Here is a 56,796-nt window from a genome sequence, read left to right as displayed (position 1 = left end):
TGGCGGACTGCGGGCCCACTGCGGTGCCGCTCTCAGCCGTGGCCTTGCCGCGGTGGAAGCCGTCGTGAGACGCGAGTTCGCCGGAGCGGTCCACGGCCGTGCACGTGGTCCTTTTGTCGACGGTGCCGAGGACGTTGAAGGTGAGCATGTCGGCGGAGTTGCCGCAGTGGAGGTTCTGTTCGCCGCTTTGCGCCGTGGTGAACTGAGGGCCGAGAGCGGTGCCGCCGACCGCCGAGGCAGGGCCGGATCCATCTCCACGGCCGGGACCGGGGCCTCGCCCCCTGCCATCGGAGCGACCCAGGCCCTGTTCGGTGTCGCAGATGGTCCTTTCCTCGATGGTGCCGAGGACGTTGAGGGTGAGCATGTCGGCGGAGTTGCCGCAGTGGAGGTTCTGTTCGCCGCTTTGCGCCGTGGTGAACTGAGGGCCGAGAGCAGTGCCGCCGACCGCAGATGTGCCGTAGCCGGTGAATCCGGTGTCGCCGTAGCCGGAACACGTTTCCCGCCGGGTGGTGCGCAGAACGTTGACGTTGATCAGGTCACGGGTGTTGCCGCAGTCGAAGTTCTGGTCGCCTTCCTGAGCGGTGACGAACGCCCCGTCGCCGACTGCGTCATCGAGAGCGCTCGCGTGGGCATCTTCCCCGCTCGTACCGAGAAGAGCGCTGACGGCCATCGCCAGCAGCGCTGTCCTGCCGATCGCACCCATTCGGTATCTCCGGTAGTTGGCCGACGAGCAGCACATCGCGACCCGGGAACCGGTCAACCGAAACGGGACCAGCGGGTCACGGGCCGGGACATGCCGTCACTCGAACAGCGCATCGCGCCGCGGACGACCGGGCGATCTCCTCAAGAGCGCACACATCACAGGAAGCAGGCATATGGGGGACTCCTCATATGTAGGTCGTGCCCTGACTGAAGGTACAGCGTTGGAGATCCCAAAAGGCCCGAGGTCGTGAGCGTTCTGCAGGAGGATGTATGAGGACCGGCGCAGTACGCAGGGCCAGGGACGCCGCGCTCGCGGCCGTGGCATTCGCCGGGCTGCTGTCCACGGGCGTGAGCGCGGGAGCGGAAGAGCCCGACGGACCGGACGGCGGCGCGAAGGCCGTCGGGGGATCGGGCGTGGCCGAGGTGTTCGATCAGAACACAGCGCTGGACGGCCGGCAGAACAACGCCTGCGGCTTCTTCTCGTCGTCCGCCGGTTCTCTGTTCGACGGCCTGTCCGAAGCGGGCTGCGAGACCATTGACCAGTCTCACAGCGTCGATGCCTCGTCCACCGCCGACGGCGCCGAGGCCGTCGGCGGCGACGACGCCGTGTACCAGCAGAACTTCGCCGAAGAGGGGCGGCAGAACAATATCTGCGGCAACACCAACAGCGCGCTGGACTCCCCCGGTGAGATGAAGGCGGACTGCGCGGCACGCGACACCTCGAAGAACAAGGGCACCGTCACCGACAACGGTGGCGCCCAGGCCACCGGCGGTGAGTCGTCCTTCTACCAGCAGAACCTGGCTCAGGAGGGCCGCCAGAACAACGCGTGCGGCAACACCAACGACAGCACCGTCTCCGGTGAGACCGACGCGGACTGCGTGGCACTCGACAGCTCGAAGAACAAGGGCACCGTCACCGACAACGGTGGCGCCCAGGCCACCGGCGGCGACGGCGACGGCGTCTCCATCCTGAACGAGCAGAACCTGGCTCAGGAGGGCCGCCAGAACAACGCGTGCGGCAACACCAACAACAGTGGCGTCCCCGGCAGCACCGAGGCGGACTGCGTGGCACTCGACAGTTCGAAGAACAAGGGCACCGTCACCCACAACGGTGGCGCCCAGGCCACCGGCGGCGACGGTTTGGGGGCGGCACAGCAGAACCTGGCTCAGGAGGGCCGCCAGAACAACGCGTGCGGCAACACCAACAACAGTGGCGTCCTCGGCAGCACCGAGGCGGACTGCGTGGCACTCGACAGCTCGAAGAACAAGGGCACCGTCACCCACAACGGTGGCGCCCAGGCCACCGGCGGCGACAGCGCCGCCACTTTGATCCAGCAGAACATCGCTCAGGAAGGCCGCCAGAACAACGCCTGCGGCAACACCAGTGGCCTGAGTCTGGACTCGGGTCGGATGAACGTTCAGTGCAGCGCTGTCGACGAATCCACTGACGTCAAGAGCCGGCCCCACCACAAGTAGAGTGTGCGGTCGGGTGTTTCCGCCCTCCGGCCCGCCGTAGTCTGCCGGCCCCGGGCTTGGTTCACGCCTCGTACTGGTACGCGACACCGTTGCTGTCGCCCCCGGGGGTGTGAACGGTGACGTCGACCGTGCCGGGCTCCCCTGCCGGGGAGGTGGCGACAACCAGGTTGTCGGAGACAGCTGCGAACAACGTCACCGTGCCGCCGAAACGGACTTCATCGGTATGGGTGAGGTTGCTTCCGAAGATGGCAACGTTGCTCCCCCCGTGGGCCGGTCCCTCGTCGGGGATGAGGCTGTCGATCGCCGGGATCCCGACGTAGGTGTAGTAGGCGTTGCCCGTACCGGGCGTGCTGGTACCGCCCGGCGTGGTGACGGTGACGGTGACGGTGTCGGTGCCGCCGGGAGCGTCGGCCGTGATCAGACTGTCCGAGAGCACGTTGATGTTCGTGGCCTCGTTGGTACCGAACGTGACGGCAGTGGCGAGTGTCAGATCGGTGCCGGTGATGGTCACCGTGTTGCCGCCGGCTTCCGGCCCCATGCCCGGGTCGAGCGAGATGACGGCCGGAGCCGCGATATAGGAGTACACCATCGGGTTGCTGGTCCCCGCCGGCGTGGTGACCGTGACATTGACCGGCGCTGCCGGCCCCGCGGGGACGGTGGCGGTGATCTGCGTCGCGCTGACCACATTGAACGACGTGGGCGTCACACCGAATACGACCGAGGTGGCACTGGTGAACCCCGTCCCCTGGATCGTGATCACGTTTCCGCCGGCAGTGGGCCCCTGACTCGGGCTCAGACCGGTGATCACCGGCGTCACGGCGTATGTGTAGAAGACGCTGTTGCTCGTCCCGCTCGCAGTGGTGACCGTGACCGGCACCGACCCAGTGCCCGTGGGAGCGGTGGCGGTGATCTGCGTCGCGCTGACCACATTGAACGACGTGGGCGTCAGGCCGAATGCGACCGAGGTGGCACTGGTGAACCCCGTCCCCTGGATCGTGATCACGTTTCCGCCGGCAGTGGGCCCCTGACTCGGGCTCAGACCGGTGATCACCGGCGTCGTTACATACGTATAGACGGCACTGTTGCTCGTCCCGCTCGCAGTGGTGACCGTCACCGCCACCGACCCAGTGCCCGCGGGGGCGATAGCGATGATCCTCGTCGCGCTCAGCACACTGAACGATGCGGACGTCGTGCGGAACCTCACCAACGTGGCGCCGGTGAAGCCCGTCCCGTTGATCATGACTGTGTGCCCCCCCGCGCTGGGGCCCTGACTGGGGCTGAGGCTGCTGATCACCGCGGCCATGCCGTTCTCCTTGTCGCTTACCGTGTGCGCTGTGCCCTGGCCGACTCCGGCCAGGGCACAGCGGTCTGCGCACGCCGCGCTCAGGGTGTGCTGAAGGGCGGCCGTCAGCCTGGGGCCAGGGGCCGCGGGGTTCTCAGGTCACGGTGTACTGGTCCGCCGCGACGGGCGTACTCTCGCCGCCGGGCGTGGTGACCGTGATGTGGTACACCTGGCCGGACGTGAGGCCGGCGGGTGCGGGGACGACGAGTTGGGTCGAGCCGAGCCCGATGATGTCCTCGAGCGGCACGTCGAAGGTGTCGGCGGGGGTGACGGTGTTCGTGAAGGTCACGACAGAGACATCGACGAAACTGGTGCCGTTGACGACGATGCCCGTTTCGCCGGCCGCTCCCGTGGAGGGGGACACCGAGGTGACCGTCGGGAGGTTGTAGTAGGTGTACTGGGACGCGCTGCTGTTTGAGACGCTGTCGCCGCCGATGGTGGTGACGACGACACCCACGGTCTCCGTGTCACCGGTGACGGTGTGCGCGGGAGGGGTGACGACGACCGTGGTGTCCCCCACCGTGGTGAGGGTCGTGACCGGGGCCTCTGCGCCGAAGGTCACCGACGTCGTGGTCGCCAGGCCGGTGCCGATGATGGTGACGGCTTCCGTGGGGGTCTCCGGTCCCTGAGCGGGGCTCAGGAACGTGCACACCGGGGCGCCGACGTAGAAGAACGACCGTGAGTTGCTGGTCGATCCTGAGGCGGTGACGCTGACGTTGTACTGCCCGCCGCAGAGCGGCGGGACGGTAACGGTGACGGAGGTGGGGGTGACGGTGCTGGGGGTGACCGTTCGGGCCCCGAAGTTCACCTTGGTGGTGACCGTGCTGTTGCCCAGGCCGGTGCCGGTGATGGTCAGAACGTCCCCGCTGCTGCCCTGGGTCGGGCTGATTGAGCTGATGGTTGCCATGATGTGTCTCCTTCTTTCGAGTGCTGCTCGAGTAGTGGTGGGGGGAAGGTGTGCGAGCCCGCGCGGCCTCGGGGTACGCAGGCTGTTGGGAGGGGGCGCACGGGGCGCGAACAGGTAGTACGGCAGAGGAGTGCCGGGGCTGTCCGCCCTGCGAGGGGGGTGGGTACTGGTGTGCCACGAGCGGCCTGCCCCCTCGGTAACGGGGGAGGCAGAGGGCTGAGCGCCCAAGCCGTGCGGGATTTCGGAAGTCGGCCTGCCCTGACGGCAGTTGACGGCATCTTCCGGCCGCCGACTATGGGTGTGGAGGAATGTGCTGGTCCACCCGATCAGGTGGTTAAAGTAAGCCACTTGAGTGGCGTCCGACACAATGAAAATGACAAGACGTCATCCCTTTGGCCGAGCGCGCGATATGTTTATCGAATTAATCCAAAGGCCGCCCTCTTTGCGCCCCTTTTCAGGCCGTCAGCGAACCTCGATCCACCGCGCGATAGTCGGTCTTCAGTCGGAGAAATGCGAAGAGATGCCCGCTGACCTGCGATAATGGGAGTTCCTACGCTTCCATCAGCCGCACACAGCAAGGCACCTCGTAAGTAAAAGGCGGGCGCGGCGCTGATGGCGGCGCCAGGTGGACCACCACAGCAGGTCCAGCGTCCTCCACCCGCCACCTGCGGCACACCAGTGACACCAGTCGCGCCAATGTCACCGGTCCCGGGGCGAAGCAGCGGTGGTAGGACACGGCGCGGGTGTAGCGGTGCGCTCGGCCGGGTGGGGCGGGGACCCTGCGCCGCTTCCCGGGCACAGGGCGTCTGTTCGTGGGACGGCTCTTGGTGCGGTCCCGGGTCTGGTGCTGGACCTGGCTTGCCCGGTCCAGGGCCTCAACCACAGTGCGGATCACAAAGGTTGCGCGCAGGATCCCCAGACCAATCGGTCAACTGTTGAACACCCTACGGCTTGGGCGCGGGTTGCTCCCCCGAGCCTCGGACGATCAGCCGGGTGGGCACGGTGATGGTGCGGGCCCGGGAGCGGTCGCCGTCGAGGCGGGCCAGGGCGGTGGCCACGGCGCTGCGGCCGATTTCTCCGGGGTCCTGGGCGACGACCGTCAGGGCCGGTTCCAACGCTTCGGCGAGGGATACGTCGTCGAAGGCCACGACGGCTACTTCCTTGCGCTTGCTGCGGGCGAGCTCGGCGACTATTCCGAGCGCCATGATGTTGTTCCCGGCGAACAGGGCCGTGGGGGGATCGGCCAGTTCGAGGAGTTGGGAGGTCGCGGCCTCGGCGCCCTGCTGGTCGTGTGCGTTGGCGACCAGCGAGCGGTCGTAGGGGATGTCGGCTTCTTGAAGGGCCGCGCGGTATCCGGCGAAGCGTTCGCGGCGGGTGTACAGCTTGACGGGCAGGTCGCCGACGAATCCGATGCGGCGGTGGCCGTGGGCGATCAGGTGGGCGACACCGTCCTGGGCCCCCGCACGGTTGGAGCTGACGATGCTGTCCGTGGACAGGCCGACTCCTGGTCGGTCGAGGAAGACGATGGGCAGTCCCGCCGTGCGGTGCGACTTGAGGTGGGAGTGGTCGGCGCCGACGGACGGTACGACGATCAGGATGCTGACGCGCCGGGCGAGGAACTTGTCCGTCAGGGCGCGTTCGCGGTCGGGGTCGTCCGCGGAGGAGCCCATGAGCAGGGTCAGTCCGCGGTCGCGGACCGTGTCCTCGATGGCGCGGGCCACGGCTCCGAAGAAGGGGTTGGCGACGTCGGGGATGACCAGGCCGATGGTGGTGTCCGGGCCGCCGACGCGGATGTTGCGTGCCATGAGGTTCGGCTGGAAGCCGAGCTTGGCCACCGCGGCGAGTACCTGTTCCCGCGTCTGCGCCGAGACGGGTCCGTCCTCGTTGAGGACGCGGGAGACCGTCTTGGCGCTGACGCCGACTTCTCGAGCGACGTCGGCCAGGGTGGGGCGGCGGTTCGCTGCCATGGAGGAAACCGTCTCCTGTGAGCTCTCGGTTCCGGCCGCGGCCTCGGCCGGAACATGCGAGAGCGGGTTGTGCTGTCAGGTGGCCTGTACCCCGGCGGCCTTCGCTGCCTCCGAGTCCGCTACGACAGTAGCTCCGGCCGCATCGACAGTGAGCGCGCCGGTCATGATGGCGACGACCTCGGCCATGGAGTAGTCGGAGGGCTTGATCACGGCGGCGCGCCGGCCGAGGCGGTGGACGTGGATCCGGTCGGCGATCTCGAAGACGTGCGGCATGTTGTGGCTGATCAGGACGACCGGCATGCCCTTGTCTCGGACGCGGCGGATGAGGTCGAGGACCTGTCCGGACTCCTTGACGCCGAGGGCGGCGGTGGGTTCGTCCATGACGACGACGCTGCGGGCCCAGGCGACCGCGCGGGCGACCGCGACGGCCTGCCGCTGTCCGCCGGAGAGGGTCTCGACCGACTGGGTCAGGGAGCGCAGGCCGATTTTCAGGTCGGCCATGTGCTCGGCGGCCTCCTTCCGCATGCGCTTCTTGTCGAGCATGCGGAAGGCGCTGCCGAGGATGCCGGGGCGGCGGAGCTCGCGCCCGAGGAACATGTTCGAGGCGATGTCCATGGAGGCGGCCACGGCGAGGTCCTGATAGACCGTCTCGATGCCGTGGGCACGGGCACTTTGCGGACCGGAGAAGGTGATGGGCTTCCCGTTGAGGCGTATTTCGCCCGCGTCGGGGACCACCGCGCCGGTGAGTGCCTTGATGAGGCTGGTCTTGCCGGCACCGTTGTCGCCGATGACGGCGAGGACCTCGCCGGGCAGCAGGTCGAAGTCGGCGCCGTCGATGGCGGTGACGTGGCCGTAGCGCTTGACCAGACCGCGCGCCTGCAGGACAGGAGTGGGGGAGCCGGTGATGGTCATCGGGCCTTCTTCCGGGAGATCTGGTCGACGGTCACCGCGAGGATCACCAGGACACCGGTGATCAGGGTCTGGTAGATCGACGCGACGCCCATCAGCTGCAGGCCGTTGCGGAAGACGCCGACGATGAGGACGCCGATGAAGGTGCCCAGGACCGAGCCGCGTCCGCCGAAGAGGCTGGTGCCGCCGAGGACCACGGCGGTGATGCTGTCGAGGTTGTCGGTCTGACCGGCCTGGGGGTCGCCGACTCCGGTGCGGGAGATGAGCAGGAGGGCGGCGATGCCGTAGAGCAGGCCGGCCACGGTGTAGACGCCGACGGTCAGTCGGGAGGTGCGGATGCCGTTCAGCCGCGCCGCCTCCGGGCTGTTGCCCAGGGCGTAGACGTGCCGGCCCCAGCTGGTGCTGCTCAGGGCGTAGGCGAGGAGGAGGAACAGGGCGATGGTGACCAGCGAGCCGTAGGTGATGTCGGTCTTGCCGAGCGGGAAGGTCTGCCCGAGGGCCGTCAGCGGGCCGGGCAGGTTGGTGACCGTCTGCTCCTCGGAGTAGATGTGGGTCAGCGCGAACGCCACGTTGAGCATGCCGAGAGTGACGATGAACGGCGGCAGCGGGATCTTCTGCACCAACGCCCCGTTGAGCAGGCCGAAGCCGCCGCAGACGACGAGGCCCAGCGCGATCGCGGCGAGTGGCGGGAGGGTGCCCTCGGCGGCCATCTTGGCGATCATGATGCTGCCGAACGCCATCACGGCTCCGCACGACAGGTCGATGCCCGCGGTGAGGATGATCAGCGTCTGGCCGATGGCCAGCGTGCCGACGACCATGACCTGCTGCACGATCAGCGAGAAGTTCCCGCCGGTGAGGAACTGGTCGGTCGAGACGGAGAAGAAGACACAGGCCAGGAGGAGGGCGGCCAGTGGGCCGGTGGTCGGCTGCGTGAGCAGTCTGCGGAGCGTGGTCGGTGCTTTGAGCTCCGCGTACGGTGTGGACGTGGAGGGTGGCGTGGAGGGTGGCGTGGACGTGGCAGTCATGGAGGTCCTTGTCGGAAGACAGAAGTCCTTGTCGGCCTTTGCCGGCCTTGCCGGCTCCTGCCGGCCTTTGTCGGACGGCAAGAGGACGAGGGGGCGGCCGTCCCCGGTCGGGGAGGAGGGGCCGGCCGCCCCGCTGAGGGATTTCGAACGGCGGCAGCTGCGGGGGTTTTGAGCGGCGGCAGCTCAGCAGATCGGGCGAAGTCCGCTGCGGTTCGGCCGCGCCCTGAAGGGGCGCGGGGAACTGCGCGACCAGCCACGACGGCGCCGCAGACGATCGACGGCGTGTCTCGGTACTTCCAGCGGAGCGCTTAGCGGGGTGTCGAGCGACGGCAGCCGGGGGTCGGCGGCTCAGCCCCAGCAGTTCTCCAGGCCGTAGGCGGTGTCCTTGGACGTGACCCCGTCCTGCGCCTTGTCGGTGATGAGGGTGACGCCGGTGTCGGTGTAGCCGGACGCCTTCTTGCCGTCCTTGGCGTACGTCGCGACGGCCTTGACGCCCTCGGCGGCCATCTTCAGCGGGTACTGCTGCGAAGTCGCGGCGATCGTGCCGTCCTTGACGGCCTGGGTGCCGGTGCAGCCGCCGTCCACGGAGACGATCAGCACGTCCTTCTCCCGGCCCTTGGCCTTCAGCGCGGTGTACGCGCCCAGCGCGGCCGGTTCGTTGATGGTGTAGACGACGTTGATGTCGGGCGACTTCTGCAGGCAGTTCTCCATCGCGGTCTGGCCCTTGGCCTGGTCGCCGCCGGTGTCCTGGGAGCAGACGATGGAGGGGTCGCCCTCCTTGATACCGAAGCCCTTCAGGAAGCCGTTGTGCCGCTGGACGCCGACGGAGACGCCCGGCGCGAGGTCGAGGGTGGCTATCTTGGCCGGCTTGCCCTTCATGGCGGCCTTGGCGTACTCGCCGATCAGCTCGCCCGCCTTGAGGTTGTCGGTGGCGAAGAGGGCGTCGACCGCGCTCTCCGGCTCGGTCGGGGTGTCCAGGGCGATGACCAGAACGCCCTTGGCCTTGGCCTTCTCGATCGCCGGCACGATCGCCTTGGAGTCGCTCGGAGTGATCAGGATGCCCTTCACCCCGGCGGCGACCATGTTCTCGATGGCGGTGACCTGACCGGCGTTGTCCCCGTCGAACTTGCCCGCCGCGGTGGACAGTTCGACACCGTTCTCCTTGGCGGCCTTCTCCGCGCCCTCCTTCATCTTCACGAAGAAAGGGTTGGTGTCGGTCTTGGTGATCAGACCGACCTTGACGCTGCCCGATCCGGCGCCGGCCGTGCCCGATCCGGATCCGGATCCACAGGCGGTCAGGGTGAGGGCTGCGACGCCCGTGCAGGCAGCGACTCTGAGCAAGGAGGAGGGCAGACGAGAGATGCGTGACATGAACGACTCCTGCGGGATTGCGGGCGAGCGGCCGGCATCGAGGCATGCCGTCCCAAGGTGTCATCGTTGACTTATGTCATCGTTGACACTTCTTGGCGAGGATGATGGACTCCGCCTCCAGGCAACGTCAATGCCTTGCACCCGTCACAAATCGGCAACGCCCGGGCGGTCGCCAGCCCGAAGCCGCTCAGTGACTGCCCGCGAAGTGTCCGTTCTGCCGGCGCGTTCCAAGAGAAGAGCAGCCCATGACCCCGCCTCGGATCACCGTCCTGGGAGAGTGCGTCGCCGACGCGTTCACCGAACCCGCAAGCGCCCGGAACGAACTCGCCCTGCGGGTCCTGCCGGGCGGCGGACCCGCCAACACAGCGGTGTCCCTCGCCCGGCTGGGGACCCCCGCCCGCTTCCTCGCCCGACTGTCCGGCGACGTGTTCGGCCGCCTCTTCCGGGCCCACCTGGAGGCATCCGGCGTGGACCTGTCGTACGCCGTCGAGGCCGCCGAGCCCAGCACGCTGGCCGTGGCCGAGCTGGACACCCAGGGCCAGGCCACGTTCTCCTTCCACGCGCAGGCCACCGCCGACTGGCAGTGGACGAGCGCGGAACTGACCGGGGTGGACCTGGCCGACACCGCCTGCGTGCACACCGGGTCCCTGGCCCTGGTCAAGGAACCCGGGGCGGCGGTGGTGGAGGACTTCCTGGCAGCGGCCGCCTCCCGGGCCACCATCAGCATCGACCCCAACGTCCGCCCGCTCCTGGTGGACCCCGAGGTCTACCGCGCCCGGCTGGCGCACTGGTGCGGCCTCGCGGACGTACTGCGGCTGAGTGAGGACGACCTGGATCTCCTCCTGCCCGGAACGCCCCCCGAGCAGGCGTGCGACACCTGGCATGCGGCAGGGGCGCGGCTCGTCGTGATCACGCTCGGAGCTGACGGGGCCCTGGCCTCACTCGACGGGGAGCGGGTGCGGGTGCCCGCGGTGGCGACACCGGTCGTCGACACAGTCGGTGCGGGTGACTCCTTCACCGCCGGACTGCTGCACCACCTCGGCACCCGTGGACTCCTCGGCGGCAGGCTGACGGACCTGCGTCTCGGCGATGTCGAGGCGGCCTGCCTGTTCGCCGTGAGGGTCGCGGCCCTGACCTGCTCGGTTGCCGGCCCGAACCCGCCATGGCAGGACCAGTTGGCGCAGTTCACGACGGACCAGGCCGTCGTCCGCCACCTCGACTCCACCCACTGACAAGGACAGGAAACCATGACGAAAACCCTGCTCGCCGAGTTCACCGCCCGAGAGGGAGCGGAGGACGAGGTCGCCCGCCTGATCGGGGACTACGCCCTGAAGGTGCGCGCAGAGGAAGGCAACCTGGCCTTCGACGTCTACACCAAGGCGGCCAATCCGCGCGCCTACTGGATCTTCGAGGTCTACCGGGACGAGGACGCCTTCACAGCACACCTGAACGCCCCGTACGGCGCCCCGTTCAACGCCGCCCTCACCCCGCTGATCGAGGAGGACGCCTCCGTACTGACGTTCCTCGACCCGCTGGCCACGCGTCCGTAACGAGCGTCGAACACCGGAGGCGCCCCGGAGCTGGAGCGCGGGGAGACCGAACTGGCGCTCCAACTCCGGGTCGACGGGGCTTGCACCCGTGTCCGCACCACCGGGTCGTGGAGGTGCTGAAGCCACTCCCGTCCGACCGGCCCCCTGCCCCCGGCTCATCACCGCCAGATGGATCTCAGCTGCCACGCCCGCAGTTGGTTGAGGGTTGCGGTGCCGCCTTCGGCGAAGACCTCGACGGACTACCAGCCGATGAGGATACGCAGCTTGACCTTGCCGTTCTTCGCCTTCAGCGGCGCGGTCCGGACGCCGGGGAAGGTGCTGTCGAAGTCCCCGGCGCCGGAGCGGGTGCGGTCGACGTACAACTCCTCCCGGGCGATCAGGGGCTTGGAGGTGCTCTTGACCGTGGCACCGCTCGCGGTCGTCGGGCGCTTCTCACGCAGGGACCCCTGCCGCCTGGCGCGTTCTCCCAGGACACCGCCGCATCGTGGTCCTTGCCGTAGTCGGCCCAGTCCGCGCGCTGTACGACGGACTTGGCGGGCTTCTCAGCGGCGGTGAACGTGTCAGCCAGGATGTGGCCCCAGCCGGCGGTGTTCATGTCGACGACGTGGATCTGCGCCTTCTTTCCGGCGAGATCGCTGACGTCCCAGGAGCCCGGTTGAGCGCCTCGGCGTCCTTGCCGGTGGCGCTGCGGACGACTTGGCCGTCCACGAGGAGCTCGACGGCGGTGGGGGTTGTCGGAGCCGGCCGGGTGACTGCCGCGCCGCCGATGAGGAAGTTGATGGGCGACGCCTGACGCCCTGTGCCGGGCAGACCGCTCACGCATTGCTCACGCACGTGGCTCGCATCCTGAGGCGCAGAACCGCAACCACGTCATAGCGCGTTCTGTCGGGCCGTACGCCGGTGAAGCCGCAGTGTGGCCCGGCCCTGACCTCGATGTGCGCCCACGTCTCCCCATGCTCGTCCGACCGTGACCGGTCAGGTTAAGTCGAGGCGCCCGATGCCGGTCCGGTGCGACCGGCCTAGCGTTCATGACGTCACCCGATCCCACACCAAGCGGCAGGCTCTTCGGCCACCGCTCCGGAACCCATGCGATACGGGCACTCCAGCACCTGTTCACGTTCGCCCGGCCGGACCCGTATGCCCCCTCTGCCCATCCGCAGCGATCAACAGCGATCAATCGAAAGCGAGCTCACATGCGTCAGCTCACCTATTACATCGGCTCCAGCATCGACGGCTTCATCGCATCCCCGGACGGTCGGTTCGACTTCTTCGCCGCCGAGGGTGACCTGGTGGCCGCGATCCTGGCCGAATACCCCGAGACCATACCGACCCACGCGCGCGAGCAACTGGGGGTCACCGACGTGGCGAACAAGAGGTTCGACACGGTCCTGATGGGCCGCGGCACCTACGACCCCGGTCTGGCGATCGGAGTCACCAGCCCCTACTCCCACCTCAAGCAGTACGTGTTCTCCCGCACGCTGATCAGGCCCGACCCCGACGTGGAAGTCCTCTCCGGTGACCCGGTGGAGTTCGTCCGTGAGCTCAAGCAGCGGGAGGGGATGGACATCTGGCTGTGCGGCGGCGCAGCCCTGGCCGGTCAGCTGGTGGGAGAGATCGACGAGCTGATCATCAAACGCTACCCGGTCGTCCTCAGCTCCGGCATCCCGCTGTTCCACGCCCCTTTCGAACCGGCCGAGTTCGCCCTCACCGACTCTCGGGTCTTCAACACCGGTGCGTCGATCACGACCTACGTCAAGCAGTACAAGCAGTAAGGGGGGCACATGTTGATTCGTTCCACGACCGAGGCCGACCTCGATCGCGTCGTCGCCGTGACGGCCGACGAACCCGTCGGCTGGATCCACGGCGACCGTTATCGCGATGAACTCGGCCAGGGAATGTACCGGCCGGAGTGGACCTGGGTCGCCGAGGACGGTGACCGGGTGGTGGCCCGGGCCCTGTGGTGGGGGCAGTCGTCAAGTGAGCACCCGGTCGCCCTGGACTGCCTGTGGGTCGACGCCTCGGTCGCCGACCGCACGGCCGTCGCGGCCGAACTCCTCGCCGCCGGCCTGCGGGCGTTCGCCGAGCAGGGCGCGCGCAAACCGCCGCTGTACAACCTGACGTTGCCGAACGCCTGGCGGGAGGACCCGGCCGTCACCGCTGCCCTGGCCTGGCGGCGTGGGGCGGCGCTGGCGGCAGGTCTCACGGACGAGGTGGAACGGCTGCGCCTGGAGTGGAGTCCCGGCGCCGGGGTGCCGCGCTCCAGCGGCCGGCTCACCTTCGCCGAAGCCACGGACGAGGAGTTCCTGGAGGTCTTCCGGCGCATCGCCCAGGGGAGCCTGGACGGTGAGACCCGCAGGAACCTGGCCGCCAAGGGCGCGGCGGCCACCGCCCGGGACGAGATGGACTTCTACCTGGGCTGCCCCGGCAAGCGCGAGTGGTGGCGGCTCGCCTACACCGCCGACGGAGAGGTCGCGGGTCTCGCGATCCCGTCGGCGACGCCGTACAACCGCAACGTCGGCTACCTGGGAATCGTCCCGGAGTTCCGCGGCCGGGGTTACGTCGACGACGTGCTCGCCGAGATCACCCGGGTGCACGCGGAGGCGGGCGCCGAACTGATCACCGCCACCACGGACACGGGCAATGCGCCGATGGCCGCGGCCTTCGCCCGGGCCGGCTACCGGACCGCCGAGATCCGGATGGTCTGGTCGGCGCCCGCGTCATGAGGTGAGGAGCGAGGCCAGTTCGGTGCGGGAACTGATGCCGAGCTTGGGGAAGGCGCGGTAGAGGTGGTGCCCGACCGTGCGGGGGCTCAGGAAGAGCTGCGTGGCGATCTCGCGATTGGTCGCCCCGGTGGCGGCGAGCCGTACCACCTCGCGCTCCTGCGGGCTCAGCCGGCCGATCCGTCCGCCCGTGGGACCGGCCGGGTCATGGGTCTCGCCCGCGGCCCGCAGTTCCGCACGGGCCCGGCGGGCCCAAGGCTCGGCGCCCAGCTTCTCGAACGTCTCCAGTGCCTCGCGGAGGTGGTCGCGGGCGTCGATGTTGCGGCGCAGTCGGCGTAACCATTCCCCATGGACGAGCTCGGTGCGGGCCCGTTCGAAGTCGCCGCCGTCCGCGTGGAGACGTACGGCCGTCGCGAAGTGGTCCTCGGCCTCGCTGTCCGGGCCGGTCAGGGCCGCGCAGCGGTGGGCCATCGCGGCGACGGACGGCCGGCTCGCGGCAGCCGCCCAGTCCGCGAGTCGGCGCGCGGGCTCCTTCGCCCGCTCCGGATGGCCGGCGCGCACCGCGGCTTCGGCGAGGTCGGGCAGCAGGAACCGGGCGAGCAGTGGATGGCCCGCTTCCTGCTGTGCCGCCTCGAGATGCTCCAGCGCCGCCTGCGCCCGCCCGAGGCCGAGTTCGAGCAGCCCCAGTGCCCACAGGGCATGCGCCGTGCCCCGACCGACGCTGCGCGGGCGGGTGTATTCCAGGGCTTGCTCCGCCAGGGAGCGGGTCTCTTCCTCGCGCCCCCGGACCGCGGCGAGCGTCGCCAGTACGGTGCGCAGATGGGCGGCCCGGTGGGCCAGGTCGTAGTAGTCGGCGAGCCGGAGTCCCTCGGCGGCGTGCGCCTGTGCCTGATCGAACCGGCCGAGCGCCAGTCCGGCTTCCGCGAGCAGGTGCAGTGTGGTGGGCAGCCACCCGCTGATGCCCTGCTCGCGGCAGAGGGCGACCGCCGCGGTGGCGATCTCGTGCGCCTCCGCGTGGTCGGCGACCAGGTGGCAGTAGATCCCGGCCATCAGCTGGTCCATGAGTCCATTGCCGGGCAGCCGGCAGGCCCGTACGAGTTCGCGCAGGGAGTCCAGGGCGCCGGGCACCTCGCCGCCCAGCAGGAGGGCGGGCACGGCCAGCACCGGCAGGTCCGGACCGCGGGCGGCGATCTCGCCCATCAGGGCGGCGTTCCCCGAGGAGAAGGCCGCGTGGACCGCGTCGGTCAGGAGGGAGGGGAGCTTGTCGGGGCGACTGGGCGCGATGAGGTCCGCGCATTCGCCCAGGATGCGACCGGCGGTTGCCGGGCTGCCGCAGCCGAGCTCGACGACGGCTCGTACGCGGGCGAAGTCCGCCGCCATCCCGGGATCCCGAAGGGGAAGCGGCACTTGGTCGGCCAGGGCGCCGCAGCGCTCGTCCTGGCCGGCTTCGCCGGCCTTCTGGGCCGCGCTGATCAGGAGCCGCGCCCGCCGCTTCGGGTCCTCGGTGAGCTGGGCGGCCCGCTCGTAGGCGGCGGACGCGGACGCCATCGCCTGGCGGCTGCCGGCCCACTCGGCGACGTGCTCCAGTTCGTCGGCGACCCGTTCGTCCGGGCCCGTCGCCGCGGCGGCCAGGTGCCAGGCGCGCCGGTGCGCGTGCCGGTCGGCGTCCAGCGTCGCCGCCAGTGCTTCATGGGCGGCGACGCGCCGGGCGAGCGGGGACCCCTGGTAGGCCGCATACCGGACGAGCGGGTGCCTGAAGCGCAACACCTTCCCGGACACGGAGACGAGCCCGGCGCGTTCGGCGGGCTCCAGGTCCTCGATCGCGGCGCCGCACCGGCGGGCCGCGCTCAGCACCAAGGGCAGATCCCCGGTGTCGTCCGCTGCGGACACCACGAGCATGGTCCGGGTGGCTTCGGGAAGCCGGCTGATCTGCCCCGCGAGGGCGTCCTGCAACCGGCCCCGCAGTGGGGACGGCGCCTCGGGCAGCGCCAGCGGGCTCAACTGCCCGGCCCGCTGGGCCGGGGTGAGCGCGGTCGGGAGCTCGATGAGGGCGAGCGGGTTGCCCTGTGCCTGGTCGATGATCCATTCCGCGACGTGCGGCGCGAGGCCCGGGATCAGCGCCGCTGCCGCCTCCCGGTCGATCCCTTCGACGTGGAGCAGGGGAAGGCCCTTCGCCACGCTGCCATGGGCCCCGTCGCGCGCGGCGAAGAGCATCACGGTGCCCTCGGCGCGCAGCCTGCGGGCGACGAAGGTGAGTACGTCCACGGACGGCCGGTCGAGCCACTGCACGTCGTCGACCAGGCAGAGAAGCGGGGCCTCGGCGCCGACCTCCGACAGCATCGACAGCACGGCGAGACCGACGGTGAAGCGATCATGCACCGAGTCGTCGGTGAGTCCGAAGATCGCTCGCATGGCTGCGGCCTGCGGTGCCGGCAGCCGGTCGAGCACGTCAAGGACGGGCAGGAACAGCTGGTGCAGCCCGCCGAAGGCGAGCTCCATCTCGGACTCGATGCCTTCGACACGCAGCACGCGCATGCCCTCCGCCCGCTGGGCGGCATGGTCGAGCAGCGTGGTCTTGCCGATCCCGGCCTCGCCGTGAAGCAGCAGGCTGCTGCTGACTCCCTGCCGGCAATCGGTGAGCATCCGCTCTATTTGCCGCTGTTCCGCACTTCGCCCCAGCAACGCCCGCCCCCGCCGTCGAGTCCGACCACGCCCCCTCGACGCCATTAGTAGCAGGTCAGAGTCCACCACGGTTCACCAGCGAGATCATCACCGAGAACACTTCCGAGCAGGCCTGTCACTAACCTCTGTGTTACTAACTTCAATGTTAGTATCTGTGTTGATGCTGGGCACCCGATGGAAGGTGGCGACGTGGCCGATTTCGTGGGCAGGCGGCACGAACTCGAGACGCTGGATCGCGAGCTGGGCAAGGTGACGGCCGGGGTCGGTGGGGAGCGGCCCGGGCGGTGCGTGATGCTTCGAGGGCGCCGACGGGTGGGTAAGTCGCGGCTGGTGGAGCGGTTCGCCGAGAGGTCCGGTGCGCCGTTCATCTTCTATGCCGCCACAGGGGCGTCGCCGGGGGCGGACCTGGAGCGGCTCGGCCAGGATGCGCAGTCGTCGAGCCTTCCGCTGGCGAATCTGCTGTCCGCGGCCCGCCCGGCGAGTTGGGATGCCGCCTTCGACGTACTGGCGGCGGCACTGCCGCACGACCGGGCGAGCGTGGTGGTCATGGACGAGGTGCCCTACTTGATGGATGCGGAGGGCGCCTTCGAGGGCACGCTTCAGCGGGCCTGGGACCGAGTGCTGGAGAGGAAGCCGGTTCTGCTGGTTCTCATCGGTTCCGACCTGTCGATGATGGAGGCGCTGAACAGCTATGGACGCCCGTTCCACCAGCGCGGACGGGAGATGGTGCTGGGGCCGCTCAACCCGGCGGAGGTGGGCGAGATGCTGGGCCTCGATCCCGCCTCGGCCTTCGACGCGGCCTTGATCACCGGTGGACTGCCGCTGATCTGTGCGGAGTGGACGCACGGCGCCGGGATGTGGGAGTTCCTTCAGGCGGCGCTCAGCGATCCGGTCTCGGCCTTGCTGGTGTCGGCGGAGCGCTCGCTCGCCGCGGAGTTCCCCCAGCAGGTCCAAGCACGCACCGTCCTTTCGGCGATCGGCAGCGGTGAGCGGACGTTCTCCAACATTGCCCGTGCCGCCGGCGGGATCGGGGCGACCCCGCTGCAGCGGTCGTTGGGAATCCTGGCGGACAAGCGGGTGATCGCGGCGGAGCTTCCCGTGTCCACGCGGCCTTCGAAGGATCGTCGCTACCGGGTTGCGGATCCCTACCTCCGCTTCTGGCTGAAGCTCCTGGGACCGGCGATGGAGGAGATCGAGCGAGGCCGGGGTGACCTGACGCTGCGGCGCATCCGCGAAAACTGGACCAGTTGGCGTGGCAGGGCCATTGAACCTCTGGTGCGCGAGGCGCTGGCGCGACTGCTGCCCGACGCGAACCTCCCGGCCGCCCCCGCCATCGGCGGTTACTGGACCCGTACCAACGATGTGGAGATCGACGTCGTGGGAGCGGACCGCGCGCCGATCGCCAAGGAGCTGTTGTTCGTCGGCTCGGTGAAGTGGCTGGAGAACTCCCCGTTCGACCGGCACGATCTCGCGGCGCTGCACCGACACCGCGCCGCGCTCACGCCTGCTCCCGTGCCTGTGATCGCTGTGTCGCGCAGCGGGACCGACTGTGCAGGCCTCGACGCTGCGTACGGCCCGGCGGAACTCCTCGCGGCGTGGTCCTCCTGAGCGCGCCGGGTACATGCGGGACCGGAGCCACAGGTCTGCCGGTCGGACTCCGGCTGGCGAAGAGACTTTCCTGCTTCTGCCGGGGATCAACTGCACGTATCAGCAGCGGATGCCAGTCCGTCGGGCCCTCCCGTGGAGAGGTCTGCGGCCAGGTGCTTGCGAAGCCCCCGGTAGCGGAACGCCATGTTCGTTAGTTGCTCGACAGCGTCGTCCAACACCCGGTGGGCGTACGGCCAACTGCCTTCCCACTGGTCTCGAAGTGCGGCATCGACCCAGGACTGGAGCGGCGAAGTGGTGTGCACTGCTCATCGTGACGGTTGGAGCCCGGCCCGGAAGTTGTGGTCACCGATGCGGCGACGGCTTCGAACTCGCCGCGCGCAGTATGGGGTTCGGCCGATGCCACGTCTGGAGGACCCCGCTCAGGAAGCCGACTCGTCGAGGTCGAGGCGGATCACGGCGAGTGCCTCGGCGATCTCGACGGTCATCTCGTCGTCGGGGCCGAACACCATGCACATGTCCTGGTGGAGTGGTTCGAGGACCTGGCGCGCCTCGGCGGCCCGGCCCTGCGCGAGCAGCAGCATCCCGATGTTGTGCCGTAGCTCCACGGCTTCCTCGCTCACGTCGCTGTCGACGGCCCGCACGACGTTCAGCACGCCCTGGAGCGCGGCGAGCGCGTCGGTGACCTGGCCGAGTTCGGCGCGGCACCGGGCCGCCTGGGCGCGGCAGGCGCGGGCCTGCTCGCCGGTGGGCCCGGCGATACGGGCGTACGCGTCGGCGAGGGCGTCGAACTCGGGCAGGGCGGCCCGGTAGTCGCCGCCGAGGAGGCGGATCGCCGCTCGCTGGCGGCGCAGCGCCAGGACCTGCTTGCTCTCGGAGCCGAGGGCGAGGGCCGCGGGTTCGATGACCTCGCCGAGCACCTCGGCGGCCTGCGCGAACCGCTCCTCCTCCAGCAGGGCGTCGGAATGGGCGTACGCCTCCTTGATGTCCTCGCGCAGCCGGGCGGGGACGGGCACCGGCTGGGCCCCCGGGAGGACGGCTGTCGGCGTCGGACCACCGGGCGCCGGGGCCTGGGGGCGGGCGCGGGGCGCGAACGGGTGCCGGAACACGCCCGTCGGGTCGGGCGCGCCGGCCGGCCCGGCATCCGCCGTGCCGGGCTCCTGGCCTGGCGGCGGGAGGAACGGCAGCAGCCGTGCGTACACCTCCTGCGTGTCGGCGGGCCGCGCCTCGGGCGCCTTGCGCAGCAGGTGCAGGACCAACTCCTCCAGCGCCTCGGGGACGTCGGGCCGCAGCCGGCGCAGCGGGGTGGGGGCGGCGTTGACGTGCTGGTACATCAGCAGGTACTCGCTCTCCGCCTCGAACACGAGGCGCCCGCTGAGGAGTTCGTGCAGCACACAGCCGAGAGCGTAGAGATCGGTCTGCGGGGTGATGCGTCCGCCCCGGACCTGCTCGGGCGACATGTACTGGTGGGTGCCGATGGGGCTGCCGGTCGCGGTCAGCTTGGTGACGTCGGTCCGCAGCATCGCCGCGATACCGAAGTCGAGGACCTTCACGGTGCCGTCGCGGGCGACGAGGATGTTGCCCGGCTTGAGGTCCCGGTGGATCACCGGCACGTCGTGCGCGTACGACAGCACGGTCGCGACCTGCGCGGCGACGGCGGCCGCCCAGCTGACCGGCAGCGGCCGGCCGGGGTCGAGGTAGGCGGACAGCGGTACGCCGTCGACGAGCTCCATCACCAGGAACAGCCGCTCGTACGACGCGTCGAGCACCGCGTCGTACACCTGCGGCACACCGGGATGCTGGATACGCGCGGTGATGCGGGCCTCGCGACGGAAGCGCTTGGCGAACTCCTCGGCCAGCTGCGGGGAGGTGACCGACGCCTGCCGGATGAGCTTCACGGCGACGGGCCGGTCGAGCACGGCGTCGTAGCCGCGCCACACGTCGCCCATGCCGCCGTGGCTGAGCTCCTCCAGGAGTTCGTAACGGTCGGAGATCGCCTCCTGCGGCACCTTGCCCCCGGTGTGCGTGTTGGACAGTCACGGTCAGGGGTCAAGTGTGGCCGCTGCGTCGAGATGGCGTCCAGCGGTCGCGGTGCGACAGGGGAAGGGCATGGGCGGTGCCATGGGCATGGGCGCGGTGGCGGGCGACGGGGAGGAGCGCGAGCGGGTATCGGTGACCTCGATCCGTACGGTCGAGGAAGCCGGGATCACCGTCCTCTCCTGGCGCTCTCTCGGCTCATACCCCATCACTCTGAGCCACCGCCCGCATCCACCTCTTCCTGGCCGAAGCGCTCACCTCGGAACCGCGGCAACTCACCCTGAGCGAGGGGACTTCAAGCTGATGTGGTGGCCTATGCGCGACGCGATCCAGACCGCGATCGACGGACGCTTCCTGCTTCAAGGCGGCCCCCTCGCACTGCTGCTCGCCCAAGAGGCCATCTCCCTGCGAGGAGAGCGATGAACAGACTTCGGCGCCGCCAGGGAGTTGCGGCCCTGGCGGCGGATCCGATCGTCTGCCGCGACTAGTGGTGACGCTCCGTCGCGTTCGGTTGTACGCGCTGGAGCGGAAGGTGTACGAGGCACGCCGAGTGACCGGTCGAGGCGCGCGCCGCGTGAGCGGTTCGGGGCAGGGCACGTCGCTCAAATGTCGGCGTCAGGGTGAGCGCAACGTTCGTCGTGCCGCGCTGACGAGGTTCTGGGCGTCAGCGCCGTACACGGCGGACTCCCGGAGCGTCTTCCAGGTCCGCAGGTACGTTTCCACGCTGGCTGCGTCGTCGATCCACAACTCCGCGTGCCAGTTCTCGACGACCACCTGACGGTCGTCGTAGATCCAGAATGCGGTGGCCGGGGGAATCTTGAGCGAGGCGGACAGCGGGATGATCCCCAGCTCGACCGTGTCCAGACCGATGGCTCCTGAGAGGCGGTCGAGCTGGGCCGCAAGCACCGACGGTGGACAGATCAAGGCGTGAAGGGCGGCTTCCCACAGGAGGAGGCGGAAGTGTTTCGAGGAGTCGTACAGCGCTTCTTGCCGCTTCATGCGGGACCGGACTGCTTCCTCGGTGTCCCGTGGCGACCGTTGTAGCTCCGCATATCTTGTGAAGATCGACCGTGCGTAGTCCGGAGTCTGGAGAATTCCGAAGATCATGGAGGACTCCCAGCCGCGGAACACCGAGGCGTCGGCATGAGCGCTCAGGTGGGTGTCCTGGACCGCCTTGTGCCCCGAGGCCAGCTGACGTCGCCATGACCTGATGTGGGACTCGAAGCCCCTCAGGCGTGCGACCAGCTCGTCGTACGCCTCCGGCTGACCGGTTGCCTCCGCCCAGTTGCGCAGGTCATCGGGCGTCGGAGTCTGCCTGCCGTTCTCCAGCCTGCTGACCTTGGACTTGTTCCACCCGTACTGCTCGGCGAGCTCGGCACCGGTGAGCCGGCCTCCAGGGGCGGAAAGTCGGAGTTCACGCAGCCGTACCCCGAGTGCTTGCCGTGCCTGCTGGTAGTCCGTGCTCACCGATACGCACCTGCCTCAGTCCTCCTTCGCGGTCAGCTGTGCCGCGAACTCCTCGTACGGGCCGGCATGATGCAGCGCCGCGTCGCGCACCATGGCGTACCGCAGCACCGCAGCAGGCTGCGTGATCAACTCGACGCCGACCAGGTTGTCGGCGTCATCGAACTTGAGCAGCGCGACCAGCCGGGAGTCGAAAATCCAGAAATCCTCGGAGGGCAAGCCAAGGCGGTCGGCATCTTCTCGCCACAGATTGAGGATCCTCTCTCCGACAGCACTGTTACGGCGTGCGTTGTCGAGCAGATAGAGCTGGCCGACCGTGGGTGGGTTGTCGACGATCCGGACACGCTCGAACCGCTTGCCGAGAGCCACCTGCTCGCGGCGCTCCGCGCACCATTCCGCGTCGACTCCCTCCCAGTTGACGGACTCGCCCCGCATGAACTGGGCGTAGGCGCTGGTGAGCTCGTCCGACGCGTAGCGGCGGCGCGTCTCCAGGCGCCACGCCGTGTGCTCGAACTGTGTGAAGAGCCGGTCGAACTCGTCCAGCCCGATCACGGTGGCCACGTGGACGGCCTCCTTCGGTCCGTAGTCGACCAACAGCTCGCGAGGCACCACGATGGGCACCTCGCTCTCGTTGAGGTGCCGGAGCTGGGCGATGTCGTCGGGGTCCGTGAGCGCCGGGCCGTGCACGATGAGCTCGCCTGTGTCGAGATCTTCGTGAAGGGACGGGCATCCGTTGACGCCGCTGCCCGTGCCGTTGAAACGCAGCCGACGTGGCATGATCACGTCCTTCTCTCGGGGACTGATCTTCCAAGCCTCCAATAGACCAACGCCTCGTGTCCGAGCTTTGGTTGGCCTGAATCAGCAACCTTACGCAACTTCGCCCAGCGGACGAGCAACTCCGCGCAACTTCTCTGGCACCTGACAAGCCCCGCTCCCTACCGTCGCGTTCATGGCTGGAGCACACCTACGCCCGGTCCAGCCCGGTCACACGTAGCCCTCGCTGGAACGGGATCCGCAAGACGCTCGCGCCGCGCTCCCAGCCCGAACAGGCTGACGGGCGGGACGGGCTCGAACCTGCACGGCACGACCTGTCTCCGAAGGAGTAGTCCATGACCGTCACGCTCGACCGACCCATGAGCACCCGCACACGGGACCCGAAGAAACTCTTCAACGCCGTCCAGCCCCACGTCAAACACCTGACGATCAACGTGCTGGACAGCGGCATGACACTCTGGGACCGCGAGGTCGCCCTGCTGCTGCGCGATCACACGATGGTCCGCGACATGGCCGAGCGCATCCTCGGCGACGCCGTCATGTACACCATCGGCTGCATGGAGCACCCCGAGGTCCACCTGGGCGTCGGCAAGCTCGTCGACATCGGCGTTCACCAGCTCATCCTCGACACGCCCGTGTGGTGGGCCCTCTGCGACGCGTACAACGAGGGCCACTACAAGCACCACGCCCCCTTCATCGAGCGCCGCCGCGACGGCCTGTGCCTGCGCACTGCGGACTTCCTGAAGTCCATCGGCTTCGACGTCGACGAGGAGCTGTGGGCGATCGACGGCACGGACTGCTCGCCGTGCGACAACAAGGTCCCCGACAGCCACTGAATGGCCCCTACGCTGGTCCCTGTCCTCGGCCCCAGGAGGACAGGGACCGACCCTTGCGAAGAGGAATCCCCTTGCCCGCACAACACGACATCGCCGCCGAGACGGAGCTGTGGGACACCTACGCCGCTTCCGCCTTCAAGGACGACGCGGAGCCGAGCTTCTGCTGGACCCAGTACGCCGGTCACGGACCCGGACCAGAGCTACTGGGTAACCCGCGTTCCGCCCTGGAGATCGGCTGCGGCACCGGCCGCGCCCTCGCCTACCTCGCTGAACGCGGCATCACCGCTCGGGGCGTTGACCTGTCTCCCGTCATGGTCAGGAAGACCACCACGAAGTGGGCCGGGACCGGTGCAGAGTTCGTGTGCTCCGAGGTCCTGGAGTATCTGAGCGAGCACGAGGAGGTGTACGACGCGATCTACTCGATCTTCGGAGCCGTCTGGTTCACCGACCCGGGCCGTCTCCTCCCGCTCGTCCGACAGAGGCTCAAGCCCGGTGGCGTCATTGTCTTCTCCCAGCCTCCGGCCATCCCCGGCGCGTACGGGCCGCAGGGCATGTACAAGGGAGGCTTCGCCGGAAAGGCGATGTTCACCTACCGCTACAGCTACCGCCCGGCGGTATGGGAGCGCCTGCTCTCTCGGGCTGGGTTCCGCACAGCCGACGCCCGGATACTCGATGCCCCGCATCCCGGGCACATCGGAACGCTCCTCGTACGAGCAGTCGCACCGTGACCCTGGGCGGTGCATCGCGGTCTCATCCGGGAGTGAGGCGGGCAGCCGAGCGCCACGCGTGCGAGAAGGATGACGACCGGATACGGACCTGAGGTCAAGGAGCAGCGGCGGATGTGGGTCAGTGGCGCCCAGGGACGAACCCTCCGGGCGCCACCGGCCGCAAGGTGGAATACCTCTACGTCGTCACTCCCTGTCCGCAGCCATAATGCCGACGCATTCTTCGAGCGCGGCGTGCAACGGCGTTACGAAGGCGGCGAGCTCGGCGTCCGGCGCCTTTCCCACCTCCAGTACTGCGCCGACGACCGTCACCAGGACAGCGGCGGCCTTCAGCGCGTGCACGTCTGCCAGCTCCTCAAGACGGCCGCCGGGGTGCGTGACCGCCAGGGCCTCCTTGCCGGTGTCCGGGTCGAGGCCGAGACTGCGCAGACGCGGCGTACTCGTGCTCATGCGGCGACCTCCCACGGAACCGGAACGTAGTCCTGGCCCAGCGTCGCCAGGACCGCCGCCCGGCGCCGCTCGCGCTGAAGGCGGCGCCGGGCATGTTCGTCCCGCTCGCGTTCCCACTCGACGACGTACGGCCGGACCAGGGGCATGCCGTCGACGGTGATCACGTCGGCCGAGTGTGGGCACGTGATCACGGGTGGGGGTTCCGGAGCGGGCGGACAGGGGGTGAGGGGCAGTGGTGGTGGGGGTGCTGCGGAGCGGTGGGTGCCGCGGGCGGGCAGGAAGAGGGTCAGAATCGCGGCCAGTAGGCTGCGCATAGGTCGACTCCCAATCAGTCGGCTCAGCCCCGGCATGGAAGCTCTCACCCTTCCGGCCGGGGCGTTTCTTTGGGCCATGGTGTCGCCTTGTATCGCTTCGTCGCGAGACGTATCTCAAAGAGCGTGCATCAGTCCGCTTGCCTAGCGTCAAGTCCATGAACCCTGATGCTGAGATCGACCATGGCGCGCCGCTGACCCCGTACCGGCAACTGGCCGAGATCCTGCGTGGGCAGATTCAGCGCGGTGACTGGCGGCCCGGGCGGATGCTGCCGAGTGAGGCCCAGCTTGTGCAGCGATACGGGATCGCGCGTACGACCGTACGGCGAGGGCTCGGACTGCTGGCCGAAGAAGGCTGGGTGTACGCCGTACCCCAGCGAGGGTGGTTCGTGGCCGACCACCTGCCGCCCTCCCCCGAAACCCCCGCCCCCTCCGCATAGCCAAGCTCGGTCGCGTTCAGTTGCCCGGTGTGCCGTTCGTCGACCACTCGTTGGCGAAGTAACTCCGTCTGCTTGATGACCAGGTCGATGGCCCGCCTTCTCCCGGTCCGGCGGGTAGGTGCTGCGACTCGTGGTGGTACCAGGCCGCCGCCGTGGCGTACGCGGACGAGCACCTCGGCCGCCTGGCCGGAGGGCTCACCCGCGACAGGACGCCCCCACGAACTGAGTCGGCGGGGGCGGATCCGATGCAGTGTTGCTACTTCACATCCTCCCTCGCAGGTACTGGTAGACCAACTTCTCGGCGATCTTCTGGACCGCTGCCTTGCCACCCTTCGACGCTGGCTGTTCTGCCGAACCCGCCAACGCGAGCACGAAGGCGAGGTGCTTCTTGTCCTCACTGCTCAGCTCGGTCTCGTACACCTCGACCAGGCACATGCACATGTCGACCTGGAGCTTGAGTGCCATGGCGACATCAGTGACACCGTCGCCCAGGACTGTGACCGCCGTCCCGATCCCCGGAATCGCGCCCGGGGCTGCGGTGACCGCCCCAGCGGCTGCCGAAAGTTTGGAGTACCGGCCAATGATCTTGGCCGCGATCCGGCGCTTGTCTTCCAGGCTCTCGGGCTCCCTGAGGGCTCGTCACCTCCAGACGGACCTCAGCTGCCACGCCCGCAACTGGTCGAGGGTCGCGGTGCCGCCTACGGCGAAGACCTCGACGCCGGTGCTGGAGGGGTCGGGGAAGATCTGGTCGGTGATCACCGCTTCGCCGTTGCCGCTGAAGACCTCGACGGACGACCAGTCGACGAGGATGCGCAGCTTGACCTTGCCGTTCTTGGCCTTCAGGGGTGCGGTCTGGACGCCGGGGAAGGTGCTGTTGAAGTCCACGGCGCCGGAGCGGGTGCGGTCGACGTACAGCTCCTGGGTCGTGGTGTCGTAGCCGATGACGGTCTCCTCGCCGCCCGCGCCGGTGCGGACCTTCAGGCCGAAGCGGTCGGCGTCCTTGAGGGAGAAGGTCGCCTCGATGTCCAGGGCCTTGTTCCCGGCCGCGGGGCCGATCAGAGGCTTGGAGGTGTTCTTGACGGTGACGTCGGACGCCGTCGCCGGGCGCTGCCGCCGGAGGGACTCCAGGCTGCCCACCGGCTTGCTGGTCAGCCGGATCCGGCCGTCGATCGTGCGCAGTGCCATTTCCCGGGGAACGCTCTGGGCGCCGCGCCAGGGAGAGGTGGGGACGGAGCCGGCGTAGTCCCAGTTGTTCATCCAGCCGATCATGTACCGCTTGCCGCCCGGGGCGTTCTCCCAGGACACCGCCGCGTAGTAGTCCTGCAGGGGGGACCCTGTGGGAGAGTAGGACACCGCCGAACAAATATTGCGAAAGGCCCACACCATTTGGTGTGGGCCTTTTTGTGTTTTGTCCTTAGAGCTCGTGTTACGAGCTCTAAGGGCTTGCCGGGAAACAAGTCGTGGCTTCCGGTTGTGGGACTCGTTGTTCTGGTATGGGGAGGCCGGAGGGGATCGAGGCGGTCCTGGCTGCGAAGTTCCAGGTGTTGTTGCCGCATCTGGACGAGCGTCAGCGTCGGCTGGCCATAGGGGCGGAAGCGTTGTCGCTGGGGCATGGTGGGATCAGGCTCGTCGCTGCCGCGGCCGGGGTTCGGGAGGGCGCGGTCTCGCGCGGAGCGGCTGAACTGGAGTCTGGTCAGGCTCTGTTGGGGCGGGTCCGTCGTCCTGGTGGGGGCCGGAAGAAGGCTGTGGACCTTGATCCAGGGCTGCGGCCGGCCCTGCTTGCGCTGGTCTGGCCCGACGAGCGGGGTGACCCGATGTCGCCGCTGCGATGGACGACAAAGTCGACCCGGAAGCCGGCAGCGGAGCTGACCCGGCAGGGCCACCGGGTCTCCGCCGACACGGTCGCCGGCCTGCTGCGGGAGGAAGGCTTCAGTCTGCAGGCCAACGCCAAGACCATCGAGGGTGCTCAGCACCCCGACAGGGACGCCCAGTTCCGCTACCTCAATGAGCAGGCACGAGACCACAGGGACGCCGGTGACTCAGTGATCAGCGTGGACAGCAAGAAGAAGGAGCTGATCGGCGACTACAAGAACGCCGGACACGAATGGCGGCCCGCAGGGCAGCCCGCGAGGGTCAAGACGCACGACTTCCCCGGCCAGGCCGAGAAAGCGATTCCCTACGGAATCTATGACATAGCGGCGAACACCGGCTGGGTCAGCATCGGCACCGATCACGACACCGCGGCGTTCGCGGTCGCCTCGATCCGGCGCTGGTGGCAGGCCCGCGGCCGACACGACTGCCCCCACGCCCGCCGACTGCTGATCACCGCCGACGGCGGGGGTTCCATCGGCTACCGCACCCGCGGCTGGAAGACCCAGCTCGCCGACCTCGCTGCCGAGACCGGCCTTGAGATCACGGTGTGTCACCTTCCGCCCGGCACCTCGAAGTGGAACAAGATCGAGCACCGGCTGTTCTCCCACATCACCATGAACTGGCGCGGCAGACCCCTGACCAGCCATGAAGTCATGCTCCAAACCATCGCCGCGACCACCAGCCGCACCGGCCTCACCGTCCGTGCCGAACTCGACAGCGGTGAGTACCCCACCGGCATCCGCGTCAGCGACGACGACATCGCCGCCCTGCCCATCACTCGCCATCGCTTCCATGGCGACTGGAACTACACCCTCCACCCCCAGCGTCCGATGGACGCGGCGACCGCCGGCAGCACACCGGACGAGGTCCTGGCGGACAGACCGACTCACCTCACGCGGCGTTCGCTCCAGGATCCGGAACGCACCGGGATGACCCGCCGGCAGCTCAGCGAGCTCATCGACTCGTTGACTCCAGCGATGGAGGCTCAACGCGAGCAAGCGCTCCGCACACGTCGAGGCCACGAGCGCCTGGTCGCCCCTGGCGCAGGTGCCAAAGCCAAGCTCACCTCAGCCGACCGAGTCCTGGTCACCGTGCTCCACCTGCGAAAACTCGCGACCATGGACCTCCTGGGCCAGCTGTTCCACACCACCGCCATGACCATCAGCCGCGCAGCCAAAGACGTCCGCCCGCTCCTTCAAGCCCATGGCGTTCATCTCCCCACCTCAACAGCCCGTTTCCGCACCCGGGAAGACGTCGCCAGGTTCCTCGACCCCGACAAAACCAAGATCAAACCGACGTGTTGATTCCCGGCAAGCCCTAAGAAGGAATTAGAGGCGTCCTGCTGCCTTCAGAGCCAGATAGGCGTCAGCCAAGGCAGGTGCCAAGTCGTCCGGAGTCGCGTCGACGACCGTGACGCCGTGACGGCGGAGTTGTTCGGCGGTGCGGTGGCGATCTGTCTGGGCTTGGGCCGCCGCTGCGGCGTCGTAGACGGCGTCTGTGGTGCCTCGGGAATCGGCCATGCGGGCGATGTGCGGGTCGGCGACCGAGGCCACCAGGACCGTGTGGCGTTGTGTGAGGCGGGACAGGACGGGGAGGAGGCCGTGTTCGACAGGGGCTGCGTCGAGGCTGGTGAGGAGGACGATCAGGGTGCGGCGGGAGGCCGTACGGAGTGCGGTGGCTGTGAGGCCTCGGGCGTCCGTTTCGATGAGTCCCGGTTCGAGGGTGGCCATCGCGTTGACCAGGGAGGGGAGAACGTCGCCGGCCGAGCGGCCCTGGACGAGGGCGCGGACGCGGCGGTCGTAGGCCAGGAGGTCCACGCGGTCGCCGGCGCGGGAGGCGAGGGCGGCGAGGAGGAGGGCCGCGTCCATGGAGGCGTCGAGGCGGGGGGCGTCGCCCACGCGGCCGGCGGAGGTTCGGCCCGTGTCCAGGAGCAGGAGGATGTGGCGGTCGCGTTCGGGGCGCCAGGTGCGTACCGCGACGGATGACTGGCGGGCTGTGGCGCGCCAGTCGATGGAGCGGGTGTCGTCGCCGGGGATGTACTCGCGGAGGCTGTCGAACTCCGTGCCCTGGCCTCGGGTCAGGACGCTGGTGCGGCCGTCGAGTTCCCGCAGGCGGGCCAGTTTGGACGGCAGGTGCTTGCGGCTGGTGAACGGGGGGAGGACCCGTAGGGTCCAGGGGACCTTGTGGCTCGCTTGGCGGGCGAAGAGGCCGAGGGGGCCGTAGGAGCGGATCGTGACCTTTTCGGCCTGGCGGTCTCCTCGGCGGGTGGGGCGCAGGCGGGTCGTGACGCGGCGGCGTTCGCCCGCGGGGACCGTGAGGCGGTGGCGGGAGGCCGCGACGTCGGTGCCGGGCAGCCAGCTGCTGGGGGGCCAGGCGTCGCGGAGATGGGCGCGTAGGGGGCGCTTGGAGGGGTTGGTGACTGTGAGGGTGACGTCCGCGGTTTCGCCCAGGCGCGCGGAGGTGTCGCCGGAGCGCGTGAGGCGCAGGCGGCGCACGGGGGCGGCCAGGGCGTAGTCGCAGGCGCACGCCAATGCCAGGGGGGCGTTTACGGCGAGGATGCCCGTCCAGCTGGGTTCCCAGATGCCGACGGGGAGGGAGCCGAGGGCCGCGAGGAGTGCGGCGCGTCCGGTGGGAGCCATCAGCGGGGGACGGGGACGTGGGCGAGGATCGCGTTGATGACCGCGTCGGCCGTCACGCCTTCCATCTCGGCCTCCGGGCGGAGCTGTACGCGGTGGCGGAGGGTCGGGAGCGCGAGTGCCTTGACGTCGTCCGGGATGACATAGTCGCGGCCCGTCAGCCAGGCCCAGGCGCGGGAGGCCGCGAGGAGGGCGGTGGCGCCTCGTGGGGAGACGCCGAGGGTGAGGGAAGGGGATTCCCGGGTGGCGCGGCAGATGTCCACCACGTAGGCGGTGATCTCGGGGGAGATCGTGGTCTTGGCGACGGAGGCGCGGGCGGCTTCGAGGTCGGCGGCGTTCGCGACGGGGCGTACGCCGGCGGCGCGCAGGTCGCGTGGGTTGAAGCCCTCGGCGTGCCGGGTGAGGACGTCGATCTCGTCCTGGCGGGACGGGAGAGGGACCGTCAGTTTGAGGAGGAAACGGTCCAGCTGGGCCTCCGGAAGCGGGTAGGTGCCCTCGTACTCGACCGGGTTCTGGGTCGCGGCGACCAGGAACGGCTCGGGGAGGGGGCGGGGGGTGCCGTCGACAGTGACCTGGCGTTCCTCCATCGCTTCGAGGAGGGACGACTGGGTCTTCGGGGGCGTGCGGTTGATCTCGTCGGCGAGGAGGAGGTTCGTGAAGACAGGGCCGGGCTGGAAGGAGAACTCAGCGGTGCGGGTGTCGTAGACGAGGGAGCCGGTGACGTCGCTCGGCATGAGGTCCGGGGTGAACTGGACGCGCTTGGTATCGAGTTCGAGCGCGGCTGCGAGGGCGCGGACGAGCAACGTCTTGGCGACCCCGGGGACTCCTTCCAGCAGGACGTGGCCGCGGCAGAGGAGGGCGACGACGAGGCCGGTCACGGCGGGGTCCTGGCCGACCACGGCTTTGGCGATCTCGGCGCGCAGGGCCTCCAGGGAGGCTCGGGCGGCGCCCGGATCCCCAGTGGTCCCGGCGTTGTCAGTGGTCGGGTCCATCATGAACGGCGTACCTCTCTTTCGAGGGCGTCGAGTTGGTCGGTGAGGGCGATGAGGGCCGTGTCGTCGCCGGGCGGCGGGCCGAAGAGGAGGGCGTGCAGGGACTGTCCGTCGCCGTGGAGGTGGCTGGACAGGGCGGGGAGCAGGGCCTCGGGCGAGTGCGCCCGGGAGACGGGGACACCTACGAGGGGGGCGAGGCGCGTGCGGGTGGTGGAGCGAAGAGCGGTGGCCGCGCGGTCGCGGGCGTTCGCCTTGCGGTAGAGGCGGGCGCGGCCTTCGACGGTCTCGGAGGCGCGGATCGCGACGGGGAGTTTCTCGGGCACCAGGGGGCCGAGTCGGCGTGCCCGCCAGAGGGCGGCCAGGGCTGCTGCGATGAAGAGCTGCAGGGTGCCCCAGAGCCAGCCGGAGGGGAGCAGGTCGAAGAAGCTGCGGGGTTCTGTGTCGGTTGCCGAAGCGTCGGCGAGTGAGGGGAGGTACCAGACCAGATGGGGGCGCGAGCCGAGGAGTTGGAGGGCGAGGGAGGCGTTGCCCTCGTCGTCGAGGCGGTCGTTGTAGAGGATGTCGGGGGCGCCGAGTACGACGGTGTCGCCGCCCCCTTCGGCCGCCGGGACGCGGACCAGGGTGGGCAGTCCTTCGCTGGGGTAGCAGGTGTCGGCGGCGCGGGCGGTGACCTGGTAGCGGACACCGCCGGTGTCGGCGGTGCCTGCGCGGCGGGCGGCGGGCAGGTCGCAGCGGGGCGCGAGCGTGGAGTCGAAGCTCGGGGCGGGATCGGCGCCGACGCCGGGAGCGAGTGTGCTCACCGACGGGGAGTCGGGGGCGACGAGGACTGTGCGGCCGCCGGAGGTCTCGGTCGTCGCGCGGAGGCGGCTCTGCTGGGAGTCGGTCAGCCGGTCCGGGTCGGCGACCAGGACCGTGGTGTCGGGGCCGGCCGCGGCGCTCGCCTCGTCGAGGGTGGTGACCAGGCGGGTGGACACGCCCTGGTCGTCGAGGAGTTCGGCGACGGCACGGCTGCCGTTGGGGTCGGCGGAGCGCGGGTCGAGGCGGCCGTGCTCGGCGCCGGAGCGGATCACGGCGATCACGACGGCAGCCGCCAGGAGGATGACCGCCCCGATGACGACACCGCGCGCGCGGGTCCACACCTGGCGGGCGGTGGGCGAGGCCGAGGTGGACGGGAGCGTGGCCTCGGTGGTCATTCGGCGGCCTCCTGGCGGGTGCTGTGGGTCGTGCTCGCCGCGCTCTGGGAGCTGCTGCCGACAAGTGCGGGCTTGGCGTGCTCCAGGTCGTCGTCGAGGGCGGCGAGGCGGCGGTACGTTCCTTCGGATGCGGATCGGCCGCCGTATGTGACGTCGTCGAAGTCCCGGGCGGCGGCGCGCAGTCGGTCCGCATGGGCGGGGAGCGCGCCGCCTGCCTCGGAGGCCGCTTCGTCGGCGGTGCGGCCGGGGCGTACGTCGAGCAGGGCGCGCTCCTCCAGGGAGCGGACGATGGCACGCATGCGTTCCTGGACGGCCTGGTTCCAACGGCCCTGGGCGGCCTGTGCCTCGGCGGCGGCGCGGTGTTCGGCGGCGCTGCGGGGGCGGTCGTCGAAGAGCGTGGCGGACGAGGTGGGAGTGCGGCGCGGGGTGCCGAGGCGCCACCACAGGGCGCCGATGAGCGCCAGGATGAACAGGACGATGACGGCGAGGCCGAGCGCGCCGCCCGGGGTGGCGGCGGAGGCGGCGCCGAACAGTTTGTCGAGCCACTCCCAGAAGGCGTCCATGGCGCGCTCGTACCAACTGGGGTCGTTCTCGTGGTACATCCCCTTGGACAGCTCGCGCTCTGCCGCCTCCCGCGCGGGGTCGCGCGGGAGGGTGACCGGTGGCTCGTCCGCCGAGCGCCACGAGGCCGGCACGGCGGCCAGTACTCCCCCCGACAGTCTCACCGCATCAGCTCCCCGGGGTCGTGCCGCGGGCGTCGGAGCCGTAGTCCTGGATGCCGGCGGCGCGGGCCAGTTCGAGGTCGAGGGCCTCGCGACGGATGCGCTGGTCGACGTAGAGGAGCACCGTGACGCCGGCGCTGATCGGGAAGGTGAGCGTGGCTCCGATCACCGCGCCGATGCCGCTGATGACGAGGTACGTCCAGCCGAGAGTCGTGCCGCTGCTGGTGAGGAACGAGGAGACGCCGTCTCCGTCCACGAGCGCGCCGGCGACGGAGAAGGGGATCACGACGATCGACGCCACGACATTGGCGATGATCATGGCGAGCAGCTGGATGCCGAACACCCGCCACCAGGAGCCGCGCACCAGCTTGACGGAGCGGTTCATCGACTTGAAAACGCCCTGCTTCTCCAGCATCAGCGCGGGCGAGGCGAGCGAGAAGCGGGTCAACAGCCACAGGGCCAGAACGAAAGCGCCGAGTCCGCCGAGGACGGCGAGCAGCGCGCCCCCGCCGCCCCCGCCCGAGGCGACGATGAGGAGGCCGGGCAGGATGCCCACGGCGATGAGCACGCTGCCGATCAGGGGCAGCAGGAAGGTCAGGCCGAACAGCCTCAACAGCTGCGGGCGGGCATCACGCCAGGCCTCGGCGGTGGTGACCGACTTGCCGAGGACGGCACGGCTGGTCACGGTCGTCAGCAGGGCCGTCGCGATGATCGTGCCCAGCAGGGAGATCAGCAGGACCGCGGTGGTGCTCAGCAGTGTCTCGCCCAGGGCTTCGGTCAGCTCGCCGGGCGTGGCGGTCGGGTCGTTGAGGACGTCCGAGTTCGCCGTTTCGTTCAGGACGAGGCCCTGGAAGAGGATGACGGCGATCTGGGTGACGACCGCGACGGTCAGGGAGATGCCGAGGACCGTGCGCCAGTGCGTGCGCATGGTGGAGACCGCGCCGTCGAGGATCTCGCCGACACCGAGTGGGCGCAGCGGGATCACACCGGGTTTGGCCGCGGGCGGGGGGCCGCCCCAACCGCCGCCGCCCCAGCCGGGGGTGCCGTAACCGGGGTGGCCGCCGGGAGCCCCGTAGCCGCCAGGGGTGCCGTAACCGCCGGGGCCCGGGTACGGGCCGCCGCCCGGGTGTGGTTGGCCGGGGTGGCCGCCCCAGCCCGCCCCGGGCGGAGGTGGCGGGGCCTGACCGGGGCCCTGAGGGCTCGGATTGCTCCACTGGGCGGGCGGGGGCTGCTCCTTGGACCACTTGGACGACGGCTGCGGCTGGTCAGCGCCGCTGTGGTCCGACGGCTGCGGCTGGTCCGTGCCACCCTGGTCAGCAGGCTGCGCGGCACCCTGCTGGTCCGGCTTCTCGCCGTCCGAGGGGGCCGATCCGGGCGAGGCCCAGCCCGGAGTGTCCTTCATCGTCGCTCCTTCACGGTGCTCGTCCGCGGTCGCGGCGGCAGGTTGGCGCCCATCGTGCCACGCGGTGTCCGAGAAGTGACCGGGGGCCGTATGGGCTGCGCACCTTCAATTGTCCGCCGGATACGGGGCAGACTGACCGCATGGCTGATCAGCACGCGCAATCCGGCGACGACATCCGGCCGACCGAGACACCCGCGATCCGCTGGGACGAGCCACCCGAAGGCCCCGTCCTGGTCCTCCTCGACCAGACGAGGCTGCCGGCCGAAGAGGTCGAGCTGGTGTGCACGGACGCGCCCGCGCTGGTGGAGGCGATCCGTTCGCTCGCCGTGCGCGGGGCACCGCTACTGGGCATCGCGGGGGCATACGGGATCGCGCTCGCCGCCGCGCGAGGCTTCGACGTGGAGGAGGCCGCCGACGCACTCGCGGGCGCCCGGCCCACCGCGGTGAACCTCGCCGTGGGCGTGCGCCGGGCGCACGCCGCGTATCGGGCCGAACTCGGCCGCGAAGGCGATCAGAAACAGGCCGCCGAGGCCGCGCTCGCCGCCGCGCGGGCGCTGCACCGGGAGGACGCCCAGGCCAGCGAACGCATGGCCGCGCACGGGCTGGCGCTGCTCGACGAACTGCTGCCGGCTGGTGGGCACCGGGTGCTCACCCACTGCAACACCGGGTCTCTGGTGTCGGGCGGTGAGGGCACGGCGTTCGCGGTGGCCCTCGCGGCACACCGTGTGGGGCGGCTGCGCAGGCTGTGGGTGGACGAGACGCGGCCGCTGCTGCAGGGCGCCCGGCTCACCGCCTATGAGGCGGCGCGCAGCGGAATGGCGTACACCTTGCTCACGGACAACGCCGCGGGCTCACTGTTCGCGGCCGGAGAGGTGGACGCGGTACTGGTCGGGGCCGACCGGATCGCCGCCGACGGTTCGGTGGCGAACAAGGTGGGGACGTACCCGCTCGCCGTCCTGGCCCGGTACCACCACGTGCCGTTCATCGTGGTGGCGCCGGTGACGACGGTGGACCCGGACACCCCCGACGGGGCGTCCATCGAGGTGGAGCAACGCGCAGGTCATGAGGTGACCGAGATCACCGCACCCCAGGTGCCGGTGGCGGGAGCAGAAGCGGGAGGCGGTATACCGGTGGCACCCCTGGGGACACAGGCGTACAACCCGGCGTTCGACGTGACGCCGCCCGAGTTGGTGACGGCGATAGTCACCGAGGAAGGGGCCGTGTCGCCCGTGACAGCCGATGCTCTTGCGGAGCTGTGTGACAGGTCACGCCAGGTAACGATTTAGTTAATGGGATGATGGCATTCATGAAGGGACGAGTCCTTGTCGTCGACGACGACACCGCACTGGCCGAGATGCTCGGCATTGTGCTGCGTGGTGAAGGTTTTGAGCCGTCTTTCGTAGCCGACGGCGACAAGGCGCTGGCCGCGTTCCGTGAGGCCAAACCCGATCTTGTGCTGCTCGATCTGATGCTGCCGGGCCGGGACGGTATCGAGGTGTGCCGCCTGATCAGGGCGGAGTCCGGGGTACCGATCGTGATGCTCACGGCGAAGAGCGACACCGTGGATGTGGTGGTCGGCCTCGAGTCGGGCGCGGACGACTACATCGTCAAGCCGTTCAAGCCGAAGGAACTGGTCGCCCGGATCCGGGCGCGTCTGCGCAGGTCGGAGGAGCCGGCTCCCGAGCAGCTCGCCATAGGAGACCTGGTCATCGACGTGGCCGGGCACTCCGTGAAGCGGGACGGGCAGTCGATCGCGCTGACACCGCTGGAGTTCGACCTGCTGGTCGCGCTGGCCCGCAAGCCGTGGCAGGTGTTCACCCGTGAGGTCCTGCTGGAGCAGGTCTGGGGATACCGCCACGCGGCGGACACCCGTCTGGTGAACGTTCATGTGCAGCGGCTGCGCTCCAAGGTCGAGAAGGACCCCGAGCGGCCGGAGATCGTGGTGACCGTACGTGGCGTCGGATACAAGGCAGGACCCAGCTGACATGTCCGGGGACAGTGCCGCTTCGGCGCCCGGCCAGCCGGGGACCCGCGCGGAGCGGCCTGTCGGCCGGAAGACGCCGGGCTCCCGCTGGGGGCGTTTCCTCGAGGGCGGGCTGCTGCAGGGCGGAGTCCAGGGCAGCCCGGTCCTGAGGCTGTTCATGCGCTGGGTGCGCCGTCCGCTGCTGCCCGTGATGCGGCTGTGGCGGCGCAACATCCAGCTCAGGATCGTCGTCACCACCCTGCTGATGTCGCTCAGCGTCGTCCTGCTGCTGGGCTTCGTCGTCATCGGCCAGGTCCGCAACGGACTGCTCGACGCCAAGGTCAAGGCCTCCCAGAGCCAGGCCACCGGCGGATTCACCGTTGCCGAGCAGCGGGCCGACAGCGCGGCGAGTGCCGGCGGCAACGAGGCCGGGGAGCTGAACGGCGACAACGTACAGAACGTCGTCGAGTGGATGACCAACCTCGTGGCGTCCCTCTCCAGCGGCGGTCAGGGCGCCTTCGACGTCGTCACGCTCAGCCCCGCCTCCGCGGACGGCGACACCGGCGGCCTCGGACCACGCGTCTCCGGAGGCGTGAAATGGGACCTCAGCGTGCCCGTGGAACTCCGCGAACGCGTCGACGACGGCACCGGCCCCGTCCAGAGCTACACCCGGATCCACTACGACAACGGCCAGGAATCCCAGCCGGGCCTGATCATCGGCAAACAGGTCAGCGACCCCAACAGCAACCCGTACCAGCTCTACTACCTCTTCCCGCTCACCCAGGAGGAGAAGTCCCTCAGCCTCATCAAGGGCACCCTGGCGACGGCCGGACTGTTCGTCGTCGTACTCCTCGGCGCCATCGCCTGGCTCGTCGTACGGCAGGTCGTCACACCCGTACGGATGGCGGCAGGGATCGCCGAGCGGCTGTCCGCCGGGCGCCTGCAGGAACGGATGAAGGTCAGCGGCGAGGACGACATCGCACGGCTCGGCGAGGCCTTCAACAAGATGGCCCAGAACCTGCAGCTGAAGATCCAGCAGCTGGAGGACCTGTCGCGGATGCAGCGCCGGTTCGTCTCCGACGTGTCGCACGAACTGCGCACCCCGCTGACGACCGTACGCATGGCCGCGGACGTCATCCACGACGCGCGCGTCGACTTCGACCCGGTGACCGCACGCTCGGCCGAACTGCTCGCCGACCAGCTGGACCGGTTCGAGTCACTGCTCGCGGACCTGCTGGAGATCAGCCGGTTCGACGCGGGCGCGGCGGCCCTGGAGGCCGAGCCGATAGACCTGCGTGACGTCGTACGGAAGGTCGTCAGCGGGGCCGAGCCGCTCGCCGAACGCAAGGGCACACGCATACGGGTCCTCGGCGACCAGCAGCCGGTCGTCGCCGAGGCCGACGCCCGACGTGTGGAGCGCGTGCTGCGCAACCTCGTCGTCAACGCCGTCGAACACGGCGAGGGCAACGACGTCGTGGTCAAGCTGGCGGCGGCCGGCGGCGCGGTCGCGGTCGCGGTCCGCGACTACGGCGTAGGACTCAAACCGGGCGAGGCGACCCGGGTGTTCAGCCGCTTCTGGCGGGCCGACCCCGCACGCGCGCGTACCACCGGCGGCACGGGCCTCGGGCTGTCCATCGCCCTGGAGGACGCGCGGCTGCACGGTGGCTGGCTCCAGGCCTGGGGCGAACCGGGCGGCGGTTCCCAGTTCCGGCTCACGCTGCCGCGCACCGCGGACGAGCCGCTGCGCGGGTCCCCGATACCCCTGGAGCCGAAGGACTCCCGGCGCAATCGCGGACTCGCCGGCGCCGGCCTGCCCTCCGGCGGCAGCGGCAAACTCGCCACGGTGCCCGTCCAGGCCGGTGAGCACGGGGCCGCCAGGACGGCCCTAGGGCCCAGGCCGGGCGCCGGACACGTCCCCACGGCCGACCCGACGGCACTGCCCGGCAACGGCGCGCGCGTAGTGCCCCGCCCCACGGCACCGCCGCCCGCACAGCGGGCCGACGACGACGCGGGCCACACCGAGGAGCGGCCGTCCGAGAACGGCTCGGAGCACTCGGAGCAGCAGCACGAGCAGGGGGAGGCATTCCGTGGGCGCTGACCGCGAAAAACGCGGCCGCGGACGTACGTTCCGCGGCCGCGGACGTCCGGTACGGACAACGACGTACATCGGCCTGGGCGCCGTACTCCTGGCCGGGTGCGCCTCGATGCCGGACAGCGGGAACATGCGCGACGTCCAGTCGACCCCGCGGCAGGACACGCAGGTGCGGGTCTTCGCGCTGCCACCCGGGGAGGACGCCCGGCCGCAGGAGATCGTGCAGGGCTTCCTGGAGGCCCTGACCAGCGACGACCGCAACTACGAGACAGCACGCAAGTACCTCACGGGCAACGCGCTGAAGACATGGGACCCGCAGGCGTCCACCATGGTCCTCGCCGAGGCGCCCACCCCCTACACCCAGGTCACGGGGAGCCAGCCGGACGGCACCGAGTACCGGTACGAGCTGACCGGCAACAAGGTCGCCCGCGTCGACGAGCAGCACGCGTACACACCCGTCGGCGGGGAGTACCGCGAGACCGTGCACCTCACCAAGGTGAAGGACACTCAGCAGTGGCGCATCGACGAGCTGCCGCAGGGCGTGGTCCTCGGCCGGTCGGACTTCGAGCGCAACTACAAGTCCATCAACAAGTACTACTTCACCTCCGCCGCGCAGTCCGGTGAGCCCGGCACGGTTGCCGACCCGGTCTACGTGCGCAGCCAGGCGGACCCGGTGACCCAGGTGGTCCGGGATCTGCTGAAGGGCCCCACCCGCTGGCTGAACTGGGTCGCGAGGACCAGCTTCCCCTCGGGTACGGCGCTGAAGAAGGGCACCACGACCCTGACGCCCGACGACCAGAACAAGCTGATCGTGCCGCTCAACGAGAAGGCCGACCGCGTCTCGGACGGCAGATGCACGGAGATGGCCGCCCAGCTCCTCTTCACCCTCCAGGACTACATGCCCACGGGCGTGGACGAGGTCGAACTGCAGGGGTCGACCGGAGCGCAGCTGTGCGTGCTCAGAGAGGGCCAGGCCGACATCATCGCCTCGCACGGGTTCGGCAAGAGCGCCGAGTACCAGTACTTCATCGACGGCGAGCACAAACTCGTACGACTGCCCGAGAGGGATGCCGTGTCCACGCCGACGCCGGTGCCCGGCGCGCTCGGCGAGGGCGACAAGCAGCTGAGGTCGGCCGCCGTGTCACGCGGCGAGGAGCGGGCCGCCGGGGTGTCGGCCGACGGCAGCGAACTGTACGTGGCGCCGCTGACGATGGGCGGGACGATCGGCGACCCGGTGCTGCGCAGCGTGGGTGCCACGGCGAAGGACCGGCTGACGACGCCCAGTTGGGACGGGCGGGGCGACCTGTGGGTGGCCGACCGTGACCCCAGGAAGCCTCGGCTGCTGGTGCTGGAGGACGGCATGGGCGAGCCGCTGGAGGTCAGGACCCCGGGGCTCGACGGGCGCATCGAGGCGGTGCGCGTGGCCGCGGACGGGGTACGGGTCGCGCTGATCGTCGAGAAGGACAGCGAGCGGTCGCTGTTCATCGGGCGGATCGAGCGGGACGCCGACGCGGACGGCACCACCGTCTCCATCGTCGAACTCCGGTCCGTGACACAGGACCTGGAGGACGTCTCGGCCATGTCGTGGGCCGGTGACAGCCGACTCGTGGTGGTCGGGCGTGAGCCCGGGGGCGTGCAGCAGATGCGCTACGTACAGGTCGACGGCTCCACCCTGCCCGGCCCGGCGCCCTCCGCCCTCACCGGCGTGGAGGAGATCGCCGCGTCCGAGGACGAGAGCCAGCCGTTGGTCGCCCACTCGGCGGACGGGATCGTCCGCCTGTCTCCGGGCGCGCAGTGGCAGACGGTGATCAAGGAGGGGACGGCGCCGGTCTATCCGGGGTGACGGCTTCGGGCGTTGGCCATTGGCAGTTCTGTCTCAGCGGGACGCCGCGTTTGCGGGGGTGTCGCTGGGACTGAGTTGCCAATGGGTGACCGGGCGCGGCTTCGTACGCCTGCGTGTCGCTCGTGTGGGTGACGACCCCATGCGGTTGCGACGAGTTGTCCACAGGTGGTTTTCCACAGGGGTGGCACGGCCCCGTCCGCATTGGCACAGTGGTGGCCATGCGGGGGTGGTGGCAGGACCTCACAGATCTGGTACTGCCGGCCGAGTGCGGAGGCTGCGGCAGGCCTCGCGCGGTGCTCTGCCCGGAGTGCCGCGCCGAGCTGACCGGTGCCCCGCCGGGCCGGGTGCGACCGGTGCCGGAGCCATCGGGGCTGCCCGTGGTGTACGCGGCGGCTCCGTACGAGGACGCGGTACGGGCCACGCTGCTCGCGCACAAGGAACGGGGTGCGCTGGCGCTCGCCGAACCACTAGGTACGGCCCTGGCAGGGGCCGTACGGGCGGGGCTGGAGGAGACGCGGGGTGAGGCGCGGTGGGGGATGGGGAGGGGTGGGGGAGGGGGTGGGGCCCCCGACGAAGAGTCCGTGCTGCTCGTCCCCGTCCCCTCCGCCCGCCGCGCGGTCCGAGCCCGTGGTCACGACCCCGCCCGGCGGATCGCGCTCGCGGCCGCCGGGGTGCTGAGGCGTAGCGGGGTGGCGGCCCGGGTAGTCGGGGTGCTGCGGCAGCGGCGTGCGGTGGCCGATCAGTCGGGGCTGGACTCCCGGCAGCGGGTGGACAACCTCGCGGGTGCCCTGGAGGTGGTGGCCGGGGGTGCTCGGCTGCTGGGCGGTGGTCGGGTCGTGCTCGTGGATGACCTGATGACGACGGGCGCCTCGCTCGTGGAGGCGGCGCGTGCGGTGCGGGCGGCGCGGGCCGGGTGCGCGATCTCGGGGGCGTCGGCCGAGGGGCGAGGAGCCAGGGGGCCGGGCGCGAGGTCGGTCGCGGGGGAGTCGGCCGTGAGGTCGGGCGCGAGGCGGCCGGAGGCGAGGTCGGCTGTAAGGGGGCCGGGCGCGAGGTCGGTCGCGGGGGAGTCGGCCGTGAGGTCGGGCGCGAGGCGGCCGGAGGCGAGGTCGGCTGTAAGGGGGCCGGATGCGGGGTCGGCGGCAAGGGCGGCGGGCGTGGGGCGAACAGTAAAGGTGGTGGTCCGGACGCTCGGGGTGAGGGGAATGGCCGGTGTGGAGGGTGCCGGGGACGGGGTCTGTGCAGCCGTGGTCGCGGCGCCGCCGGACGCTTTCGACACTCTTTCGACATGAACCGGAACTGACAGAGAACTTGCATCGTTGCAGGTGATGAGAGGGCCTATTCATCTGAACGGAGGTACGTCTCGGTAGAGGGTGACGACATCCGTCCGGGCGAGATATGTTCGGTTGTACGGGAATGGCCCCAGCCGTTCACCACATATCCGAATGCCGTACTGCGGGTTTTCTGCAATCACCCGCTTCGGCGGGGTGGAGATCTTGTCCTCGGGGGAGGAGGAGGTGGAAGTCACCGAGTCCGCGGTTCCGGACTGAACCGGAACCTGGTGCACAAGGGAGATGCTCCGCCAGTGGAGCGGAGCGATCCGGGAACGGAGTTCTGCGTGGACATCGTCGTCAAGGGCCGCAAGACCGAGGTGCCCGAGCGGTTCCGCAAGCACGTGGCCGAGAAGCTGAAGCTGGAGAAGATCCAGAAGCTCGATGGCAAGGTGATCAGCCTCGACGTCGAGGTGTCCAAGGAGCCCAACCCCCGACAGGCCGACCGCAGTGACCGGGTGGAGATCACGCTCCACTCCCGCGGACCGGTGATCCGGGCGGAGGCAGCGGCGAGCGATCCCTACGCGGCGCTCGACCTGGCGGCGGACAAGCTCGAAGCCCGGCTGCGCAAGCAGCACGACAAGCGTTACACGCGCCGAGGCGCGCGCAGGCTCACGGCCGCGGAGGTCGCCGATCACGTTCCGGGCGTGGCGACCCTCAACGGCAACGGATACGTCGCCGACGAGGAGAAGTCGGAGGGCGTGCCCACCAAGAGGATCGGCTCGCTGGAAGTGAAGGGCGAAGGCCCCCTCATCGTCCGTGAGAAGACCCACGTCGCGTCCCCGATGACCCTCGACCAGGCTCTCTACGAGATGGAGCTGGTCGGGCACGACTTCTATCTGTTCGTCGACTCCGAGACCAAGGAACCGAGTGTCGTCTACCGGCGGCACGCCTACGACTACGGCGTCATCCACCTCAGCACGGACCCGATGGTCGCCCAGGCGCATGCGGACGCCGCGGGCGGCACCCTCGGCGGCTGACCGCGCCGGGTGACAGCTGAACCGGTGCCCCTGGAGCGCGCGTGCGCCCCCAGGGGCACCGGTGTGCGACCCCTTGTGGCTCGCTCTGTCACCGCGCTGTCGTCCGGGCATGAAATCATGGCCGAACCGGCCCCAACCGGTGGGCCGTTGCCTTGGGTTGGCGATGGCACAGGAACACAGGCCACGGCCTTCAGGGGGAGGAACGATGGCGGACAGCAGCTTCGGACCGATGCGTGACGAGGATGCCGACGAAGGCCCCGTCGGCATGGGACCCGCGGCGGGCTCTCCACGCAAGGAGCCCATCCGGGTCCTTGTCGTGGATGACCACGCGCTCTTCCGCCGTGGCCTGGAGATCGTGCTCGCCGCCGAGGAGGACATCCAGGTCGTCGGCGAGGCCGGTGACGGGGCGGAGGCGGTCGACAAGGCTGCGGACCTGCTGCCGGACATCGTGCTGATGGACGTACGGATGCCCAAGCGCGGCGGGATCGAGGCGTGCACCTCCATCAAGGAAGTCGCCCCCAGCGCGAAGATCATCATGCTGACGATCAGCGACGAGGAAGCCGACCTCTACGACGCGATCAAGGCCGGTGCGACCGGGTATCTCCTCAAGGAGATCTCCACGGACGAGGTGGCCACGGCCATTCGCGCGGTCGCCGACGGGCAGTCGCAGATCAGCCCCTCGATGGCGTCGAAACTGCTCACCGAGTTCAAGTCCATGATCCAGCGGACGGACGAGCGGCGGCTGGTGCCCGCGCCGCGGCTGACGGACCGGGAACTCGAAGTGCTCAAACTCGTGGCGACGGGGATGAACAACAGGGACATCGCCAAGGAGCTGTTCATTTCCGAGAACACCGTGAAGAACCATGTGCGCAACATCCTGGAAAAGCTTCAGCTGCACTCCAGGATGGAGGCCGTGGTGTACGCGATGCGGGAGAAGATCCTCGAGATCCGCTGAGATTCGGGGAGATCCGCTGAGATCCGGGGAGATCCGCAGAGATCTGCTGAGGCTCGCTAGGCGAGCGCTCTCAGGAGGGGTTCGCGCAGTTCGGGGGCGTCCACTCGTTCCACGCGTACGTCGGTGCAGTCCACCCAGCCGGCCGCCTCCAGCAGGGCTTGGGCCACCGCGGGGATCGCTTTGGCGCCGTCCAGGGTGATCTGTTTGGCGACCAGGGTCCGGCCGTCGCGGGCGGGGTCGACACGGCCGACCAGTCGGCCGCCGGCGAGGACCGGCATCGCGAAGTAGCCGTGGACGCGCTTCTGTTTGGGGACGTAGGCCTCCAGGCGGTGGGTGAAGCCGAAGATCCGTTCCGTGCGGGCTCGTTCCCAGATCAGGGAGTCGAACGGGGACAGGAGTGTCGTGCGGTGGCGGCCGCGCGGGGTGGCTTCCAGGGCCGCCGGGTCGGCCCAGGCGGGTTTGCCCCAGCCCTGCACCGACACCGGGATCAGGCCGGAGTCGGCGATCACCTCGTCGAACTGTTCGGCCTTGAGACGGTGGTAGTCGGCGATGTCCGCGCGCGTGCCGACGCCCAGGGCCTCGCCGGCCTGGCGGACCAGGCGGCGCAGGCACTCCCTGTCGTCCAGTTCGTCGTGGAGCAGTGCGTCCGGGATGGCACGCTCGGCCAGGTCGTACACCCGTTTCCAGCCGCGGCGCTCGACGCAGACCACCTCGCCGTACATCAGGGCGCGTTCGACGGCGACCTTCTCGCCGGACCAGTCCCACCATTCGCTGGTGCGTTTCGCGCCGCCCAACTCCGTTGCGGTGAGGGGGCCCTCGGTGCGGAGTTGTTTGATGACGCGGTCGTAGGCGCCGTCGGGGAGTGGGTGGTTCCAGTGGGGGCGGGCGCGGTAGGCGCGGCGGCGGAAGGCGAAGTGGGGCCATTCCTCGATGGGGAGGATGCAGGCGGCGTGGGACCAGTACTCGAAGGCGTGGGGGCGTGCCGAAGGGGCGCCCGTGGGCGCGGTGGTCCAGTAGGCCTTGTCGACTGTGGTGCGGCCTATGGCGCCGAGGCGGGCGTACGGGATGAGTTCGTGGGAGCGGGCCAGGACCGAGATGGTGTCGAGTTGGACCGCGCCGAGGTGTCGGAGCACGCCGCGGACGCCGGACCTGCGGTCGGGGGCGCCGAGGAAGCCCTGCGCCCGGAGGGCGATTCGGCGGGCCTCGTCTGCGGTGAGTTCTGTGGTGGGGCGCGGGTCGGGTGTCATGGGTCGCAGCGTAGGGGAGGGCACTGACAGGTGGGGGTGAGCTGGGGATACGGGGGCTGGGTTCGGGCTCGGTCGTGCGGCACCCGGTGCAGGGGCTGGGCTGGGCTGGGCGGGGCTTGGCTGCGTGACTCGGCGCTACGAGGTGCCGCTGCGCCCGCCCTCCCCCACTCTCGGTTTCGCTCGAGCGGGGACCCCCCATCGCCCCAGCGGCTCGATTCCCGCGGCTAAAGGGACGACGGGGCCGGCAGATACGGCGCCGTAGAAGGTAGGCCCATGTCTGAGGGGAGTAGTGAGGCCATCCAGCAGTCGCGGCGGACTCCGTTGTTGTTGAGGGCGGAGCGGAGGGTGCCTTCCAGGGTGAAGCCGGTGTGTTCGGCTACCGCGCGGGAGGCGGTGTTGCCTACTTCGGCGCGCCATTCGAGGCGGTCGATGGCGAGGGCGGTGAAGGCCCAGTGGGCGGCGGCGAGGGTGGCCTCGGTGATATAGCCGTTGCGGCGGTGTTCCTTGGCGGCCCAGAAGCCGATCTCGGCGGTGCCGAGGGAACGCATGGTGATGCCGAGCATGCCCGCCAGCTCCCCGGAGGGGAGGAAGACGCCGAAGGTGAACATGGAGGCGTTGGCCCAGCCTTCGGGAACCGCCTGCTCGATGAAACCCACCGCGTGCTCGCGCAGGTACGGTGAGGGGATGGTCGTCCAGCGCTGGATGTCCGGGTCCTGTGCGGCCGCGTACACCGTGTCGGTGTCGTGTGCGTCCACGGTGCGCAGCAGCAGGCGCTCGGTGGTCAGGGTGACGGGTTCCATCGGGCGATTCTGCTCGGCGCGGCGGAAGGGCGCCATCCTCATGGGGGCCGTCATTGCGGCCGTCCTGTGGAGGGTCCCGGTTCGCGGGACGTGCGGACGGGGTCACAATTCGTGCGTTTCGTGGGCGGAACGCGGCACCATCGGCGACGCCCGTGCGTTGTCCTGGTGGCTGTCACTGACAGACCTCCCGGCACGGTGGGGTCCTCGCTTACGATGGCCGTTGCTCAAGCTGTGATTGAAAACTGCCAACTGTCATTGAAACCGACCGTCCCAGGCCCGACCGGCAAGGAGACAAACCCCCGTGTCCGTCCTCTCGAAGATCATGCGTGCAGGCGAAGGCAAGATCCTGCGCAAGCTGCACCGCATCGCGGACCAGGTCAACTCCATCGAAGAGGACTTCGTCGACCTCTCCGACGCCGAGCTGCGGGCCCTCACCGATGAGTACAAGCAGCGGTACGCCGACGGTGAGAGCCTGGATGACCTGCTCCCCGAGGCGTTCGCCACCGTGCGCGAGGGTGCCAAGCGCGCGCTCGGTCAGCGTCACTACGACGTGCAGATCATGGGTGGCGCCGCCCTCCACCTCGGTTATGTGGCCGAGATGAAGACCGGTGAGGGCAAGACCCTCGTCGGCACGCTGCCCGCGTATCTGAACGCTCTGTCCGGTGAGGGCGTCCACCTGATCACGGTCAACGACTACCTGGCCGAGCGTGACTCCGAGATGATGGGTCGCGTCCACAAGTTCCTGGGTCTGAGCGTCGGCTGCATCCTCGCCAACATGACGCCGGCCCAGCGTCGCGAGCAGTACGCGTGCGACATCACGTACGGCACGAACAACGAGTTCGGTTTTGACTACCTCCGCGACAACATGGCGTGGTCCAAGGACGAGCTCGTCCAACGCGGCCACAACTACGCGATCGTCGACGAGGTCGACTCGATCCTCGTCGACGAGGCCCGTACGCCGCTGATCATCTCCGGTCCGGCCGATCAGGCCACCAAGTGGTACGGCGACTTCGCCAAGCTGGTCACGCGCCTGAAGAAGGGCGAGCCCGGCAACCCCCTGAAGGGCATCGAGGAGACCGGCGACTACGAGGTCGACGAGAAGAAGCGCACGGTCGCCATCCACGAGTCCGGTGTCTCCAAGGTCGAGGACTGGCTGGGCATCGACAACCTGTACGAGTCGGTGAACACGCCTCTGGTGGGCTATCTGAACAACGCCATCAAGGCCAAGGAGCTCTTCAAGAAGGACAAGGACTACGTCGTCATGGACGGCGAAGTCATGATCGTCGATGAGCACACCGGCCGTATCCTCGCCGGCCGCCGCTACAACGAGGGCATGCACCAGGCGATCGAGGCGAAGGAAGGGGTGGACATCAAGGACGAGAACCAGACGCTCGCCACGATCACCCTGCAGAACTTCTTCCGCCTGTACAAGCGCCACGACCACAACGGCAAGGAGATGCCCGGACTCTCCGGTATGACCGGTACGGCGATGACCGAGGCCGCCGAGTTCCACCAGATCTACAAGCTCGGCGTCGTCCCGATCCCGACCAACCGGCCGATGATCCGCAAGGACCAGTCGGACCTGATCTACCGCACCGAGGTCGCGAAGTTCGAGGCGGTCGTCGACGACATCGTCGAGAAGCACGAGAAGGGCCAGCCGATCCTCGTCGGTACGACGTCGGTCGAGAAGTCCGAGTACCTCTCGCAGCAGCTCTCCAAGCGCGGTGTCCAGCACGAGGTGCTCAACGCCAAGCAGCACGACCGTGAGGCGACGATCGTCGCCCAGGCCGGCCGCAAGGGCGCCGTCACGGTGGCCACGAACATGGCCGGCCGTGGTACGGACATCAAGCTCGGCGGCAACCCCGAGGACCTTGCCGAGGCGGAGCTGCGCCAGCGCGGACTCGACCCCGAGGAGCACATCGAGGAGTGGGCCCAGGCCCTGCCCGAGGCCCTCGCGAAGGCCGAGGAGGCGGTCAAGGCCGAGAAGGAGGAGGTCGAGTCCCTCGGCGGCCTCTACGTCCTGGGCACCGAGCGGCACGAGTCCCGTCGTATCGACAACCAGCTGCGCGGTCGTTCCGGCCGTCAGGGCGACCCGGGCGAGTCCCGCTTCTATCTGTCGCTGGGTGACGACCTGATGAGGCTCTTCAAGGCCCAGATGGTCGAGCGCGTGATGTCCATGGCCAACGTGCCGGACGACGTCCCGATCGAGAACAAGATGGTCACGCGCGCGATCGCCTCCGCCCAGTCGCAGGTCGAGCAGCAGAACTTCGAGACCCGGAAGAACGTCCTCAAGTACGACGAGGTCCTCAACCGGCAGCGCGAGGTCATCTACGGCGAGCGGCGCCGTGTCCTGGAGGGCGAGGACCTGCACGAGCAGATCCAGCACTTCATGGACGACACGATCGACGCGTACATCGGCGCCGAGACCGCCGAGGGCTTCGCCGAGGAGTGGGACCTGGACCGGCTGTGGGGCGCCTTCAAGCAGCTCTACCCGGTGAAGGTCACCGTCGACGAGCTGGAGGAGGCGGCCGGTGACCGGGCCGGGCTGACCGCCGAGTTCATCGCCGAGTCCATCAAGGACGACATCCACGAGCAGTACGAGGCGCGGGAGGCGCAGCTCGGCTCCGAGATCATGCGTGAGCTGGAGCGCCGGGTCGTCCTGTCGGTGCTGGACCGCAAGTGGCGTGAGCACCTTTATGAGATGGACTACCTCCAGGAGGGCATCGGCCTGCGTGCGATGGCCCAGAAGGACCCGCTGGTCGAGTACCAGCGCGAGGGCTTCGACATGTTCCAGGCCATGATGGAGGGCATCAAGGAGGAGTCCGTCGGCTATCTGTTCAACCTGGAGGTCCAGGTCGAGCAGCAGGTCGAGGAGGTCCCGGTCGAGGACACCAAGCCGTCCCTGGAGAAGGGCGAGGCGGTGCCGGCCCAGGCGGGTGCCTCCCGTCCGGAGATCCGCGCGAAGGGCCTGGAGGCCCCGCAGCGTCGCGACCGGCTGCACTTCTCCGCGCCGACCGTGGACGGCGAGGGCGGCATCGTCGAGGGCGATCTGCCCGACGACGAGCCGATCCGCTCCGAGGCCGACGGCCTCACGCGCGCGGAGCGCCGCAAGCAGCAGGGCAAGGCGGGCGGGCGTCGCCGCAAGAAGTGACGGACGCTCCGTGAGGAGCGGCGCAGCGGCGTAGTGTCGTAGTGAGGCTCTGAAGGGCCGGGCATCTTCGGGTGCCCGGCCCTTCGTGCGTCTGGATGCCACGGTCCTATCGGTGGGGTGGTTCAGTCGTCGGCCGGGTGCGGGGGCCTCGGGCCGCCCAGTTCCACGGCTGTGCAGCGCCAGCGGTGGTCGGGGCCGTGTTCCAGGCGGAAGGCCATGGCGCGGAGTCGGTCGCCCGCGCCGATGCGGGCGAAGACCTCCAGGGCGCCCGGGGCGGCGACGTAGTAGCCGATGTCGCGTACGACCGGGTGGACGCCGTGGAGGGTGCGCAGGGGGCCGAGTTCGGCGAGCCGGGCCAGTTCGTCGTAGGCGCGGCCCGCGGTGTGGCGGAGCATGCTGTGCACGGGGCGTCGGCCGCTCAGCACGGCCAGCAGGAGGTCGGCGAAGTGGTCGGTGGGGCGGAGCTGGGGGGCGGGCCTGGTGGGGGCCGAAGGGGGAGTGGGGGTGGTCCGTGCGGTTGAGGGGCGGCCGTGTCCCGGGGCTGTGCGGGCGGGGGTGCGGCCGGGGCGGCGGGTGTCGTGGCGGACGGGTGGGCGGGTGCCGGTGCTGCGCTTCGTCCTGGTCATGACCTTGTTCATGGGTGTCCCCGTTCGTCGGAACAGGCGCTTGATACCTGTCGGTAACTTCGTGGTGGGGATCTTGTACGAGGCCGGAGGGGGCGGACGCAAGGAAGGGTGGCGTCCGGCGGAGGCAGCGGAATGTTCCCCTATCAGGGTGATGGGGAGGGGGTCCGGGCCTGGTGGGGCAAGGGTGTGCCGGGTGAGGTGGTGGCCCTGGGGTGGACGGGTTCGGGGGTTCGGGTGGGACCTCGAAAGGGGACGCCCGCACGTATCCTGAAGCTCCTCCGAGTCTCTCGGAGACCTCGCGGAGACCCCTCGTCGAAGCCTCTTCGTCGAGGCCTCTTCGGGGGCCGGCGAACACGACTACGAAAGCGGCCTGCCATGCGCGTCTACGTCCCCCTGACCCTTCCTGGGCTCGCCGAGGCGTACAAGACGGGTGAACTGGGGGACGGGCCGTTCGTCGCGTACGCCGTCACGCCGGCCTTGCGGGAGTGGTATCTGTCCGACGACATCGAGGAGCTGGAGTACGCCGCGCTCAATCGGGCCGCGCTCGCCTCGTTGCGGTTGTTGGCGGGGGAGCCGGGGGCTGTTCGGCGACGGGTGGTCGTGGCCGTGGATGTGGCTGACCGGGACGCGGTCGCCGATCCCGATCGGGGGCTCGACCCGGCCGCGCTCGGGGAGGTGCGGGTCGCCGGGCCGGTGGCGTTGGCCAAGGCGGCGGCCGTGCATGTCGACTCCGTGGAGGCGGAGGGTGAGGTGGGGGAGGCCGTGGACGCGCTGGGGGCGGCGGACCAGGGAGACGACGACGCCCAGTTCATCGTGGACGGGGCCGATGACCATGAGCTGCTGTGGTACGCGACGCAGGAGATCCCGAACCTGGTGGGGCTGGGGGGCTGAGTCCCTCCCTGGTTGTGGGTGCCACGGCGGCACGACTGCCGCACGACCGGGTTCGGTTCCGTGTTCGGTCGGCGTACTCATGGTCACGGTGCGTTGTCAGTAGGAGAGGGTACGTTCTTGGGCATGGGGAAGCACGGAGTTGGGGCGCACATCGTCTGGGACTGGAACGGGACGCTGTTCCATGACAACGAGGCGATCATCGGGGCGACGAACGCGGCGTTCGCCGAGTTGGGGATCGAGCCGCTCACGTTGGAGCGGTACCGGGAGCTTTATTGCGTGCCGGTGCCGAAGTTCTACGAGCGGTTGATCGGGCGGCTGCCGACGGACGAGGAGTGGGAGGTCATGGACGGGATCTTCCACCGGTACTACGCGGAGCATCGGGTCGCGTGCGACCTCACCGAGGGGGTGCCGGCGCTGCTCGCGGACTGGCGGTCGGCGGGGCGCAGTCAGTCGATCCTCAGCATGTATGTGCATGAGGAACTGGTTCCGTTGGTGCGGGGGTTCGGGATCGAGTCGCACTTCATACGGGTCGACGGGCGGACCGGGCCGTCCGGGGGCAGCAAGAGCGAGCACATGGTGCGGCATCTGCGTCGGCTCGTGGGGGTGGAGCCGGAGCGTACGGTCGTGATCGGGGACGCCGCCGATGACGCGGTCGCCGCCCGGTATGTGGGGGCGCGGGCCGTGCTCTACACCGGCGGGTCGCACAGTCGGGCCAGCTTGGAGGGTGTCGGGGTGCCGGTGGTGGACACGCTGGAGGAGGCCGTCGCGGAGGCGGAGCGGCTGGCCGCGTAGGCGCGGCGTGAGTGTTCTCCGGGTGCGCTCAGGTCGCCGGTGCCTTCGCTCGCAGTACCGTCAGGAACTCGCGCATCCAGCGGGAGTGGTCCGGCCAGGCGCGGGCGGAGACGAGGGTGCCGTCGACCACGGTCTCGGCGTCCTGGAAGATCGCGCCGGCCGCCTGCATATCGGGTTCCAGGGCGGGGTACGCGGTGACGCGGCGGCCGTGGAGGGCGTCCACGGCGGCGGTCAGCAGGGGGCCGTGGCAGATCTGGGCGACCGGTTTGTCGGTGTCGAAGAAGGCCTTGAGGATCTTGCGGAGTTCGGGGTCGTTGCGGAGGTACTCGGGGGCTCGCCCGCCGGGGATGACGAGGGCGGCGTACTGGCCGGGGTCGACCTCGGAGAAGGCCAGGTCCGCGGGCCAGGTGTAGCCGGGCTTCTCGGTGTAGGTGTCGAAGCCGGGTTCGAAGTCGTGGACGACGAAGCGGAGGGTTTTGCGGCTGGGGGCGGCGATGTGGACGTCGTAGCCCTCTTCGCGTAGGCGTTGGTAGGGGTACAGGACCTCCAGGGACTCCGCCGCGTCGCCGGTGATGATCAGGATCTTGGCTGTCATGGTGGGGCTCTCCTCGGCTGTGCGGGTGCGGTGGGCTTCTTCGGGTTGCGCTGGTTTGTCGGGTTGCGTCGGGCTTCCTTCGTCAACGTGCCTCCGGGGTGGGGGTTTGCCAAGGGGGTGTGCGGGGTTCGGGGCGGGCGCGGGGGCCGGCCGGGGTTCGACTCTTGGTTGTCTCGCCCCCGCCGCCCCTGCCCTTCCATCCTGGGGCTCCGCACCAGGCCCCGCTCCTCAAACGCCGGAGGGGCTGAAAGAGCGGAGGCGTCCGGTGAGCCGGAGGCATCCGGCGCCGCTCCTCATGCGCTCCCCGAGCATTCCCGCAGCACTTCCCGAGCACGTCCCGGGCGATCCGCACCTTCCCCCGCTAAGCTCGCCTGCGCAGCGCCTAGCTCAAACGTGCGTGGCTGGTACTGTGCGGAGTGTCAAAGTTGGAGCCTTGGTTTTGTACACATACGGCTCATGACGGGCCCCCCGTCCGGAGCGATAGCCTTGGTGGCGTGATCAGCGCGATAGTCCGCGGGGGCTTGGTTGTCCCTGCTTCGCGCCCGGTGAGCACGGAGGGCATCCGTGGCCGGGTGGCGGTCGCTGGTCTTCGCGGGCGGGACGGGACATCGAGGTTTCCCAGGACGCCGAGCACTCCCCGGACAGAGGCGCTGCCGAGATCAGTGTCACACCCGTCGGGCAGCTCAAAATTGGCTCAGATACCCCCGCACATCTCACCTGGCGGCATAGCGTCGAGAGAGACCGGACACCCCGCGTCACGACGTCACGTCGGCAGGGAAGAGACCGTACTTCCTTCTACGTCACGCAACGGCGCGCGACAGGAGCCAGAGGACAATGCAGACCAAGCTGGACGAAGCCAAGGCCGAGCTGCTCGAGAGGGCCGCCCGGGTAGCTGAGAACAGCCCGGTCGGGGGGCAGCTACCGACTGGGACGACGAGCGAGAGTATGTCCGGCGCCCCGGACCACGACACCGTGCTCGCGTTCCTCCAGCGCTACTACCTGCACACCGCCCCGGAGGACCTGGGCGACCGCGACCCGGTCGACGTCTTCGGAGCCGCCCTTTCCCACTACCGGCTGGCCGAGAACCGCCCTCAGGGAACGGCCAGTGTGCGGGTCCACACGCCCACGGTGGAGGAGAACGGCTGGACGTGCAGCCACTCCGTCGTCGAGGTCGTCACGGACGACATGCCGTTCCTCGTCGACTCCGTGACCAATGAGCTGTCACGGCAGGGGCGGGGGATCCATGTCGTCATCCATCCGCAGGTCGTCGTACGGCGCGATGTGACCGGCAAGCTCGTCGAGCTGATCATCGAGCCGACGGCCGTCGCCGCGGCCACCGCCTCGGTCGCCGCGGGCGAGACGCTGCCGCACGACGCGCACATCGAGTCCTGGATCCACGTCGAGATCGACCGTGAGACCGACCGGTCCGATCTGAAGCAGATCACCAATGATCTCCTGCGTGTGCTGTCCGACGTGCGGGAGGCCGTCGAGGACTGGGAGAAGATGCGGGACGCGGCGATGCGTATCGCCGACGGACTGCCCACCGAGCCCACCGCCGACGACCTGCGCGACCAGGAGGTCGAGGAGGCCCGCGAGCTGCTGCGCTGGCTCGCCGACGACCACTTCACCTTCCTGGGGTACCGGGAGTACGAGCTGCGCGGGGACGACTCGCTGGCCGCCGTCGCCGGGACCGGGCTCGGCATCCTGCGCGCCGATCCGCATCACTCCGGGCGCGACCAGCACCCCGTCAGCTCCTCCTTCGAGCGGCTGCCCGCCGACGCCCGCGCCAAGGCCCGTGAGCACAATCTGCTCGTCCTGACGAAGGCCAACAGCCGCGCCACCGTGCACCGGCCCTCCTACCTCGACTACGTGGGCGTCAAGAAGTTCGACGCCGAGGGGAACGTCGTCGGTGAGCGGCGGTTCCTCGGCCTGTTCTCCTCGGCCGCCTACACCGAGTCCGTACGCCGGGTGCCCGTCATCCGGCGCAAGGTGGACGAGGTGCTGCAAGGGGCCGGATTCTCGCCCAACAGCCACGACGGGCGCGATCTGCTCCAGATCCTGGAGACGTACCCGCGCGACGAGCTGTTCCAGACGCCCGTCGACGAGCTGCGGTCCATCGTCACCTCCGTGCTCTACCTGCAAGAGCGCCGCCGGCTGCGGCTGTATCTGCGACAGGACGAGTACGGGCGCTACTACTCCGCCCTCGTCTACCTGCCGCGCGACCGCTACACCACCGGCGTACGCCTGAGGATCATCGACATCCTCAAGGAGGAACTCGGCGGCACCAGCGTCGACTTCACCGCCTGGAACACCGAGTCGATCCTCTCCCGGCTGCACTTCGTGGTCCGCGTCCCGCAGGGCACCGAGCTGCCGCAGCTGACCGACGCCGACAAGGAGCGCGTCGAGGCCCGGCTGGTGGAGGCCGCCCGCTCCTGGGCCGACGGCTTCGCCGAGGCGCTCACCGCCGAACTCGGCGAGGAACGCGCCGCCGAACTGCTGCGCCGCTACAACAACGCCTTCCCCGAGGGCTACAAGGCCGACCACAACCCCCGCGCCGCCGTCGCCGACCTCGTCCGGCTCGAACAGCTCGAACAGGATGAGGACTTCGGGCTCAGCCTGTACGAGCCCGTGGGCGCCGCGCCCGACGAGCGCCGGTTCAAGATCTACCGCAAGGGCGCGTCCGTCTCCCTCTCCGCCGTGCTCCCGGTGCTCAACCGGCTCGGCGTCGAGGTCATCGACGAGCGGCCGTACGAGCTGCGCTGCGCGGACCGTACGACGGGGTGGATCTACGACTTCGGGCTGCGCATGCCCAAGTCGAAGACCGGCGGGGACTTCCATGGGGACGACGCGCGGGAGCGGGTGCAGGAGGCCTTCGCGGCGACCTGGACCGGGCAGGCCGAGAACGACGGGTTCAACGCGCTCGTGCTGAGCGCCGGGCTCACCTGGCGGCAGGCCATGGTGCTGCGCGCGTACGCCAAGTACCTGCGGCAGGCCGGGTCCACGTTCAGCCAGGACTACATGGAGGACACCCTCCGCAACAACGTCCACACCACCCGGTTGCTCGTGTCGCTGTTCGAGGCGCGGATGTCGCCCGACCGGCAGCGGGCCGGGCGGGAGATCGTCGACGCGCTCCTCGAAGAGGTCGACGCGGCGCTCGACCAGGTGGCCTCGCTGGACGAGGACCGGATCCTGCGGTCCTTCCTGACCGTCATCAAGGCGACGCTGCGCACCAACTTCTTCCAGGAGGCGGCCGGCGGCAGGCCGCACGACTACGTCTCCATGAAGTTCGACCCGCAGGCCATCCCCGACCTGCCGGCGCCGCGCCCGGCGTTCGAGATCTGGGTGTACTCGCCGCGCGTCGAGGGCGTGCACCTCAGGTTCGGCAAGGTCGCCCGCGGTGGTCTGCGCTGGTCCGACCGGCGGGAGGACTTCCGGACCGAGATCCTCGGCCTGGTCAAGGCGCAGATGGTGAAGAACACCGTCATCGTGCCCGTCGGCGCCAAGGGCGGCTTCGTCGCCAAGCACCTGCCGGACCCGTCCGTGGACCGGGACGCCTGGCTCGCCGAGGGCATCCGCAGCTACAAGACCTTCATCTCCGCGCTGCTCGACATCACCGACAACATGGTTGCGGGCGAGGTCACGCCGCCCGCCGACGTCGTACGGCACGACGAGGACGACACCTACCTCGTCGTCGCCGCCGACAAGGGCACCGCGACCTTCTCCGACATCGCCAACGAGGTCGCCCAGAGCTACAACTTCTGGCTCGGGGACGCCTTCGCCTCCGGCGGCAGCGCCGGCTACGACCACAAGGGCATGGGCATCACCGCCCGCGGCGCCTGGGAGTCCGTCAAGCGGCACTTCCGGGAGCTGGGCGTGGACACGCAGACCCAGGACTTCACGGTCGTCGGCATCGGTGACATGTCCGGTGACGTGTTCGGCAACGGCATGCTGCTCAGCGAGCACATCCGTCTCGTCGCCGCCTTCGACCACCGGCACATCTTCATCGACCCCCACCCGGACGCGGCCACCTCCTACGCCGAGCGCCGCCGCATCTTCGAACTCCCGCGCAGCTCCTGGGAGGACTACAACGCCGAGCTGATCTCGGCCGGCGGCGGCGTCTTCCCGCGCACCGCCAAGGCGATCCCGGTCAACCACCACATCCGGGACGCCCTCGGCATCGAGGAGAAGATCTCCAAGATGACGCCGGCCGACCTGATGAAGGCGATCCTCAAGGCGCCGGTCGACCTGCTGTGGAACGGCGGCATCGGGACGTACGTCAAGGCCGGCACGGAGTCGCACGCCGACGTCGGCGACAAGGCCAACGACGCCATCCGCGTCGACGGCGGTGATCTGCGCGTCCAGGTCGTCGGCGAGGGCGGCAACCTCGGACTCACCCAGCTGGGCCGGATCGAGTTCGCGCAGAACGGGGGCCGCGTCAACACCGACGCCATCGACAACAGCGCGGGCGTGGACACCTCCGACCACGAGGTGAACATCAAGATCCTCCTCAACGGCCTCGTCGCGGAAGGCGACATGACCGTCAAGCAGCGCAACAAACTGCTCGCCGAGATGACCGACGAGGTCGGCCGTCTCGTCCTGCGCAACAACTACGCGCAGAACACGGCCATCGCCAACGCCCTCGCCCAGTCCAAGGACATGCTCCACGCCCAGCAGCGCTTCATGCGCCATCTGGTCAGGGAGGGCCACCTCGACCGCGCGCTCGAGTTCCTGCCCAGCGAACGGCAGATCCGTGAGCGCCTCACCACCGGGCACGGCCTCACCGGCCCCGAGACGGCCGTACTCCTCGCGTACACGAAGATCACCGTCGCCGAGGAGCTGCTGCACACCTCGCTGCCCGACGACGCCTATCTGCGGCGCCTGCTGCACACGTACTTCCCGACGGCGCTGCGCGAGCAGTTCCCCGAGCACATCGACAGCCACCCGCTGGCCCGTGAGATCGTCACGACCCTGCTGGTCAACGACACCGTCAACACGGGCGGTACGAGCTTCCTGCACCGGCTGCGGGAGGAGACCGGGGCCTCGCTGGAGGAGATCGTCCGGGCGCAGACCGCGTCCCGCGCGATCTTCGGGTCGGGCGCGGTGTGGGACGCGGTCGAGGGCCTCGACAACAAGGTCGCCGCCGACGTCCAGACCCGGATCCGGCTGCACTCCCGCCGCCTCGTCGAACGCGGTACGCGCTGGCTGCTCAACAACCGGCCGCAGCCGCTGCAGCTCACCGAGACCATCGCGTTCTTCTCCGAGGGCGTGAACCAGGTCTGGGGCGAGCTGCCCAAGCTGCTGCGCGGCGCGGACCTGGAGTGGTACCAGAAGATCTACGACGAGCTGACGGCCGCCGGCGTCCCCGACGAGCTGGCGACACGTGTCTCCGGGTTCTCCTCCGCCTTCCCGGCGCTCGACGTGGT

At 69.5% G+C, this 56,796-nt stretch carries 47 protein-coding genes and 1 pseudogene (2 of these 48 cut by a window edge); 22 read left to right on the top strand and 26 right to left on the bottom strand.

Features of this window, described 5'->3' with window-relative positions; translation table 11 throughout:
- A protein-coding gene (locus CES90_RS28050; RefSeq protein ID WP_189786621.1) for a hypothetical protein crosses the window boundary here: on the bottom strand, window positions 1-703 show its 5' portion. It extends 116 nt beyond the left edge of the window; the window shows 703 of its 819 coding nt (coding positions 1-703); the start codon lies at window positions 701-703; the stop codon falls past the left edge of the window.
- Between the two features lie 269 nt (window positions 704-972).
- On the opposite strand from CES90_RS28050, the gene CES90_RS28045 reads away from it, so the two are divergent.
- The gene (locus CES90_RS28045) at window positions 973-2,178 is read left to right on the top strand and encodes a hypothetical protein (RefSeq protein ID WP_189786622.1); all 1,206 of its coding nucleotides are present in this window, start codon (window positions 973-975) and stop codon (window positions 2,176-2,178) included.
- A 61-nt stretch (window positions 2,179-2,239) separates the two neighbouring features.
- Here CES90_RS28045 and CES90_RS28040 read toward each other — a convergent pair whose 3' ends face one another.
- The 6 genes from CES90_RS28040 to CES90_RS28015 form a co-directional block, all read right to left on the bottom strand.
- Window positions 2,240-3,481, bottom strand: a complete 1,242-nt coding sequence (locus CES90_RS28040) for an IPT/TIG domain-containing protein (protein ID WP_208921458.1) — start codon at window positions 3,479-3,481, stop codon at window positions 2,240-2,242.
- A gap of 133 nt (window positions 3,482-3,614) precedes the next feature.
- Complete coding sequence (locus CES90_RS28035; RefSeq protein ID WP_189786624.1) at window positions 3,615-4,427, bottom strand: IPT/TIG domain-containing protein; 813 nt, start codon at window positions 4,425-4,427, stop codon at window positions 3,615-3,617.
- 944 nt (window positions 4,428-5,371) lie between these two features.
- Window positions 5,372-6,394, bottom strand: a complete 1,023-nt coding sequence (locus CES90_RS28030; protein WP_189786625.1) for a LacI family DNA-binding transcriptional regulator — start codon at window positions 6,392-6,394, stop codon at window positions 5,372-5,374.
- 75 nt (window positions 6,395-6,469) lie between these two features.
- Window positions 6,470-7,306: an ATP-binding cassette domain-containing protein gene (locus tag CES90_RS28025; RefSeq protein WP_189786626.1), complete on the bottom strand. Its 837-nt coding sequence runs from the start codon at window positions 7,304-7,306 to the stop codon at window positions 6,470-6,472.
- Entirely contained in the window at window positions 7,303-8,328 is a 1,026-nt protein-coding gene (locus CES90_RS28020) for an ABC transporter permease (RefSeq protein WP_189786627.1), read from the bottom strand. The genes CES90_RS28025 and CES90_RS28020 overlap by 4 nt, the downstream gene beginning before the upstream one ends.
- 348 nt (window positions 8,329-8,676) lie before the next feature.
- Entirely contained in the window at window positions 8,677-9,699 is a 1,023-nt protein-coding gene (locus CES90_RS28015) for a sugar ABC transporter substrate-binding protein (protein WP_189786628.1), read from the bottom strand.
- Between the two features lie 245 nt (window positions 9,700-9,944).
- On the opposite strand from CES90_RS28015, the gene CES90_RS28010 reads away from it, so the two are divergent.
- Window positions 9,945-10,931 carry a carbohydrate kinase family protein gene (locus tag CES90_RS28010; RefSeq protein ID WP_189786629.1) on the top strand — a complete coding sequence of 329 codons (987 nt, stop codon included), beginning with the start codon at window positions 9,945-9,947 and terminating at the stop codon, window positions 10,929-10,931.
- Window positions 10,932-10,946: 15 nt separating this feature from the next.
- Window positions 10,947-11,249 carry a putative quinol monooxygenase gene (locus CES90_RS28005; protein ID WP_189786630.1) on the top strand — a complete coding sequence of 101 codons (303 nt, stop codon included), beginning with the start codon at window positions 10,947-10,949 and terminating at the stop codon, window positions 11,247-11,249.
- 239 nt (window positions 11,250-11,488) lie between these two features.
- Here the strand turns inward: CES90_RS28005 and CES90_RS51655 are convergent, their stop codons facing one another.
- Window positions 11,489-11,611 carry a GH32 C-terminal domain-containing protein gene (locus tag CES90_RS51655; protein WP_308437913.1) on the bottom strand — a complete coding sequence of 41 codons (123 nt, stop codon included), beginning with the start codon at window positions 11,609-11,611 and terminating at the stop codon, window positions 11,489-11,491.
- A gap of 229 nt (window positions 11,612-11,840) precedes the next feature.
- Entirely contained in the window at window positions 11,841-12,083 is a 243-nt protein-coding gene (locus CES90_RS51650) for a hypothetical protein (RefSeq protein ID WP_308437914.1), read from the bottom strand.
- A gap of 359 nt (window positions 12,084-12,442) precedes the next feature.
- On the opposite strand from CES90_RS51650, the gene CES90_RS27995 reads away from it, so the two are divergent.
- Together CES90_RS27995 and CES90_RS27990 are read left to right on the top strand one after the other, a co-directional pair.
- Window positions 12,443-13,021 carry a dihydrofolate reductase family protein gene (locus CES90_RS27995; RefSeq protein ID WP_189786631.1) on the top strand — a complete coding sequence of 193 codons (579 nt, stop codon included), beginning with the start codon at window positions 12,443-12,445 and terminating at the stop codon, window positions 13,019-13,021.
- A 9-nt stretch (window positions 13,022-13,030) separates the two neighbouring features.
- Window positions 13,031-13,972 (top strand): GNAT family N-acetyltransferase, encoded by a 942-nt coding sequence (locus CES90_RS27990; RefSeq protein ID WP_189786632.1) that lies wholly within the window; start codon window positions 13,031-13,033, stop codon window positions 13,970-13,972.
- On the opposite strand, the gene CES90_RS27985 is transcribed toward CES90_RS27990, so the two are convergent.
- A complete protein-coding gene (locus CES90_RS27985; RefSeq protein ID WP_268257050.1) occupies window positions 13,967-16,696 on the bottom strand; it encodes an ATP-binding protein in 2,730 nt (909 codons plus the stop codon). The genes CES90_RS27990 and CES90_RS27985 overlap by 6 nt on opposite strands.
- 144 nt (window positions 16,697-16,840) lie before the next feature.
- Here CES90_RS27985 and CES90_RS27980 point away from each other — a divergent pair, with 144 nt between their 5' ends.
- The gene (locus CES90_RS27980; RefSeq protein WP_189786634.1) at window positions 16,841-18,259 is read left to right on the top strand and encodes an ATP-binding protein; all 1,419 of its coding nucleotides are present in this window, start codon (window positions 16,841-16,843) and stop codon (window positions 18,257-18,259) included.
- Between the two features lie 419 nt (window positions 18,260-18,678).
- Here CES90_RS27980 and CES90_RS27975 read toward each other — a convergent pair whose 3' ends face one another.
- A complete protein-coding gene (locus CES90_RS27975) occupies window positions 18,679-20,265 on the bottom strand; it encodes a serine/threonine-protein kinase (protein ID WP_189786635.1) in 1,587 nt (528 codons plus the stop codon).
- 82 nt (window positions 20,266-20,347) lie between these two features.
- Between CES90_RS27975 and CES90_RS27970 the strand changes: the two genes are divergently transcribed.
- Entirely contained in the window at window positions 20,348-20,716 is a 369-nt protein-coding gene (locus tag CES90_RS27970; RefSeq protein ID WP_229914251.1) for a hypothetical protein, read from the top strand.
- Window positions 20,717-20,908: 192 nt separating this feature from the next.
- Here CES90_RS27970 and CES90_RS27965 read toward each other — a convergent pair whose 3' ends face one another.
- Together CES90_RS27965 and CES90_RS27960 are read right to left on the bottom strand one after the other, a co-directional pair.
- The gene (locus CES90_RS27965) at window positions 20,909-21,760 is read right to left on the bottom strand and encodes a helix-turn-helix domain-containing protein (RefSeq protein ID WP_189786636.1); all 852 of its coding nucleotides are present in this window, start codon (window positions 21,758-21,760) and stop codon (window positions 20,909-20,911) included.
- Window positions 21,761-21,775: 15 nt separating this feature from the next.
- Window positions 21,776-22,534: a DUF6879 family protein gene (locus CES90_RS27960; protein ID WP_189786637.1), complete on the bottom strand. Its 759-nt coding sequence runs from the start codon at window positions 22,532-22,534 to the stop codon at window positions 21,776-21,778.
- Window positions 22,535-22,866: 332 nt separating this feature from the next.
- Here CES90_RS27960 and CES90_RS27955 point away from each other — a divergent pair, with 332 nt between their 5' ends.
- Window positions 22,867-23,367: a hypothetical protein gene (locus tag CES90_RS27955; RefSeq protein ID WP_189786638.1), complete on the top strand. Its 501-nt coding sequence runs from the start codon at window positions 22,867-22,869 to the stop codon at window positions 23,365-23,367.
- Between the two features lie 71 nt (window positions 23,368-23,438).
- Window positions 23,439-24,095: a class I SAM-dependent methyltransferase gene (locus CES90_RS27950; protein ID WP_189786639.1), complete on the top strand. Its 657-nt coding sequence runs from the start codon at window positions 23,439-23,441 to the stop codon at window positions 24,093-24,095.
- A gap of 183 nt (window positions 24,096-24,278) precedes the next feature.
- Here CES90_RS27950 and CES90_RS27945 read toward each other — a convergent pair whose 3' ends face one another.
- Window positions 24,279-24,542: a hypothetical protein gene (locus tag CES90_RS27945; protein ID WP_189786640.1), complete on the bottom strand. Its 264-nt coding sequence runs from the start codon at window positions 24,540-24,542 to the stop codon at window positions 24,279-24,281.
- Complete coding sequence (locus tag CES90_RS27940; protein WP_189786641.1) at window positions 24,539-24,856, bottom strand: hypothetical protein; 318 nt, start codon at window positions 24,854-24,856, stop codon at window positions 24,539-24,541. The genes CES90_RS27945 and CES90_RS27940 overlap by 4 nt, the downstream gene beginning before the upstream one ends.
- 155 nt (window positions 24,857-25,011) lie before the next feature.
- Between CES90_RS27940 and CES90_RS27935 the strand changes: the two genes are divergently transcribed.
- Entirely contained in the window at window positions 25,012-25,293 is a 282-nt protein-coding gene (locus tag CES90_RS27935; protein WP_189786642.1) for a GntR family transcriptional regulator, read from the top strand.
- A 261-nt stretch (window positions 25,294-25,554) separates the two neighbouring features.
- Here CES90_RS27935 and CES90_RS49950 read toward each other — a convergent pair whose 3' ends face one another.
- Window positions 25,555-25,758 carry a hypothetical protein gene (locus CES90_RS49950; RefSeq protein ID WP_229914252.1) on the bottom strand — a complete coding sequence of 68 codons (204 nt, stop codon included), beginning with the start codon at window positions 25,756-25,758 and terminating at the stop codon, window positions 25,555-25,557.
- Between the two features lie 174 nt (window positions 25,759-25,932).
- Window positions 25,933-26,616: pseudogene (locus tag CES90_RS27925) on the bottom strand (glycoside hydrolase family 32 protein); the annotation flags it as partial.
- Between the two features lie 170 nt (window positions 26,617-26,786).
- On the opposite strand from CES90_RS27925, the gene CES90_RS27920 reads away from it, so the two are divergent.
- Window positions 26,787-28,469 carry an ISAzo13 family transposase gene (locus tag CES90_RS27920; protein WP_229914286.1) on the top strand — a complete coding sequence of 561 codons (1,683 nt, stop codon included), beginning with the start codon at window positions 26,787-26,789 and terminating at the stop codon, window positions 28,467-28,469.
- Between the two features lie 24 nt (window positions 28,470-28,493).
- Here the strand turns inward: CES90_RS27920 and CES90_RS27915 are convergent, their stop codons facing one another.
- The 5 genes from CES90_RS27915 to CES90_RS27895 are packed head-to-tail and all read right to left on the bottom strand — an operon-like array spanning window position 28,494 to window position 34,110.
- The gene (locus tag CES90_RS27915; protein WP_189786869.1) at window positions 28,494-29,804 is read right to left on the bottom strand and encodes a DUF58 domain-containing protein; all 1,311 of its coding nucleotides are present in this window, start codon (window positions 29,802-29,804) and stop codon (window positions 28,494-28,496) included.
- Window positions 29,804-30,793, bottom strand: a complete 990-nt coding sequence (locus CES90_RS27910) for an AAA family ATPase (RefSeq protein ID WP_189786877.1) — start codon at window positions 30,791-30,793, stop codon at window positions 29,804-29,806. The genes CES90_RS27915 and CES90_RS27910 overlap by 1 nt, the downstream gene beginning before the upstream one ends.
- The gene (locus tag CES90_RS27905) at window positions 30,793-31,986 is read right to left on the bottom strand and encodes a DUF4350 domain-containing protein (protein WP_189786868.1); all 1,194 of its coding nucleotides are present in this window, start codon (window positions 31,984-31,986) and stop codon (window positions 30,793-30,795) included. The genes CES90_RS27910 and CES90_RS27905 overlap by 1 nt, the downstream gene beginning before the upstream one ends.
- A complete protein-coding gene (locus tag CES90_RS27900) occupies window positions 31,983-32,711 on the bottom strand; it encodes a DUF4129 domain-containing protein (RefSeq protein WP_189786867.1) in 729 nt (242 codons plus the stop codon). Before CES90_RS27900 ends, CES90_RS27905 begins: the two co-directional genes overlap by 4 nt.
- Window positions 32,712-32,715: 4 nt before the next feature.
- Window positions 32,716-34,110: a DUF7544 domain-containing protein gene (locus tag CES90_RS27895; RefSeq protein ID WP_189786866.1), complete on the bottom strand. Its 1,395-nt coding sequence runs from the start codon at window positions 34,108-34,110 to the stop codon at window positions 32,716-32,718.
- Between the two features lie 140 nt (window positions 34,111-34,250).
- Between CES90_RS27895 and mtnA the strand changes: the two genes are divergently transcribed.
- The 7 genes from mtnA to CES90_RS27860 all read left to right on the top strand — a co-directional run bounded on the left by mtnA (window position 34,251) and on the right by CES90_RS27860 (window position 43,271).
- Window positions 34,251-35,396, top strand: coding sequence for an S-methyl-5-thioribose-1-phosphate isomerase (gene mtnA / locus CES90_RS27890; protein ID WP_189786865.1), 1,146 nt, complete (start codon window positions 34,251-34,253; stop codon window positions 35,394-35,396).
- 8 nt (window positions 35,397-35,404) lie between these two features.
- The gene (gene mtrA, locus CES90_RS27885) at window positions 35,405-36,094 is read left to right on the top strand and encodes a two-component system response regulator MtrA (protein ID WP_189786864.1); all 690 of its coding nucleotides are present in this window, start codon (window positions 35,405-35,407) and stop codon (window positions 36,092-36,094) included.
- 1 nt (window position 36,095) lies between these two features.
- Window positions 36,096-38,171, top strand: coding sequence for an MtrAB system histidine kinase MtrB (mtrB, locus tag CES90_RS27880; RefSeq protein WP_189786863.1), 2,076 nt, complete (start codon window positions 36,096-36,098; stop codon window positions 38,169-38,171).
- A complete protein-coding gene (locus CES90_RS27875; RefSeq protein ID WP_373313561.1) occupies window positions 38,161-40,008 on the top strand; it encodes an LpqB family beta-propeller domain-containing protein in 1,848 nt (615 codons plus the stop codon). Before mtrB ends, CES90_RS27875 begins: the two co-directional genes overlap by 11 nt.
- Window positions 40,009-40,226: 218 nt before the next feature.
- Window positions 40,227-41,297, top strand: coding sequence for a ComF family protein (locus CES90_RS27870; protein ID WP_189786862.1), 1,071 nt, complete (start codon window positions 40,227-40,229; stop codon window positions 41,295-41,297).
- Window positions 41,298-41,623: 326 nt separating this feature from the next.
- Window positions 41,624-42,316 (top strand): ribosome hibernation-promoting factor, HPF/YfiA family, encoded by a 693-nt coding sequence (gene hpf / locus CES90_RS27865; RefSeq protein ID WP_373313560.1) that lies wholly within the window; start codon window positions 41,624-41,626, stop codon window positions 42,314-42,316.
- A gap of 205 nt (window positions 42,317-42,521) precedes the next feature.
- Window positions 42,522-43,271, top strand: a complete 750-nt coding sequence (locus CES90_RS27860; protein ID WP_189786861.1) for a response regulator — start codon at window positions 42,522-42,524, stop codon at window positions 43,269-43,271.
- Window positions 43,272-43,327: 56 nt separating this feature from the next.
- Here CES90_RS27860 and CES90_RS27855 read toward each other — a convergent pair whose 3' ends face one another.
- A complete protein-coding gene (locus CES90_RS27855) occupies window positions 43,328-44,518 on the bottom strand; it encodes a winged helix-turn-helix domain-containing protein (RefSeq protein WP_189786860.1) in 1,191 nt (396 codons plus the stop codon).
- Window positions 44,519-44,742: 224 nt separating this feature from the next.
- A complete protein-coding gene (locus CES90_RS27850; RefSeq protein WP_189786859.1) occupies window positions 44,743-45,318 on the bottom strand; it encodes a GNAT family N-acetyltransferase in 576 nt (191 codons plus the stop codon).
- Between the two features lie 301 nt (window positions 45,319-45,619).
- Here CES90_RS27850 and secA point away from each other — a divergent pair, with 301 nt between their 5' ends.
- Entirely contained in the window at window positions 45,620-48,469 is a 2,850-nt protein-coding gene (gene secA, locus CES90_RS27845; RefSeq protein ID WP_189786858.1) for a preprotein translocase subunit SecA, read from the top strand.
- 122 nt (window positions 48,470-48,591) lie between these two features.
- Here the strand turns inward: secA and CES90_RS27840 are convergent, their stop codons facing one another.
- Entirely contained in the window at window positions 48,592-49,107 is a 516-nt protein-coding gene (locus tag CES90_RS27840; protein WP_189786857.1) for an Rv3235 family protein, read from the bottom strand.
- A 363-nt stretch (window positions 49,108-49,470) separates the two neighbouring features.
- Here CES90_RS27840 and CES90_RS27835 point away from each other — a divergent pair, with 363 nt between their 5' ends.
- Window positions 49,471-49,986 carry a DUF6912 family protein gene (locus tag CES90_RS27835; protein WP_189786856.1) on the top strand — a complete coding sequence of 172 codons (516 nt, stop codon included), beginning with the start codon at window positions 49,471-49,473 and terminating at the stop codon, window positions 49,984-49,986.
- 123 nt (window positions 49,987-50,109) lie between these two features.
- Window positions 50,110-50,778 (top strand): HAD family hydrolase, encoded by a 669-nt coding sequence (locus tag CES90_RS27830; RefSeq protein WP_189786855.1) that lies wholly within the window; start codon window positions 50,110-50,112, stop codon window positions 50,776-50,778.
- Between the two features lie 28 nt (window positions 50,779-50,806).
- Here the strand turns inward: CES90_RS27830 and CES90_RS27825 are convergent, their stop codons facing one another.
- Entirely contained in the window at window positions 50,807-51,373 is a 567-nt protein-coding gene (locus tag CES90_RS27825) for a DJ-1/PfpI family protein (protein ID WP_189786854.1), read from the bottom strand.
- Window positions 51,374-52,207: 834 nt separating this feature from the next.
- Here CES90_RS27825 and CES90_RS27820 point away from each other — a divergent pair.
- On the top strand, window positions 52,208-56,796 hold the 5' portion of the coding sequence (locus CES90_RS27820; RefSeq protein WP_189786853.1) for an NAD-glutamate dehydrogenase. Its footprint extends 382 nt past the window's final position; only the first 4,589 of its 4,971 coding nucleotides appear in the window; the start codon lies at window positions 52,208-52,210; its stop codon lies off the right edge, out of view.

This window comes from Streptomyces capitiformicae (genome assembly GCF_002214185.1).
GTDB classification, from domain to species: Bacteria; Actinomycetota; Actinomycetes; order Streptomycetales; family Streptomycetaceae; genus Streptomyces; species Streptomyces capitiformicae.
Note: the sequence above shows the minus strand (reverse complement) of the source record. Positions and strands in the feature narration are given on the sequence as shown.

Excerpts from the sequence above, each read along its gene's own strand:
- CES90_RS28030 (WP_189786625.1), bottom strand. The coding sequence starts at position 6,394 with ATGGCAGCGAACCGCCGCCCCACCCTGGCCGACGTCGCTCGAGAAGTC.
- CES90_RS27830 (WP_189786855.1), top strand. The coding sequence starts at position 50,110 with ATGGGGAAGCACGGAGTTGGGGCGCACATCGTCTGGGACTGGAACGGG.
- CES90_RS49950 (WP_229914252.1), bottom strand. The coding sequence starts at position 25,758 with ATGGCACTCAAGCTCCAGGTCGACATGTGCATGTGCCTGGTCGAGGTG.
- CES90_RS27910 (WP_189786877.1), bottom strand. The coding sequence starts at position 30,793 with ATGGACCCGACCACTGACAACGCCGGGACCACTGGGGATCCGGGCGCC.
- CES90_RS28005 (WP_189786630.1), top strand. The coding sequence starts at position 10,947 with ATGACGAAAACCCTGCTCGCCGAGTTCACCGCCCGAGAGGGAGCGGAG.
- CES90_RS27920 (WP_229914286.1), top strand. The coding sequence starts at position 26,787 with ATGGGGAGGCCGGAGGGGATCGAGGCGGTCCTGGCTGCGAAGTTCCAG.
- CES90_RS27905 (WP_189786868.1), bottom strand. The coding sequence starts at position 31,986 with ATGACCACCGAGGCCACGCTCCCGTCCACCTCGGCCTCGCCCACCGCC.
- CES90_RS28040 (WP_208921458.1), bottom strand. The coding sequence starts at position 3,481 with ATGGCCGCGGTGATCAGCAGCCTCAGCCCCAGTCAGGGCCCCAGCGCG.
- mtnA (WP_189786865.1), top strand. The coding sequence starts at position 34,251 with ATGGCTGATCAGCACGCGCAATCCGGCGACGACATCCGGCCGACCGAG.
- CES90_RS28020 (WP_189786627.1), bottom strand. The coding sequence starts at position 8,328 with ATGACTGCCACGTCCACGCCACCCTCCACGCCACCCTCCACGTCCACA.
- CES90_RS27990 (WP_189786632.1), top strand. The coding sequence starts at position 13,031 with ATGTTGATTCGTTCCACGACCGAGGCCGACCTCGATCGCGTCGTCGCC.
- CES90_RS28045 (WP_189786622.1), top strand. The coding sequence starts at position 973 with ATGAGGACCGGCGCAGTACGCAGGGCCAGGGACGCCGCGCTCGCGGCC.
- CES90_RS27995 (WP_189786631.1), top strand. The coding sequence starts at position 12,443 with ATGCGTCAGCTCACCTATTACATCGGCTCCAGCATCGACGGCTTCATC.
- CES90_RS27960 (WP_189786637.1), bottom strand. The coding sequence starts at position 22,534 with ATGCCACGTCGGCTGCGTTTCAACGGCACGGGCAGCGGCGTCAACGGA.
- CES90_RS27955 (WP_189786638.1), top strand. The coding sequence starts at position 22,867 with ATGACCGTCACGCTCGACCGACCCATGAGCACCCGCACACGGGACCCG.
- CES90_RS28010 (WP_189786629.1), top strand. The coding sequence starts at position 9,945 with ATGACCCCGCCTCGGATCACCGTCCTGGGAGAGTGCGTCGCCGACGCG.
- CES90_RS27860 (WP_189786861.1), top strand. The coding sequence starts at position 42,522 with ATGGCGGACAGCAGCTTCGGACCGATGCGTGACGAGGATGCCGACGAA.
- CES90_RS27985 (WP_268257050.1), bottom strand. The coding sequence starts at position 16,696 with ATGGCGTCGAGGGGGCGTGGTCGGACTCGACGGCGGGGGCGGGCGTTG.
- CES90_RS27850 (WP_189786859.1), bottom strand. The coding sequence starts at position 45,318 with ATGGAACCCGTCACCCTGACCACCGAGCGCCTGCTGCTGCGCACCGTG.
- CES90_RS27945 (WP_189786640.1), bottom strand. The coding sequence starts at position 24,542 with ATGAGCACGAGTACGCCGCGTCTGCGCAGTCTCGGCCTCGACCCGGAC.
- CES90_RS27835 (WP_189786856.1), top strand. The coding sequence starts at position 49,471 with ATGCGCGTCTACGTCCCCCTGACCCTTCCTGGGCTCGCCGAGGCGTAC.
- CES90_RS28015 (WP_189786628.1), bottom strand. The coding sequence starts at position 9,699 with ATGTCACGCATCTCTCGTCTGCCCTCCTCCTTGCTCAGAGTCGCTGCC.
- CES90_RS27840 (WP_189786857.1), bottom strand. The coding sequence starts at position 49,107 with ATGAACAAGGTCATGACCAGGACGAAGCGCAGCACCGGCACCCGCCCA.
- CES90_RS27870 (WP_189786862.1), top strand. The coding sequence starts at position 40,227 with ATGCGGGGGTGGTGGCAGGACCTCACAGATCTGGTACTGCCGGCCGAG.
- CES90_RS27895 (WP_189786866.1), bottom strand. The coding sequence starts at position 34,110 with ATGAAGGACACTCCGGGCTGGGCCTCGCCCGGATCGGCCCCCTCGGAC.
- CES90_RS27915 (WP_189786869.1), bottom strand. The coding sequence starts at position 29,804 with ATGGCTCCCACCGGACGCGCCGCACTCCTCGCGGCCCTCGGCTCCCTC.
- CES90_RS27855 (WP_189786860.1), bottom strand. The coding sequence starts at position 44,518 with ATGACACCCGACCCGCGCCCCACCACAGAACTCACCGCAGACGAGGCC.
- CES90_RS28025 (WP_189786626.1), bottom strand. The coding sequence starts at position 7,306 with ATGACCATCACCGGCTCCCCCACTCCTGTCCTGCAGGCGCGCGGTCTG.
- mtrA (WP_189786864.1), top strand. The coding sequence starts at position 35,405 with ATGATGGCATTCATGAAGGGACGAGTCCTTGTCGTCGACGACGACACC.
- mtrB (WP_189786863.1), top strand. The coding sequence starts at position 36,096 with ATGTCCGGGGACAGTGCCGCTTCGGCGCCCGGCCAGCCGGGGACCCGC.
- CES90_RS27940 (WP_189786641.1), bottom strand. The coding sequence starts at position 24,856 with ATGCGCAGCCTACTGGCCGCGATTCTGACCCTCTTCCTGCCCGCCCGC.
- CES90_RS27825 (WP_189786854.1), bottom strand. The coding sequence starts at position 51,373 with ATGACAGCCAAGATCCTGATCATCACCGGCGACGCGGCGGAGTCCCTG.
- CES90_RS27935 (WP_189786642.1), top strand. The coding sequence starts at position 25,012 with ATGAACCCTGATGCTGAGATCGACCATGGCGCGCCGCTGACCCCGTAC.
- CES90_RS28035 (WP_189786624.1), bottom strand. The coding sequence starts at position 4,427 with ATGGCAACCATCAGCTCAATCAGCCCGACCCAGGGCAGCAGCGGGGAC.